The sequence below is a fragment of the Jatrophihabitans sp. YIM 134969 genome (assembly GCF_054456675.1).
Genome location: NZ_JBTJEQ010000017.1, coordinates 1 through 56,403, shown reverse-complemented (window position 1 = coordinate 56,403; position 56,403 = coordinate 1). Strand labels below are relative to the sequence as shown.

General features: G+C 72.3%; 55 protein-coding genes, 1 pseudogene and 1 riboswitch (1 of these 57 only partly in view). Of the genes and pseudogenes, 24 read left to right on the top strand and 32 right to left on the bottom strand.

What is annotated here, in order from left to right; translation table 11 throughout:
* Positions 1-480: the 5' portion of a helix-turn-helix domain-containing protein gene (locus tag ACXR2U_RS11070; protein ID WP_458825074.1), read on the bottom strand. It extends 105 nt beyond the left edge of the window; only the first 480 of its 585 coding nucleotides appear in the window; it begins with the start codon at positions 478-480; its stop codon lies off the left edge, out of view.
* Between the two features lie 65 nt (positions 481-545).
* Here ACXR2U_RS11070 and ACXR2U_RS11065 point away from each other — a divergent pair, with 65 nt between their 5' ends.
* The 3 genes from ACXR2U_RS11065 to ACXR2U_RS11055 all read left to right on the top strand — a co-directional run bounded on the left by ACXR2U_RS11065 (position 546) and on the right by ACXR2U_RS11055 (position 2,495).
* Positions 546-1,478, top strand: a complete 933-nt coding sequence (locus ACXR2U_RS11065; protein ID WP_458825073.1) for an NAD(P)/FAD-dependent oxidoreductase — start codon at positions 546-548, stop codon at positions 1,476-1,478.
* Positions 1,475-1,948: a DinB family protein gene (locus ACXR2U_RS11060; protein WP_458825072.1), complete on the top strand. Its 474-nt coding sequence runs from the start codon at positions 1,475-1,477 to the stop codon at positions 1,946-1,948. The genes ACXR2U_RS11065 and ACXR2U_RS11060 overlap by 4 nt, the downstream gene beginning before the upstream one ends.
* Positions 1,949-2,018: 70 nt before the next feature.
* Positions 2,019-2,495, top strand: coding sequence for a group II truncated hemoglobin (locus ACXR2U_RS11055; protein WP_458825071.1), 477 nt, complete (start codon positions 2,019-2,021; stop codon positions 2,493-2,495).
* A gap of 18 nt (positions 2,496-2,513) precedes the next feature.
* Here the strand turns inward: ACXR2U_RS11055 and ACXR2U_RS11050 are convergent, their stop codons facing one another.
* The 6 genes from ACXR2U_RS11050 to ACXR2U_RS11025 all read right to left on the bottom strand — a co-directional run bounded on the left by ACXR2U_RS11050 (position 2,514) and on the right by ACXR2U_RS11025 (position 9,703).
* The gene (locus tag ACXR2U_RS11050; RefSeq protein WP_458825070.1) at positions 2,514-3,338 is read right to left on the bottom strand and encodes an EamA family transporter; all 825 of its coding nucleotides are present in this window, start codon (positions 3,336-3,338) and stop codon (positions 2,514-2,516) included.
* Positions 3,339-3,407: 69 nt separating this feature from the next.
* Positions 3,408-4,613 (bottom strand): IS30 family transposase, encoded by a 1,206-nt coding sequence (locus ACXR2U_RS11045; RefSeq protein ID WP_458825069.1) that lies wholly within the window; start codon positions 4,611-4,613, stop codon positions 3,408-3,410.
* Between the two features lie 137 nt (positions 4,614-4,750).
* Positions 4,751-6,058, bottom strand: coding sequence for a class I SAM-dependent methyltransferase (locus ACXR2U_RS11040; RefSeq protein ID WP_458825068.1), 1,308 nt, complete (start codon positions 6,056-6,058; stop codon positions 4,751-4,753).
* Positions 6,059-6,172: 114 nt separating this feature from the next.
* Complete coding sequence (locus ACXR2U_RS11035) at positions 6,173-7,771, bottom strand: alpha/beta hydrolase (RefSeq protein ID WP_458825067.1); 1,599 nt, start codon at positions 7,769-7,771, stop codon at positions 6,173-6,175.
* A 52-nt stretch (positions 7,772-7,823) separates the two neighbouring features.
* Positions 7,824-8,906, bottom strand: coding sequence for an ATP-dependent DNA ligase (locus tag ACXR2U_RS11030; RefSeq protein ID WP_458825066.1), 1,083 nt, complete (start codon positions 8,904-8,906; stop codon positions 7,824-7,826).
* Positions 8,907-8,953: 47 nt separating this feature from the next.
* On the bottom strand, positions 8,954-9,703 hold the full coding sequence (locus ACXR2U_RS11025; RefSeq protein ID WP_458825065.1) for a dihydrofolate reductase family protein: 750 nt from the start codon (positions 9,701-9,703) through the stop codon (positions 8,954-8,956).
* A gap of 36 nt (positions 9,704-9,739) precedes the next feature.
* Between ACXR2U_RS11025 and zapE the strand changes: the two genes are divergently transcribed.
* Positions 9,740-10,744, top strand: a complete 1,005-nt coding sequence (zapE, locus tag ACXR2U_RS11020; RefSeq protein WP_458825064.1) for a cell division protein ZapE — start codon at positions 9,740-9,742, stop codon at positions 10,742-10,744.
* Positions 10,745-10,798: 54 nt separating this feature from the next.
* On the opposite strand, the gene ACXR2U_RS11015 is transcribed toward zapE, so the two are convergent.
* Together ACXR2U_RS11015 and treZ are read right to left on the bottom strand one after the other, a co-directional pair.
* Complete coding sequence (locus ACXR2U_RS11015; protein ID WP_458825063.1) at positions 10,799-11,992, bottom strand: NAD(P)/FAD-dependent oxidoreductase; 1,194 nt, start codon at positions 11,990-11,992, stop codon at positions 10,799-10,801.
* A gap of 36 nt (positions 11,993-12,028) precedes the next feature.
* Entirely contained in the window at positions 12,029-13,840 is a 1,812-nt protein-coding gene (gene treZ / locus ACXR2U_RS11010) for a malto-oligosyltrehalose trehalohydrolase (RefSeq protein WP_458825062.1), read from the bottom strand.
* A 47-nt stretch (positions 13,841-13,887) separates the two neighbouring features.
* Between treZ and ACXR2U_RS11005 the strand changes: the two genes are divergently transcribed.
* Entirely contained in the window at positions 13,888-14,742 is an 855-nt protein-coding gene (locus tag ACXR2U_RS11005; RefSeq protein ID WP_458825061.1) for a PPK2 family polyphosphate kinase, read from the top strand.
* A gap of 7 nt (positions 14,743-14,749) precedes the next feature.
* Here the strand turns inward: ACXR2U_RS11005 and ACXR2U_RS11000 are convergent, their stop codons facing one another.
* Complete coding sequence (locus ACXR2U_RS11000) at positions 14,750-15,226, bottom strand: hypothetical protein (RefSeq protein ID WP_458825060.1); 477 nt, start codon at positions 15,224-15,226, stop codon at positions 14,750-14,752.
* A 57-nt stretch (positions 15,227-15,283) separates the two neighbouring features.
* Between ACXR2U_RS11000 and ACXR2U_RS10995 the strand changes: the two genes are divergently transcribed.
* Positions 15,284-15,784, top strand: coding sequence for a hypothetical protein (locus ACXR2U_RS10995; protein ID WP_458825059.1), 501 nt, complete (start codon positions 15,284-15,286; stop codon positions 15,782-15,784).
* Between the two features lie 83 nt (positions 15,785-15,867).
* Here the strand turns inward: ACXR2U_RS10995 and ACXR2U_RS10990 are convergent, their stop codons facing one another.
* Positions 15,868-16,332 carry a hypothetical protein gene (locus ACXR2U_RS10990; protein WP_458825058.1) on the bottom strand — a complete coding sequence of 155 codons (465 nt, stop codon included), beginning with the start codon at positions 16,330-16,332 and terminating at the stop codon, positions 15,868-15,870.
* The gene (locus ACXR2U_RS10985) at positions 16,332-16,832 is read right to left on the bottom strand and encodes a hypothetical protein (protein WP_458825057.1); all 501 of its coding nucleotides are present in this window, start codon (positions 16,830-16,832) and stop codon (positions 16,332-16,334) included. The genes ACXR2U_RS10990 and ACXR2U_RS10985 overlap by 1 nt, the downstream gene beginning before the upstream one ends.
* A gap of 63 nt (positions 16,833-16,895) precedes the next feature.
* Between ACXR2U_RS10985 and ACXR2U_RS10980 the strand changes: the two genes are divergently transcribed.
* Positions 16,896-18,290 carry a PQQ-dependent sugar dehydrogenase gene (locus ACXR2U_RS10980; protein WP_458825056.1) on the top strand — a complete coding sequence of 465 codons (1,395 nt, stop codon included), beginning with the start codon at positions 16,896-16,898 and terminating at the stop codon, positions 18,288-18,290.
* A 121-nt stretch (positions 18,291-18,411) separates the two neighbouring features.
* Here the strand turns inward: ACXR2U_RS10980 and ACXR2U_RS10975 are convergent, their stop codons facing one another.
* Genes ACXR2U_RS10975 through glgX form a run of 3 tightly spaced genes read right to left on the bottom strand, consistent with a single transcriptional unit; the run spans position 18,412 to position 23,381 of the window.
* On the bottom strand, positions 18,412-18,897 hold the full coding sequence (locus tag ACXR2U_RS10975; protein ID WP_458825055.1) for a hypothetical protein: 486 nt from the start codon (positions 18,895-18,897) through the stop codon (positions 18,412-18,414).
* A 36-nt stretch (positions 18,898-18,933) separates the two neighbouring features.
* Entirely contained in the window at positions 18,934-21,261 is a 2,328-nt protein-coding gene (gene treY / locus ACXR2U_RS10970; RefSeq protein WP_458825054.1) for a malto-oligosyltrehalose synthase, read from the bottom strand.
* Complete coding sequence (gene glgX / locus ACXR2U_RS10965; RefSeq protein WP_458825053.1) at positions 21,258-23,381, bottom strand: glycogen debranching protein GlgX; 2,124 nt, start codon at positions 23,379-23,381, stop codon at positions 21,258-21,260. Before glgX ends, treY begins: the two co-directional genes overlap by 4 nt.
* A 224-nt stretch (positions 23,382-23,605) precedes the next feature.
* A riboswitch (TPP riboswitch) is annotated at positions 23,606-23,709 on the top strand.
* 1 nt (position 23,710) lies between these two features.
* Between glgX and ACXR2U_RS10960 the strand changes: the two genes are divergently transcribed.
* The 3 genes from ACXR2U_RS10960 to ACXR2U_RS10950 are packed head-to-tail and all read left to right on the top strand — an operon-like array spanning position 23,711 to position 26,548.
* Positions 23,711-24,322: an ECF transporter S component gene (locus ACXR2U_RS10960; RefSeq protein WP_458825052.1), complete on the top strand. Its 612-nt coding sequence runs from the start codon at positions 23,711-23,713 to the stop codon at positions 24,320-24,322.
* Position 24,323: 1 nt separating this feature from the next.
* Positions 24,324-25,817 carry an ABC transporter ATP-binding protein gene (locus tag ACXR2U_RS10955; protein ID WP_458825051.1) on the top strand — a complete coding sequence of 498 codons (1,494 nt, stop codon included), beginning with the start codon at positions 24,324-24,326 and terminating at the stop codon, positions 25,815-25,817.
* A complete protein-coding gene (locus ACXR2U_RS10950) occupies positions 25,814-26,548 on the top strand; it encodes an energy-coupling factor transporter transmembrane component T family protein (RefSeq protein WP_458825050.1) in 735 nt (244 codons plus the stop codon). The genes ACXR2U_RS10955 and ACXR2U_RS10950 overlap by 4 nt, the downstream gene beginning before the upstream one ends.
* On the opposite strand, the gene ACXR2U_RS10945 is transcribed toward ACXR2U_RS10950, so the two are convergent.
* Positions 26,539-27,285, bottom strand: a complete 747-nt coding sequence (locus tag ACXR2U_RS10945) for an SDR family oxidoreductase (RefSeq protein ID WP_458825049.1) — start codon at positions 27,283-27,285, stop codon at positions 26,539-26,541. The two genes, ACXR2U_RS10950 and ACXR2U_RS10945, sit on opposite strands and share 10 nt — an antisense overlap.
* A 103-nt stretch (positions 27,286-27,388) precedes the next feature.
* Between ACXR2U_RS10945 and ACXR2U_RS10940 the strand changes: the two genes are divergently transcribed.
* Complete coding sequence (locus tag ACXR2U_RS10940) at positions 27,389-28,237, top strand: helix-turn-helix transcriptional regulator (RefSeq protein ID WP_458825048.1); 849 nt, start codon at positions 27,389-27,391, stop codon at positions 28,235-28,237.
* On the opposite strand, the gene ACXR2U_RS10935 is transcribed toward ACXR2U_RS10940, so the two are convergent.
* Positions 28,192-28,695 (bottom strand): hypothetical protein, encoded by a 504-nt coding sequence (locus tag ACXR2U_RS10935; RefSeq protein ID WP_458825047.1) that lies wholly within the window; start codon positions 28,693-28,695, stop codon positions 28,192-28,194. The two genes, ACXR2U_RS10940 and ACXR2U_RS10935, sit on opposite strands and share 46 nt — an antisense overlap.
* 171 nt (positions 28,696-28,866) lie before the next feature.
* On the opposite strand from ACXR2U_RS10935, the gene uvrB reads away from it, so the two are divergent.
* Both uvrB and ACXR2U_RS10925 read left to right on the top strand, forming a co-directional pair.
* Positions 28,867-31,029, top strand: coding sequence for an excinuclease ABC subunit UvrB (uvrB, locus tag ACXR2U_RS10930; RefSeq protein WP_458825046.1), 2,163 nt, complete (start codon positions 28,867-28,869; stop codon positions 31,027-31,029).
* A 1-nt stretch (position 31,030) separates the two neighbouring features.
* On the top strand, positions 31,031-31,639 hold the full coding sequence (locus ACXR2U_RS10925; RefSeq protein WP_458825111.1) for a GDSL-type esterase/lipase family protein: 609 nt from the start codon (positions 31,031-31,033) through the stop codon (positions 31,637-31,639).
* Positions 31,640-31,799: 160 nt separating this feature from the next.
* Here ACXR2U_RS10925 and ACXR2U_RS10920 read toward each other — a convergent pair whose 3' ends face one another.
* The gene (locus tag ACXR2U_RS10920) at positions 31,800-32,003 is read right to left on the bottom strand and encodes a cold-shock protein (RefSeq protein WP_458825045.1); all 204 of its coding nucleotides are present in this window, start codon (positions 32,001-32,003) and stop codon (positions 31,800-31,802) included.
* Positions 32,004-32,310: 307 nt separating this feature from the next.
* Here ACXR2U_RS10920 and ACXR2U_RS10915 point away from each other — a divergent pair, with 307 nt between their 5' ends.
* From ACXR2U_RS10915 to ACXR2U_RS10905, 3 genes are all read left to right on the top strand, one after another.
* A complete protein-coding gene (locus tag ACXR2U_RS10915) occupies positions 32,311-33,930 on the top strand; it encodes a peptide chain release factor 3 (RefSeq protein ID WP_458825044.1) in 1,620 nt (539 codons plus the stop codon).
* Positions 33,931-33,935: 5 nt separating this feature from the next.
* A complete protein-coding gene (locus tag ACXR2U_RS10910; protein WP_458825043.1) occupies positions 33,936-34,379 on the top strand; it encodes a DUF3592 domain-containing protein in 444 nt (147 codons plus the stop codon).
* An 83-nt stretch (positions 34,380-34,462) separates the two neighbouring features.
* Entirely contained in the window at positions 34,463-35,302 is an 840-nt protein-coding gene (locus tag ACXR2U_RS10905; RefSeq protein WP_458825042.1) for an MBL fold metallo-hydrolase, read from the top strand.
* A 4-nt stretch (positions 35,303-35,306) separates the two neighbouring features.
* On the opposite strand, the gene ACXR2U_RS10900 is transcribed toward ACXR2U_RS10905, so the two are convergent.
* Positions 35,307-36,482, bottom strand: a complete 1,176-nt coding sequence (locus ACXR2U_RS10900) for an ROK family transcriptional regulator (protein WP_458825041.1) — start codon at positions 36,480-36,482, stop codon at positions 35,307-35,309.
* 208 nt (positions 36,483-36,690) lie between these two features.
* Here ACXR2U_RS10900 and ACXR2U_RS10895 point away from each other — a divergent pair, with 208 nt between their 5' ends.
* Positions 36,691-37,965: a glycosyl hydrolase family 8 gene (locus tag ACXR2U_RS10895; protein WP_458825040.1), complete on the top strand. Its 1,275-nt coding sequence runs from the start codon at positions 36,691-36,693 to the stop codon at positions 37,963-37,965.
* A gap of 233 nt (positions 37,966-38,198) precedes the next feature.
* Complete coding sequence (locus ACXR2U_RS10890; protein WP_458825039.1) at positions 38,199-39,128, top strand: hypothetical protein; 930 nt, start codon at positions 38,199-38,201, stop codon at positions 39,126-39,128.
* Between the two features lie 78 nt (positions 39,129-39,206).
* Here the strand turns inward: ACXR2U_RS10890 and ACXR2U_RS10885 are convergent, their stop codons facing one another.
* The 9 genes from ACXR2U_RS10885 to ACXR2U_RS10845 all read right to left on the bottom strand — a co-directional run bounded on the left by ACXR2U_RS10885 (position 39,207) and on the right by ACXR2U_RS10845 (position 46,986).
* Complete coding sequence (locus ACXR2U_RS10885; RefSeq protein WP_458825038.1) at positions 39,207-39,353, bottom strand: hypothetical protein; 147 nt, start codon at positions 39,351-39,353, stop codon at positions 39,207-39,209.
* A gap of 110 nt (positions 39,354-39,463) precedes the next feature.
* Positions 39,464-40,174, bottom strand: coding sequence for a class F sortase (locus tag ACXR2U_RS10880; RefSeq protein WP_458825037.1), 711 nt, complete (start codon positions 40,172-40,174; stop codon positions 39,464-39,466).
* A gap of 5 nt (positions 40,175-40,179) precedes the next feature.
* Positions 40,180-40,869, bottom strand: coding sequence for a DUF4142 domain-containing protein (locus ACXR2U_RS10875; RefSeq protein WP_458825036.1), 690 nt, complete (start codon positions 40,867-40,869; stop codon positions 40,180-40,182).
* 147 nt (positions 40,870-41,016) lie between these two features.
* Entirely contained in the window at positions 41,017-42,045 is a 1,029-nt protein-coding gene (locus ACXR2U_RS10870; RefSeq protein WP_458825035.1) for a 5-methyltetrahydropteroyltriglutamate--homocysteine methyltransferase, read from the bottom strand.
* Entirely contained in the window at positions 42,042-43,514 is a 1,473-nt protein-coding gene (locus tag ACXR2U_RS10865) for an amidohydrolase family protein (RefSeq protein WP_458825034.1), read from the bottom strand. Before ACXR2U_RS10865 ends, ACXR2U_RS10870 begins: the two co-directional genes overlap by 4 nt.
* Positions 43,511-43,945 carry a DoxX family protein gene (locus tag ACXR2U_RS10860; RefSeq protein ID WP_458825033.1) on the bottom strand — a complete coding sequence of 145 codons (435 nt, stop codon included), beginning with the start codon at positions 43,943-43,945 and terminating at the stop codon, positions 43,511-43,513. The genes ACXR2U_RS10865 and ACXR2U_RS10860 overlap by 4 nt, the downstream gene beginning before the upstream one ends.
* The gene (locus tag ACXR2U_RS10855) at positions 43,942-45,738 is read right to left on the bottom strand and encodes an FAD-dependent oxidoreductase (protein WP_458825032.1); all 1,797 of its coding nucleotides are present in this window, start codon (positions 45,736-45,738) and stop codon (positions 43,942-43,944) included. Before ACXR2U_RS10855 ends, ACXR2U_RS10860 begins: the two co-directional genes overlap by 4 nt.
* Positions 45,739-45,766: 28 nt before the next feature.
* Positions 45,767-46,129 carry a hypothetical protein gene (locus ACXR2U_RS10850; protein WP_458825031.1) on the bottom strand — a complete coding sequence of 121 codons (363 nt, stop codon included), beginning with the start codon at positions 46,127-46,129 and terminating at the stop codon, positions 45,767-45,769.
* Positions 46,126-46,986, bottom strand: a complete 861-nt coding sequence (locus ACXR2U_RS10845) for a DODA-type extradiol aromatic ring-opening family dioxygenase (RefSeq protein WP_458825030.1) — start codon at positions 46,984-46,986, stop codon at positions 46,126-46,128. The genes ACXR2U_RS10850 and ACXR2U_RS10845 overlap by 4 nt, the downstream gene beginning before the upstream one ends.
* Before the next feature lie 136 nt (positions 46,987-47,122).
* Between ACXR2U_RS10845 and ACXR2U_RS10840 the strand changes: the two genes are divergently transcribed.
* The 3 genes from ACXR2U_RS10840 (at position 47,123) to ACXR2U_RS10830 (ending at position 49,968) form a co-directional block, all read left to right on the top strand.
* Positions 47,123-47,953: an IclR family transcriptional regulator domain-containing protein gene (locus ACXR2U_RS10840; RefSeq protein ID WP_458825029.1), complete on the top strand. Its 831-nt coding sequence runs from the start codon at positions 47,123-47,125 to the stop codon at positions 47,951-47,953.
* 72 nt (positions 47,954-48,025) lie between these two features.
* Positions 48,026-49,180 (top strand): CaiB/BaiF CoA transferase family protein, encoded by a 1,155-nt coding sequence (locus tag ACXR2U_RS10835; protein ID WP_458825028.1) that lies wholly within the window; start codon positions 48,026-48,028, stop codon positions 49,178-49,180.
* A 56-nt stretch (positions 49,181-49,236) separates the two neighbouring features.
* Complete coding sequence (locus ACXR2U_RS10830; protein ID WP_458825110.1) at positions 49,237-49,968, top strand: citryl-CoA lyase; 732 nt, start codon at positions 49,237-49,239, stop codon at positions 49,966-49,968.
* A gap of 49 nt (positions 49,969-50,017) precedes the next feature.
* On the opposite strand, the gene ACXR2U_RS10825 is transcribed toward ACXR2U_RS10830, so the two are convergent.
* Complete coding sequence (locus tag ACXR2U_RS10825) at positions 50,018-51,025, bottom strand: hypothetical protein (protein ID WP_458825027.1); 1,008 nt, start codon at positions 51,023-51,025, stop codon at positions 50,018-50,020.
* 186 nt (positions 51,026-51,211) lie between these two features.
* Between ACXR2U_RS10825 and ACXR2U_RS10820 the strand changes: the two genes are divergently transcribed.
* Positions 51,212-51,691, top strand: coding sequence for an OsmC family protein (locus ACXR2U_RS10820; protein ID WP_458825026.1), 480 nt, complete (start codon positions 51,212-51,214; stop codon positions 51,689-51,691).
* A gap of 54 nt (positions 51,692-51,745) precedes the next feature.
* Complete coding sequence (locus ACXR2U_RS10815) at positions 51,746-53,053, top strand: multidrug effflux MFS transporter (protein ID WP_458825025.1); 1,308 nt, start codon at positions 51,746-51,748, stop codon at positions 53,051-53,053.
* Between the two features lie 16 nt (positions 53,054-53,069).
* On the opposite strand, the gene ACXR2U_RS10810 is transcribed toward ACXR2U_RS10815, so the two are convergent.
* From ACXR2U_RS10810 to ACXR2U_RS10800, 3 genes are read right to left on the bottom strand one after another with little or no spacing between them, the layout of a single operon-like run.
* Positions 53,070-53,705, bottom strand: coding sequence for a GNAT family N-acetyltransferase (locus ACXR2U_RS10810; protein ID WP_458825024.1), 636 nt, complete (start codon positions 53,703-53,705; stop codon positions 53,070-53,072).
* Positions 53,626-54,522, bottom strand: coding sequence for a carbohydrate kinase family protein (locus ACXR2U_RS10805; RefSeq protein ID WP_458825023.1), 897 nt, complete (start codon positions 54,520-54,522; stop codon positions 53,626-53,628). Before ACXR2U_RS10805 ends, ACXR2U_RS10810 begins: the two co-directional genes overlap by 80 nt.
* Positions 54,519-55,430 carry a pseudouridine-5'-phosphate glycosidase gene (locus ACXR2U_RS10800; protein WP_458825022.1) on the bottom strand — a complete coding sequence of 304 codons (912 nt, stop codon included), beginning with the start codon at positions 55,428-55,430 and terminating at the stop codon, positions 54,519-54,521. Before ACXR2U_RS10800 ends, ACXR2U_RS10805 begins: the two co-directional genes overlap by 4 nt.
* 294 nt (positions 55,431-55,724) lie before the next feature.
* Here ACXR2U_RS10800 and ACXR2U_RS10795 point away from each other — a divergent pair.
* Positions 55,725-56,403: pseudogene (locus tag ACXR2U_RS10795) on the top strand (hypothetical protein); the annotation flags it as partial.

Here is a 56,403-nt window from a genome sequence, read left to right as displayed (position 1 = left end):
GCGGGTGTCGAACTCGGCGGCCTCGCCCGGTTCCAGGGTCAGGTCCTGGTCGCCGAGGATGAGCCGGATCCTCCCGTTCATGACGTAGAACCACTCGTAGCCCTCGTGGGTGCGCAACGCCAGGTTGGCGGGTGGGTCCTCGGGCGGGACGATGACCTTGTAGGCCTGGATGCCGCCCGCCCGACGGGTCAGCGGGATGAAGACGCGTCCGTGCCGACGGATCGGCCGCAGGTGGATGCGCGGGTCGCCGGTGGGCGGCGCGTCGACGAGTTCGTCGAGCGCCACGCCGTGGGCGCGGGCGAGCGGGAGCAGCTGCTCCAGGGTCGGGCGGACCTTGCCGTTCTCCAGCCGCGACAGCGTGCTCGCGGTCAGCCCGGTCTCCTCGGCGAGCTCGGCCAGGGTGGCGCCACGGTCTCGCCGCAGCCGCTTGAGCCGGGGCCCGACACCGGCCAGCACGTCGCGTTCGGTCTTCGCCGTCATCGACCCAGCATGCAGTTGTGCAAGATTCCTTGCAACCTCGCATCCGGCTGCGGCACGGTGGAGCCATGGACGACACGATGCTCGACGTACTGGTGGTCGGTGGGGGATCGGCGGGGCTGTCCGCCGCGATCGGGGTGGCCCGCTTCGGGCGGCGGGTCGAGGTGGTGGACGCCGGCGAACCGCGCAACGCGCCCGCGGCCGGTGTGCACAACCTGCTCGGTCACGACGGCGTGTCCCCCCTCGAACTGCTGCGCCGCGGGCGCGCGGAGTTCGAGCGCTTCGGCGGTGTGGTGGTGCACGACCGTGCGACGTCGGCGGCCCGGGTCGACGGCGGCTTCGTGGTGACCCTCGCCTCGGGCGCGCGCCGCACCGCCCGTCGGCTGGTCGTCGCGACCGGCGGGCGGGACCGGCTGCCCGCGGTCGAGGGGTTGCGGGAGCGGTGGGGTCGCGAGGTGCTGCACTGCCCGTTCTGTCACGGCTGGGAGGTCCGCGGCGAGACCATCGGCGTCGTCGCCACCGACCCGGTGGTCGCCGCGCACCAGGCCCTGCTGTTCCGCGAACTGTCCGACGACGTCGTGGTCCTCGCGGGTGACGAGGTCGCCTTCACCGAGGACCAGCGCGCGCAGTTCGCCGCCCTCGGGATCGGCGTCGCGGCCGCTGCGGACGCGGTCGTCGTCGAGGACGACCGGCTGACCGGCGTCCGCCTCGCCGACGGCACCACCCTCGCCCGGCAGGCGCTCGTCGTCGCCCCCGACGTCGACGTCACCGATCCCGTCCTGGAGGCCCTGGGGGTCGAGCAGTCCGACGACCCACGCACCGGGTACGTCCACGACCCGGTGGGCGCCACCTCCGTCCCCGGACTCTGGATCGCGGGCAACGTCGCCGAGCCGTTCGCGACGGTCGTCATGGTGTCGGCCGCGGGCATGACCGTGGCGAGCGCGGTCACCGCGGACATCCTCGCCGAGCGGGTGCGGCGCGCCACCGCCGCCGCGGCGTGACGGCGCCGGACGGCCCGCGGACCCGCTTCGACGAGCTGCTGGACGAGTACCGCGCCGCGCTGCTCGCGAGCCTCGACGACCTCACCGAGGAGGAGGCCCGCGCCCGGCTCGTCCCGTCGAAGACGACCCTGCTCGGCCTGGTGAAGCACGTGACCTTCGTGGAGGCCGTCTGGTTCGCCCACGCCGTCGACGGCCGGACGTTGCGCGACCTCGGCGTCGCGTCGACCCCGGACCGGTCGTTCACGCTTCGGCGGGCCGACACGATCGAGACCGTCCGGGTCGCCTACCGCGACCGCCTCGAGGACTCCCGCCGGACGACCGCGGCGCTCGCGCTCGACGACGTCGTCGAGGGTGGCCGCGGCGAGCGCACGGTGTGGGCGTTGTACCTGCAGGTGCTGCGTGAGCTGGCGCAGCACGCGGGCCACGCCGACATCCTGCGCGAGCAGACCCTCGCCGCCCGCCCGGGGTGACCAGGAGTCGGCGTAGGTGGAGGACGGCAACCCGCTGGACGCCGACGGTGGGCCGCGCGACCATGCCGGGGTGACCGAGCCCGGGGACGACGTCCCGACCCTGGTCGCCTGGGCGGGCGGCCCGGCGGCGCTGCGCCGGATGATCGACGCCTTCTACGACCGTGTCGAGCGCGACGACCTGCTCGCGCCGATGTTCCCGGGCGGTGTGAGCGAGCACCACCGGGCGCACGTGGCCGACTGGTGGAGCGAGGTGTTCGGCGGTCCGCCGATCTACACCGAGGAGCACGGCGGCTACGAGACCATGGTCGCCCACCACGTCGACCTCGCGATCACGCCCGAGCAGCGGCACCGGTTCGTCGCGCTCATGAGCCTCGCGGCCGACGACGCGCACCTGCCGGACGATCCCGAGTTCCGCGCCGCCGTGCTCGGGTACGTCGAGTGGGGCAGCCGGATCGCGATGACCAACTCGCGGCCCGGTGCGGCGATCGTGCCGCACGCCCCGGTCCCGCGGTGGGGCTGGGGTGTGGCACCGCCCTGGACCGGGTGAACCGCGAGATCCGTCGGGTCAGACCGTGATGAGCACGATCGCCGCGCCCGCGGCGACCAACCCGACCCCCTGCACCCGGGTCGGCCGTTCCCGCAGGACCGTTGCAGCCAGCAACACCGTCACCGCGGGGTAGAGCGAGGTCAGCACCGCGGCGAGCGAGAGCAGCCCCTCGCGGCTGGCCAGCAGGAACGCCAGGTTGGCGGTGGCGTCGAACAGCCCCGAGACCAACGCCAGCAGCAGCGCCTTGCCGTGCATCGCCACCACGGCGCCGGTCTTCCACGCGAACGGCACGATGAGCACCGCCGAGGCCACGCGCGAGATCAGCAACGGCCACACGCCGGAGTCGTCGTCGGCGCGGGCGAGGAACACGAAGTACAACCCGAACCCGAGCCCGGCGATCCCGGCCAGGGCCAACGCCCGGGGTGGCACGCCGCCGGATCCGCCACCGCCCCCGACCAGGACGACCGCCACCAGCCCGACCGCCACGCCGATCCACGCGATCACCGCGGGCCGCTCGCCCAACGCCACGCCGATGAGGACCGGCACCGCCGCGGCGAGCACGGCCGAGACCGGGGAGACGACGCTCATGGGTCCGGCGGTCAGCGCCGAGTACAGGCAGAGCACACCGGTCAGCCCGGCGACGCCCCCGGCGACCCCCCAACCGACCGTTGCCCACGACAACGGTCCACCGAGGAACGGCAGCGCGACCAGGCCGAGCACCACCCCGACCGGGTAGGCGTGCAGCAGGACGGTCGTCGCCCCCCGCGTGCGGGAGGCGAGGCCACCGGCGAAGTCGGACAGTCCGTACGCGATCGCCGCGAGCAGGCCGAGGACGACGGTCACCCCGGCACGCTAACTGGCCCGTCCACAGCGTCGAGTGGCGCACCGGACCGTCGAGTGGTGCGGGCAGGTTCAGGGAGGTGTCGCAACACCGGCTTGTGCGAGGAATCTATCGAGGACTTCGGCTGGGGTGTGATAGCCGTGTCGTTTGCGAGGTCGGCGGTTGAGTTGGTCGGCGACGGCGTTGAGTTGCTCGACGTCGATGACGCTGAGGTCGGTGCCTCTGGGCCAGTACTCCCGCAGCAACCCGTTGGTGTTCTCGTTGCTGCCGCGTTGCCAGGGGCTGTAGGGGTCGGCGAAGTAGACCTTGACGTCGGTGGCGGCCTGCAGCCGTGGCCAGGCGGCCATCTCGTAACCGCGGTCCCAGGTCAGGGTGCGCATCAACCCGGCCGGGATACCGCTGACGGCGCCGCCGATCTGGGCGGTGAATGCGGCGATGACCGCGTCGGTGACGGCCATGGTGCCGTGACCGTCGGGCAGGTGCAGCAGACACACGTAACCCGACACCCGCTCCACCAAGGTGCCCACTGCCGAACGGCCACCGGCCCCGACGATCAGGTCACCCTCCCAGTCGCCGGGGACCAGCCGGTCCTCGATCTCGGCCGGGCGGTCGTGGATCGAGGGGGCGTCGGCGCTGATCGCACCGCCGACCCCACGCCGGGAGCTGCCGTGTGGTCTGCGGACGGTGCGGCGGGTGCGCAGGTCAGCTTTCAACTGCCGGCGCAGCTCACCGCGGTCGCGGATGTAGATGGCCTGGTAGATCGTCTCGTGACTGATCCGCATCGACTCATCGTCGGGGAACAGCAGCGGCAACCGACCGGCGACCTCCTGCGGTGAGAACCGCTGCTCCAGCATCGACTGGACCCGCTCGGCCAAGGCCGGGTGCCGTTGCAGCTTGGTCGGCTGCGGTCGGCGACGACGCGTCACCGCCATCGTGTGAGCCCGCTCCGGTTCGTAACGACCCGACGGCGCCACGTTGCGTTGCAGCTCCCGCGACACCGTCGCCACATCCCGCCGCAGCGCCCGACCGATCGCACGCATCGACCGGCCCAACTCATGAAGCCGGGCGATCTCGTACCGCTCGTCACGACCGAGATACCGACAGTTGCCTTTGGCCGGCGCAGGGATCACCCCACCGACCTGAGCACGCCACTTCCTGACCAGCTTGTCCGACACGCCGACCCCGGCCATCTCAGCCGCGATCTGCACCGGCCGCTGACCAGCACGCAAACGGTCGAACACCGCCCGCTTCACCGCAGGATCCAACGCAGCAGGCATATCCGCCACCACCCCCTCATCAGGGTGTTGCGACCACGCCCAGAATCCAGGGCGTCTCAGCGCGCCACTGGGTGCACGAACGCGCCACTCGACCGGGGCAGCCGCCCGGCGTCAGCAGAACCAGGCGTCCGCCAGCGTCAGTCCGTGAGGGCCGGACGCGCCCAGACGAACTGGCCGACGTCGAGGTAGCCGGTGCGGAACCCCGCCTCGGAGTACGCCAGGTACAGCGACCACATCCGGCTGAACGTCTCGTCGAACCCGAGGCCGCGGACCTTGCCCGCCGCCGCCTCGAACGTCGAACGCCAGCGGGCCAGGGTGGCCGCGTAGTGGGCGCCGAACATCGTCTGCCGCACCGGGTGCAGGTCGGTGAACTCGGCCACGGACGCCCTGATCGACTCGACCGACGGCAGCTGCCCGCCCGGGAAGATGTACTTGCGGATCCAGGTGTAGGTGTCGCGCGAGGCGCGCATGCGGTCGTCGGGCATCGTGATGGCCTGGATGCCGACCCGGCCGCCCGGCGCGGTCAGGTTGCCCAGGGCGCTGAAGTACTCCGGCCAGTGGTTCGCGCCGACCGCCTCGATCATCTCGACGCTCACCACGGCGTCGAAGCGGCCGCGGACCTCGCGGTAGTCCTGCAACCGGATGTCGACCCGGTCGGCCACCCCGGCCTCGAGCACCCGGCGTCCGGCGAGCGCCGCCTGCTCGGTCGAGATCGTCACCGTCGTGACCTCGGCGCCGCGGCCGGCCGCGCGCAGGGCCAGTTCGCCCCAGCCGGTGCCGATCTCCAGCACCTGCGTGCCCGGGCCGACGCCGACGCTGTCCAGCAGGGTGTCGACCTTGCGCTGCTGGGCGGTGACCAGCGGCTCGGCGGTCGTGTACGGGTCACCGTCGAACAGGGCCGACGAGTAGGTCATCGTCGGGTCGAGGAACAGCGAGAACAGGTCGTTCGACAGGTCGTAGTGGTGGCTGATGTTGGCGCGGGCGCCGGTGATGTCGTTGTCCTGCGAGGCGGGCATCGCGGCGAGCACCATCCGCCGCAGGTGCTGGAACGCCGGCGGCACGAGGGTCGCGACCCGGTCGGCGAAGGTGGTCATGACGTCGGCGAGCCCGGTGGGGGAGCCGTCGTCGGTCCAGTCACCGGCCATGTAGCCCTCGCCGAAGCCGATGGTCCCGGACGACCCCAGCCGGGCGAAGAACGCGTCCGGGCGTCGCAGGACGAACACCGGCGCGGCGGGGTCGCCGGCGCCGCCGCCCGTCACCCGGCCGTCGGGCCACCGCACGGCCACCGGCAGCCGGTTCGTGGCGGTGAGGAACAACCGGCGGGCGATCGCCACCCGCGCCCGTGACGACTCGGGGAGGACGGCGACATCGGGCCAGCGGCCGGCGTCGACCGGACCGGGCTCGGACGGTCCGGACGTGGGCACCGCGGCGGACGACGTGGTCATGACTTGCCTCCTGCTCCGGGCGTGGGACATCTCCCAGCGAGTCCCCATCCTGCCCGGTCACGATCCGTCACGGACGCCCCGCCCGGTTGCATCCTGAGTCGGCGGTCACCGGCGCTACGCCGGGCAGGTGGCGCCCTTCGCCGGGACCGTCCCCTCCACCAGGTAGGTGTCGACGGCCGTGTCGATGCACCGGCTCTTGAGGTACGCCGTGTGGCCCTGTCCCTGCCAGGTCAGCACGACCCCCACGCCGAGCGAGGACGCCAGCCGAGCGGTGTTCACGTACGGCGTGGCGGGGTCGTTCAGCGTCCCGATCACCACGATCGGCGCCGAACCCCGCGCGGGCACGGCGGTCGGCACGGCGTGACCGCTCGCGGGCCAGCCGTTGCAGATCGCGAGCTGACCGGCGAAGTACGACCCGAACACCGGGTAGCGGGTGGCCCAGTCCTTGCCGACCGCCGCCAGTTGCGCGTCGGTGTACGTCGTGCCGCCGTCGTTGCAGGTGACGAGCGTGAAGGCGTCGAACAGGTTCGTGTAGTGGCCCTGCGAGTCGCGCTGGTAGTACTGGTCGGCGAGGTCGAGCAGGCCCTGGCCGTTGCCGTTCTGGCCCGACACGATCGCGCGCCCCAGCGCGTCCCAGCTGCCCTGGTCGTAGAGCGCTTCGGCCACCGCGCTGTAGACGACCCCGACCGTCGCCTTCCGCTTCTCGCCCGCGGCGGTCACCGGGATGCCGCCGCCGGTCGCGGCCCTGCGGGCCAGTGCGGTGACGGCCGTGGCCGGGTCGCCCATCGCGGCGCAGGCGGACTTGGTCCTGCAGTCGGCCGCGAACTGCCCGAACGCCTCCTCGAACCCCTTGAGCTGGGTCTCCGAGCTCTGCTGGAAGTTCACCGAGGGGTCGACGGCGCCGTCGAGCACCATGCGTCCGACCGTTTCCGGGAACTGGGTCGCGTACACCGAGCCCAGCAGCGTGCCGTACGAGAAGCCGAGGTAGTCCAGGGCGTCGGCGCCGAGGGCGGTGCGGACCTGGTCCATGTCGCGGGCCGCGTACACGGTGTTGTAGTCGCCCAGCGCCGACCCGTCGGCCTTCGTCGCCGCCTGGCAGCCGCGCACCCACGCGGCGGCGAGGGTCTTGGCCTGGGAGATGCCGGCGGCGGTCCGGACATCCGGCGCGGCGGCGAACACCGAGTCCTTCTGGGCGTCGGTGAGGCACGTGATCGGCGAGGACAGTCCGACCCCGCGTGGGTCGACCCCGACGATGTCGTAGGTCGAGAGGACGTCGTCGGACACCGCGCCCGCCAGGCTGATCGCGAGGCTGACGCTCGACCCGCCCGGTCCGCCGGGGTTGACGATCATCGGCTTCTGCCCGGTCGAGGCGTCGTCGTGGATCTTCAGGACGTAGAGGTCGAGGTCGCCCGCCGTGGGCTTGCTGTAGTCGCGGGGGACCGCGAGCTTGCCGCAGCTGATGACCAGGTTCGCCGCCCGCGACGACGGCACCCCCGCGCTCTCGGGGTCGACGAGCTTGGTGCAGTCGGTGAAGTCGATGCTCGCGACGTCGGTGGGGGTGGGCGACGGGGTGGCCGAGGCGGTCGGGGCCGCGGTCGACGGCGCGCTGGCCCGGACGCCCTCGCCCGAGGTCTGGACGGTGCAGCCGGCGACCGTCAGGGCCGCCACCGCGGCGAGCGGCAGCAGGACACGGCGACGCCACCCACGGAGCACGCGAGGCACGGTACCGAGCCCGGGCCCCTCCGGCGCTGTGGACCTGACGGTGTCAGCGCCCCAGGCCGGGGACGATGTCGTCGAGGGCGTAGGTGAGCGGCTGCTCCAGCTGCTCGTAGGTGCAGGACTCCGGGGTGCGGTCGTCGCGCCAGCGCACGAAGTGGGCGAGGTGCCGGAACCGGTCGCCCTCCATGTGTTCGTACTTGACCTCCAGCACCCGCTCGGGCCGCAGCGGCACGAACGAGAGGTCCTTCGTGGCGTTCCACCGGCTCACCGCGCCCGGCAGCCGTTGCCCGGCGTGGGCCTCGGCGTTCGCCCACTCCTGCCACGGGTGGGTGTCGCCCTCACCGAGCAGCAGGGGTTCGAGCTCGGTGACCAGGTCGGCGCGCCGCTGCGCCGTGAACGCCCCGACGACGCCGACGTGCTGCAACCTGCCGTCGTCGTTGAACAGCCCGAGCAGCAGCGAGCCGACGAGCGGTGCCGCCTCGGTCGAGGTCTTGTGCCAGCGGAACCCGGCCAGCACGCAGTCGGCGGTCCGGACGTGCTTGATCTTGAACATGACCCGCTTGTCGGGCTGGTAGGTGCCGTCGAGGGGTTTGGCGATCACGCCGTCGAGGTGCGCGCCCTCGAGTTCGACGAACCACCGGTTCGCCACCTCGAGGTCGTCGGTGGTCGGGGTGAGGTGGATCGGCGCCTTCACGTCCGCCAGCGCGGCCTCGAGCGCGGCGCGCCGCTCGCGGAACGGCCGCCTCGTGTAGTCCTCGTCGCCGAGGGCGAGCAGGTCGAACGCGACGAAGGAGGCGGGCGTCTTCTGCGAGAGCATCGTCACCCGCGAGACCGCCGGGTGGACGCGTTGCTGCAGCGCCTCGAAGTCCAGGCCGTCGGCGGTGGCGATGACGATCTCGCCGTCGAGCACGCACCGTTCCGGGAGTTCGCGCAGCACGGCCTCGACCAGCTCCGGGAAGTAACGGGTCATCGGCTTCTCGTTGCGGCTGCCGAACTCGACCTCGTCGCCGTCGCGGTAGATCAACGAGCGGAAGCCGTCCCACTTGGGCTCGTACGAGGCCCCGGCGGGGATGGTCGGGACGGACTTGGCCAGCATGGGCGCGACCGGCGGCATGACGGGGAGGTCCACGCGGTCATCGTGCCCGAGTCAGGGCCGCGGGCGCAGGAACGGCACCGTCACGACGGGTCCCCGAGTCGGTAGCGGGCGAACAGCGCGTCGTCCTCCTCGAGCAGGGCGTGCAGGCGCAGGTCGAGCGGCGGGCCGTCCCAGGCCTCACCGCCGACGATGCGCGGGCTGCCCGGCCCGACCAGCAGGGGGGAGACGGACAGGTCGAGTTCGTCGGCGACCCCGGCCCGGGCGAGCGCGGCGAACAGCGACGGCCCGCCCTCGCACAGGACGCGGGTGAGGCCGCGCTCCTCGAGCGCGGCGCGGGCAGCGGCGAGGTCGACGCTGTCCTCGCCCGCCACGACGACGTCCGCGACCTCGGCCAGCGCGGCCCGGCGGCCGGCGTCGGACCGGGCGTGGGTGACCACCATCGTCCGGTTGCGGTCGTGGTTCTCGCCGACGAACAGGCCCGACGTCGGGTCGAGATCGAGGCGCCCGGTGACCACGGCGGTCGGCAACCACTCGCCGAAACCGTGCTCGCGCCGCCACTGCCGGCGTCGGTCGGAGAGCGTCACCGTCTGGTAGCCCTCGGCCTTCGCTGTGCCCGAGGCCACCAGCACGACGTCGGCGAGGTCGCGCAGCGCGGCGAACACCCGGTTGTCGCCCGGGGTCTGCAGGCCGCGGGACGCGCCGTCGACGGTGATCCCGCCGTCGACCGAGGCGATGAAGTTGACCCGCACCCCGCCGCCGTCGACCCAGTCACGGGCGTACCAGTCGTGGACGTCGACCTCGCCGGTCTCGGGGGGCAGCAGCGCACGCACGGAGGGCAGTCTGCCCCGCGACTACTCTCGCGCCCCGTGCCCGCCCACCTCGCCGACCGCACGCCGTCGGTGAGTCCGGAGCAGTTGGTCGCCGGTCTGGTGCCCCCGCCTCTGTTCGACGACGTCGGCTTCGACACCTACCGGCCCGACCCGGCCGAGCCGACGCAGGCCGCGGCCCTGACAGCGGTCGAGCGGTTCGCCGCGACGCTGGGGGACCGGCGACCGAGGAGGAAGCGGCTGTTCGGCCGGGGCGACGCCACTCCCGCAGCCCACGGCATCTACCTCGACGGCGGCTTCGGGGTCGGCAAGACGCACCTGCTGGCCTCGCTCTGGCACGCCGCCCCCGAGCCACGCGCGTACGCCACGTTCGTCGAACTCACCCACCTCGCCGGAGCGCTCGGGTTCCACCAGCTGGTCGAGGCCCTGGCGCCGATGTCGCTGCTGGCCATCGACGAGTTCGAACTCGACGACCCCGGCGACACCGTGCTGGTCTCGACGCTGCTCGCCCGGCTTGCGGAAGCCGGGGTGGCGCTCGCGGCGACCTCCAACACGCTGCCCGACCGGCTCGGCGAGGACCGGTTCGCGACCGAGGACTTCCTGCGCGAGATCCAGGGCCTCGCGGCCCGGTTCACCTCGGTGCGGGTCGACGGCCCCGACTTCCGGCACCGCGGGCTGCCGGAGCCGCCGGCGCCCGGCTCGGACGCCGACGTCGCCACCCGGGTCGACCGGGTCGACGGCGCCACGCTCGACGGCTTCGCCGACCTCACCACGCGCCTGGCGGCCCTGCACCCGTCGCGGTACGGCGCGCTGGTCGACGGTGTGCCACTGATCGGGCTCACCGGGGTGGAGACGGTGCACGACCAGAACGTCGGCCTGCGGCTGGTGGTCTTCGCCGACCGCGTCTACGACCGGCAGATCCCGCTGGTCACGTCCGGCGTCCCGCTGGACCAGCTCTTCGACGACGCCATGCTCGCGGGCGGTTACCGCAAGAAGTACCGCCGCGCCATCAGCCGCCTCGTCGCCCTCGCCCGACTGAACTGACGAATTCTGTGTACTCCTGGGTCGTCAGGCTGCAGGAGTACACAGAATTCGGCTCTACAGCTCGGTGATGGGGATCGAGGGGTCCTCGAGGCGTTCGCGGGCGACCGGCTTGCCGGACTTGATGAGCGCCTGCAGGTCGTCGGTGACGTCCCAGGTGTTGGCGTTCATCGCTGCCACCACCTTGCCGTCGTCCATCTGCCAGAACGCGATGAACTCGCGCGGCGGTTCGGTCGAGCCACGGAACACGATGGTGGCGTTCGGGTTGGGCGGCCCGGCGATCTCCATGGAGAAGTCGAACTGGTCGGAGAAGAAGAACGGCAGGAAGTCGACGACGTCACGCTCCGTGCCAGCGATCGAGTGCGCCGCGATCTTGGCGCCGTCGAGGGCCAAGGCCCAGTGCTCGACGCGGGAACGGGCGCCGGTGACGGGGTTGTCGATGGCGGCGATGTCGCCGACGGCCCAGATGCCCGGCACCGAGGTCCGCAGCGACCCGTCGACGGCCACGCCCTGGGTGTTCTCGTCGATCTCGCAGCCGGCGGCCTTCGCGAGATCGAGACGCGGCTTCGAACCCACCGCCATGACGACGACGTCGGCCGCCTCGGCCGTGCCGTCGGCGAACTCGATCCCGACGGCCTTCCCGTCCTCGACGAGCACCTGCGCGACGTCGGCGTCGAGGCGCACCTGGACGCCGTGCTCCTCGTGCACGGCCTGGTAGATCCCGCCGATGACCGGGCCCATCTTGGTCAGCTGCGGGGTGTCGGCGACCACGGTGACCTCGGCCCCGCGCTGCCGTGCCGCGGCCGCGACCTCGAGCCCCAACCAGCTGCCGCCGACCACCACGACCTTCGTTGCATCCTGCAACGCAGCCCGGAGCCGGTCGGAGTCCTCCTTGGTGCGGATGTAGAACGCCTTGTCCGCGCCGGGGATGTCGAGCACGAGCGGTTCGACGCCCGTGGCGATGACCAGCGAATCCCACGGGACGGTCTCGCCGTCGGCGGTGACGGTCTTCGCGTCGGCGTCGACCGCCGTGACCGTGACGCCGGTGCGCACGTCGACGTCGTCCGGCACCTCGATCGGCGTGAACGCGGTGTCGTCGCCCGCGAGGTAGCCCTTGGACAGCGGCGGACGTTCGTAGGGGGCATCGGGTTCGGCGCCGAGCAGCGTGATGGGCTCGGTGTAGCCGACCTTGCGCAACTCGGCGGCGGTGGTGGCTCCGGCCTGGCCGGCTCCGACGATGACGACGCTCATGGGTGTGTGCCTCCTGGTTTGAGCACGGTGTGGGAACTACCGGACGCGGACGATGACCGCGGTCTCGGCTGGCAGGTCGTGGAGGGTGCCGGTCTGGCCGACACCGTCGATGCTTCCCGACGTGGCGGTCAGCTCGGTCGGCGCGGTCGAGAAGACCACCTCTCGCACCTCGCCGCCCACAGGCACGTCCTGTGGGTGGTCGGCGAAGTTGACGGCGACACGGAACGCCCCGCGGTGCAGGGCGAACCAGCCGTCGTCCTCGGAGAAGTCGACCTGCACGAGGTCGAGGCGCGGGTCGGCGAGGTCGGCGTGCTGGCGGCGCAGGCGGGCGAGCTCCCGGTACACGGCGAGTACGTCGCCGTGCCCCTCGCTCTCGATCTCGTCCCAGGCCAGGACGGCCTCCCGGTAGGCGGCGGGGTCCTGCGGGTCGATCATCGTCGACAGGTCCCAGCCGTGACCGTCGAACTCCTCCAGCCGTCCCTTGCTGACGGCCTCGCCGAGGTCCTTCTCGGGGTGCGAGGTGAAGAACGGCCAGCGGGTCGACGCGGCCCACTCCTCACCCATCCAGAGCATGGGCGTGAACGGCGAGGTGTACAGCAACGTCGCGCCGATCTTCAGGCGGGCGTGCGAGGTCAGCTCCGGCAGCCGGTTGCCGACCGCCCGGTTGCCCACCTGGTCGTGGTCCTGCAGGAACACCACGAACCGGTAGCCGGGCGTGAGGCTGCGATCGACCGGCCGGCCGTGCTTGCGGCCGCGGAACGACGAGTAGGTGCCGTCGTGGAAGAAGGCGTGCGTGTACACCTTCGCCAGCACGTCCAAGCCGTGGAAGTCGGCGTAGTACCCCTGGGTCTCGCCGGTCAGGTTGCTGTGCAGGGCGTGGTGGACGTCGTCGGTCCACTGGCCGTCCATGCCCTCGCCGCCCGCCTCCCGCGGCGTGATCATGCGCGGGTCGTTGAGGTCCGACTCGGCCACGAGCGTCAGCGGCCGGCGCGCAGCTGGCCGCAACTCGTCGACGGCGTCGGCGATCTCCTGCAGGATGTGCCGCGGGCTCTCGTCGGCCAGGGCGTGCACGGCGTCGAGACGCAGTCCGTCGAGGTGGAACTCGGTGAGCCACTGCCGCACGTTGTCGACGATGTAGGCGCGCACGGCGTCGGATCCGGCGCCGTCGAGGTTGATCAGGTCGCCCCAGGTCGAGCGGCCGGTCTTGAGGTACGGGCCGAACTCGGGCAGGTAGTTGCCGCTCGGGCCGAGGTGGTTGTAGACGACGTCGAGCACCACCGCCAACCCGCGCACGTGGCAGGCGTCCACGAACCGCTTGAAGCCGTCGGGGCCGCCGAGGGGTTCGTGGACGGCGTACCAGGCCACGCCGTCGTAACCCCAGTTCCAGGTGCCGTTGACGCCGTTGACCGGCAGCACCTCGACGTGGGTCACGCCGAGCGAGACCAGGTGGTCGAGCCGCTCGACGGCGCTGTCGAACGTCGCTCCCGGCGTGAACGTTGCAACGTGCAACTCGTAGTACAGCGCTCCGGGCAGCGGCCGCCCCGTCCAGGCGTCGTCGGACCACGCGAAGGCGTCGGGGTCGTAGACCCGGGACCGGCCGTGCACGCCGTCGGGCAGCCAGCGGCTGCGCGGGTCCGGGCGTTCGGGCGGTCGCGAGCCGTCCTCCGCGTCGTCGCCGAGGAGGAAGGCGTAGTCGGTGCCGGGGCCGGCGTCGTCGACCGTGGCCGACCACCAGCCGTCCCCGGTCGCCGCCAGCTCGCTGACGGCTTCGGGCGTGGAACCGGAACCGCCGGCGGTCAGCACGCGGACGCGCTCGACCGCGGGCGCCCAGACGTCGAACTGGTGCACCTGTCTCCTCGGGATGATCTCGTCGGGGAGCCACTAACGTCTCCCTCGTGGCTCATACCCGTTCGGTGCGTCAGAACCTCCGCGTCCGTCCCGGTGTCGTCAACCTCGCGGGGTACGACACCGCCGCGACCCCGCTCGCGCCCGGTGGTAAGGCGAAGACCACCGCGGCGCTCGCGGACCCGCCCGGCACCTCGCTCGAGGAGTGGCAGGAGCGGCTGACGGCGTCGGCGGCCGAGGGGCTCTCGCCCCGCTCGGTGCTGCTGGTGCTGCAGGGCATCGACACCGCGGGCAAGGGCGGCGTGGTCAAGCACGTCGTCGGCCAGCTGCAGCCCGAGGCCGTCCGGATCACGGCGTTCAAGCGCCCGACCCCCACCGAGCTCGCCCACCACTACCTGTGGCGGATCCGCCGGGCGCTGCCCGCGATGGGGCAGATCGGGGTGTTCGACCGGTCGCACTACGAGGACGTCATCGTCCCGCGGGTCCACGACACCCTGCCGCTCGCGACGGTCGAGGCCCGGTACGAGGAGATCAACGCCTTCGAGCGCGACCTGGTCGCGGGCGGCACGACCGTCGTCAAGGTGTTCCTGCACATCTCGTACGCCACCCAGCGCGAGCGGCTGCTGGCCCGGCTCGACGATCCCACCAAGACCTGGAAGTTCTCCGAGGGCGACGTCGACGAGCGCGGTTTCTGGACCGAGTACCAGACCGCGTTCGGGGCGATGCTCGAGAAGACCGACACCGACGTCGCGCCCTGGTACGTCGTCCCGAGCGACCGCAAGTGGTACCGGAACTGGGCGGTGGGGGAGATCCTGCGCGAGACGTTCGCCGAGCTCGATCCCGTCTACCCGCCCCCGGCGGTCGACGCCGGGGCCATGAGGAAGCGGCTGCAACCGCCGTACTGAGGTCCGCTCAGGGCTGGGCGACCGGCGGGATCGACCCGTGCGGCCGCCGCTCGCGCAGTTCCTGCGCCTTGACCCCGAGCAGGTTGGTGGTCCGGGCGATGCCGGTCGGACGCAGCGGCAGGACGAGCGAGGGCGGCACCGTCAGCGCCGTCGCGTCGGGCGCCTGGATCTCCAGCGTGAGCGCGCCGCCACGTTGCTTGGCCACGGCGATCCCACTGATCCGGTCCCACGTCAGGGAGCTCTCGCCGGTGTAGCGACGGATGCCGATGCCGTCGTCGTCGGCGATCAGGTACATCCGCGCTGCCGCCACGGCTGCGACGAAGAACGCGACCGCCAGCAGCGCCACGATGCCGATGACCACGCCGCTCCCGCCGCCGTAGATCGCGTAGCCCGCGAGCGCGGCCGTGACGAGGAACAGCACGGCCGGTTCCCACCGCGGCAGCCGCCAGATCACGGCGGGCCGTTCCTCCTCGGGGGGCGTCACGGCGGACGAGCATAGAGCGTGCGGCTGAGCTCCCTCTGCCCTCGCTACCGTCGCGCGGTGCACGCGTTCACCCTCTGGGTCGGTTTCGTCGGCGCCTGGTTCCTCGTGATGGGTCCTCTCCGTCAGGCGGCCGGGGAGTTGCACGAGCAGGACCTCGACCGCGAGGCGCTCGCCGAGGCGGGTCGGGGAGTGGTCTCGCCGCCCCGGGTGTCGGACTGGTGGTGGCTGGTGCCGCCGGTGAAGTACCTCCGCGAACGGCGGCGCAACCAGGCGTTCCGGCGGGCCGTGTTCGAGGCGCTGGGTCCTGAGGACCGGGCCGCGTTCGTCGACTACATGAACAAGGCCACCGGGTGGCTCCTGGTCGCGGTCGGGGGCACGTGCATCGCGGGCAAGGAGACGTGGGAGCTCCTCGACCACTACGAGCAGCACGTGTGGCTGTGGCTCGTCGTCATGGGCGTGCTCGGCGTCGCCGCGGCTGCGTTCGCCGCCGCGTCGGTCGGCCGGGGCGACCAGATGAAGGGCTCACCGCGCCGCCGTCCGTCGCGTCGAACGGGTTGATCGTCGCGACGTGGCTCCGTCCCCACTGCCTCCCGGCGCATCCGCCTGGACGGGAGCGGAGCGTGCCGCCGGCGGTGTCCGTGTCAGCGACGCACGCCGAGGACGGCGAAGGTGGCGGCGACGCCGTCCTCGATGACCGCACCCCAGGCGTCGTGGCCGAACCAGCGGACGGCGGCGGCCCGGAACCAGGCCCCCGCGTAGGTCGTCGCGAGCGCTCCGGTGAGGCCGATCAGGGCGGGCGCGCCCTCGCTGACGCCCTCACGGCGGGCCAGCAGGACCCCGCAGCCCGCCCCGTTGACGGCCCGGAACGGCAGCCCGCCGGCCGAGAGTCGTGACGGGGTGGCGGGCAGCTTGTCTCCGGTGGTCTCGCCGACGGCGGCCACGGCGGCCGCGACCTTGGCCGCGGGCGTGCTCAGGGCGTGCTCGACCAGGGGCGTCTCCGCCACCGCGGCGGGCGCGGTCAGTGTGAGCGCCGCGAGCCCGTAGCTGCTGCGCGAACCGGTCGCGAAGCCGAGGAACAACGCCCGGAGCGGGGTGGGCAGCGCCATCAGCGGGCCGCCTTCAGCGCCGCGAGGTCATGCTGCTCCATCGAGGTCAACGCCGCGTGCGCGACGACGCCGTAGGCGAGGTGGAACGCGGCGTCGCTCAACCAGTCCTTCGCGGCCCACGACCTCGGGTCGCTGACCTTGGTGAGGAACAGCGGCACGTCCGCCGCCGCCATCGCGGCGAGCCCCATGAGCGGCGCGCCGAGGAACGCCGGCAGCTTGAGTCCGGTGGAGTGCAGCGCGCCGGAGACCGCCCCGACGCCCACACCGGCGAGGATGCCGGCGAGCGGTCCGGACGCCTCGTAGCGGTTGTCCCGCTCCTCGCCGGAGCCGGGGATGTCGGTGCCGGCGTCCTGGGCGAGTTTCTCGACCATCTGGCTCGGGACGTCGCTCGCGCCACGGCCGCGCACGAACATGTCGCCGTACGTGGCGGCGTTGAGCGCGGTGACGCCGGCGGCTCCTGCGAGCGCGCCACGTCCGAGACCTTTCAGCAGACCGGGCATGAGGGGCTCGTACCCGGACGGGCGTCGCCCTATGCACGACGCGACGCGGGGCACCATGGGGCGGTGAGGCGATCCCGACGCGTCCTGTCCGGCGTGCTCGCCGCGGCGGTGGTGACCGGCCTCGCGGCGTGCTCGTCGAGCCCGGCGCCTCCCACCGACGCCCCGTCGGCGTCGACCCGGCCGTCGGCGCCGTCCTCGGCCGCACCGCCGTCGGCGGCGACCTTCGCGACCACGACGGTCACGCTGCAGGTGCCCGACGGCCTGGCCGTGGCGCCGTTCGACCGTCCGCGGCAGGTCCAGGTGCCGGTCGGCTGGTCGATGGCGTTGTGGGCGCGGGTCGACGGCGCCCGGCTCGCGGCCTGGGCGCCGGACGGCTCCCTGCTGATCTCCCGCCCGGGTTCGGGTGACGTCGTGCGGCTGACCCCGGGCCCGACCGCCACGGCCACCCCGAGGACGTCGACCGTGCTCTCGGGTCTGGACCAGCCGCACGGCCTCGCCTTCGCGGGCGGCACCCTCTTCGTCGCGCAGAGCGACGAGGTCGACTCCTACCGCTACGCGAACGGCGCCGCCGACGGTCAGCAGGTCGTCGCCGGGGGACTGCCCGACGCCAAGAGCCCCGAGTTGCACGGGGCTTACGCGCACGCGCTGAAGAGTGTTGCAGTGGGCAACGACGGCGCTGTCTACTACTCGATCGGGTCCACGGCCAACACCTCGGCGGACGACCGTGACGCCTCCCCGCAGCGCGCCACCATCTACCGGGTGCCGCCCGGCGGCGGCACGCCGGAGGTGTACGCGCGGGGCGTGCGCAACGGCACCGGACTCGCGGTCGCGCCCGACGGCGCGGTGTGGACCGCGGTGAACAACCGCGACAACATCGCCTACCCGTGGGACCAGCCCTACGGCGAGGCCGACGGCTCGTCCTACGGTCAGGTCATCCCCGACTACGTCGACGACCACCCGGCCGAGGAACTGGCGAAGCTCACGCCCGGACGCGACCTGGGCTGGCCGTTCTGCAACCCCGATCCCGACGTCCGGCAGGGCGTGGCCGGGACGGCCTACGACTACGCGACCCCGCCGTTCGTCCGCGACGCCCAGACCAACCCGGACGGCCGCGAGCTCGACTGCGGCACGCTCGCCCCGATCGAGCAGACCTTCGGCGCGCACTCGGCGCCGCTCGGGTTGTCGTTCGCCGACCTCCCCGGCCTCGGTGCCGGCGCGCTCGTCGGCGTCCACGGCTCCTGGAACCGGCAACCACCGCGTCCGCCGGAGGTCTCGTTCTTCGCCTCGGACGGCAACGGCGGACTCGGCGGCCAGCAGACCCTCCTCGGCGGTTTCCAGGCCGACGACGGCAGCCGCTGGGGCCGCCCCGTCGCGGCCGTGCTCGGCCCCGACGGCGCCGTCTACGTCACCGACGACACCGCGGGCGCCGTCTACCGCCTGACCCGCACCGGCCGCTGACGCCTACTGCTGCCCCGGCGACGCCGTCCCGCACTCCCAGAAGTGCAGGGTCCGGTCGTTCCGGCGACCAGGCAGTGCCCCTGTGGCGGTCGACCGGACGTGAGGCGCGACGAACGGGGGACTACTCGACGGTGACCTTCGCCGTGCCGTCGCGGGAGGCGGCGAGGACGAGGCGGTGCAGCGGGGTGTGCGACCGGCGGGTGGAGGCGTCGAGCTGGTCGATCGCCGCGTCGAGGGCGGGGGAGAGCGGCCCGAGGTCGGCCTGGGTGCCGTCGGCGCGCACGACCGTGACCCGACGGCTCAGGTCGTCCACCTCCAGGCGCAGCCCCCGCCAGTCCGGCGGGGCGAGCGCCACCATGGCCTCGGCGACCGACGCCGCGTCGTGACGTCGCCCGGCCGGCCCGGGGAACTGTGCCGCCCGTCGGTGTTCACGCCGGTGCCGCGCGAACTGGACGGTGAGGGCGAGCGCGAGCAGGACGACGCCCGACACCACGAACCCGAGCCCGAGGCCGGCGAGGGGGTCGCCCGCGAGCAGCACGCAGACGACCAGGGGCACCGCCGTGACCGCGCAGAACGCTGCCACGGCAGCGATCCGGCGCGCGGTCACGACGGCGTCCTCACAGGTCAGGCCCGACTCACCGGTTCACCGGGTCAGGAACGCGACCGGGTACGTGGCCAGCAACTCGGCCAGCGGCACGGCATCGCGCCAGGTGCGACCGGTCAGCCGGTCGGTCCACTCGCCGCTCGGCAGGACGACCCGGCTGTCGCCGAGCCCACCGGCGGCCGACAGCGCCAACGGGTGCAGGGTCGCGACCGTGATCGCCCCGCCGCGGTCGAACGCGACGACGTGGTCGGCGGCGGGGCCGTCCGCGAGCAACGGGGTGTACGCCGTGAACCAGTCCGGGTGCTCCCGCCGGGTGCGCAGGACCCGCGACACCAGCCAGAGCTTGACGTCGCCGTCCGGCCCGATCGGCGGGGGCGTGCCCTGCCGGTCGAGGAGGTCGAGCCGACGCCGCAGCTCGGCGTGGTCGACCGGGCGGCGGTTGTCGGGGTCGACGAGGTCGTCGCGCCAGCTCTCCGTGCCCTGGTAGACGTCCGGCACGCCGGGCATCGTCAGTTGCACGATCTTCTGGGCGAGCGCGTTGACCCAGCCCGGCAGGTCGAGCCGCTGCGCCAACCGGTCGATCAGGCCGCGGACCTCGGCATCGTCGAAGCGGGCGTCGACCGCGGCGTGGACCGCGGCCTCGAACGCCTCGTCCTGGTCGATCCAGCCGGTGCCGACCGCCGCCTCCCGCATCGCCTTCTCGGCGTAGGCGTGCAGCCGCTCACGGTCGGCCTGCGGAGCACCGAGGATCGTCTGCCACAGCAGCGACGCCAGCGTTGCATCCGGCAACGGTGCCTTCTCCTGCAGGGTGGTGAGGGTCTGCTCCCACTCCTGCGGGATCTCGGCCAGGACGGCGATGCGGGCGCGGACGTCCTCGCCCCGCTTGGTGTCGTGGGTCGACAGCGTGGTCATCGACTGCGCCGCCCCCCACCACCGCTCGGTCTGGGCCGCGTGGAACTCGGCGACGGTGCGACCGAGCACGGCGGGGTCGCCGCCGACCTCGTTGGCACTGACCAGTCGCGCGTACCGGTAGTACGCGGTGTCCTCGACGCCCTTGGCCATGACCGCGCCGGTGACCTGCTGGAACCGACGCGCGATCTCCTGCTCCGGGTCCGAGAGCAACGGCACGAGCGCGTGGACCGTGTCCATCAGGTCCGGCGCGCGCGACCCGACGGTGTCCACCGCCTCCTGCAGGTGCTCGAGCCCGTTCGGCGCGTACGAGCGGTACACCGGGAAGGCCACGACCAGCTCGGTCAGGGCCGCCACGACGGCGTCGTGTCCGGCCAGGCCGTCCGGCACCAGCGACGCGAGCCGCAGGACCTCCGCCTGCAGGATGCTCGTGGCGATCTGGCGTTTCCCAGCCTCGACGTGGTCGGCGAAGGAACGGTCGTCGCCCGTGACGGACCGGTAGACCCGGTCGACCGCCTCGGTCGCGGCGGGGTCGACGAGCAACTGTCCGACCTCGGTGAGCGCGTCGTAGCCGGTGGTGCCGGCCACCGGCCACTCCGCCGGGAGCGTCTCGCCGGGCTCGAGGATCTTCTCGACCGTGATCCACGCGTCCGGCGCGGCATCCCGCAACCACCGCAGGTACCCCGCCGGGTCGGTGAGGCCGTCCGGGTGGTCGATGCGGATGCCCTGTGCGAGGCCATCACGGACCCATCGCAGGATCTCGACGTGCGTGGCGTCGAAGACCTCGCGGTCCTCGACCCGCAGACCGGCGAGTTCGGTGACCGCGAAGAACCGGCGGTAGTTCTGCTCCGTGTCGGCGCGGCGGAACCCGACGAGCTCGTAGTGCTGCCGGGTGTGGACCTCGCGGGCGTCGTAGCCCGGACGGGCCGTGCCGTCGGCGACCGGGTAGACGTGCTCGTAGTAGGCCAACCGGTCCGGCGGCTCGCCCTGGAGGGTCAGGTCCTCACCCAGGTCGGCGTCGTCGCCCAGCACCGGGATCTTGATCTTCGGCTGCCGCCAGTCGACGTCGAACCACGCGCCGTGCTCGGACTCCCGCCCACCGCGCAGCAGGTCCCACCACGCGGCGTTCTGCGTGGGATCGGCGACGCCCATGTGGTTCGGGACGATGTCGATCACCACCGGCAGGCCACGCGCGTGGGACGCCTCCACCACGGCGTCGAGACCCTCGGCGCCACCGCGTTCCGGGTCGACGCGGGTGTGGTCGACGACGTCGTAGCCGTGCCCGGAACCCGAGGTGGCGTGCAGGATCGGCGACAGGTACACCCCGCCCACCCCGAGCGCGTCGAGGTAGTCGACGAGACCGGCCGCGCGCTGCAGGGTGTCCTCGGCCGTGATCTGCAGCCGGTAGGTGGAGGTAGGTGGGCCGGCCGGCACCTCGGGGCCCGAGGTCCCGGTCACGACGACGCGAGCCGCTGCAGCAGCACGATGGCCCGCGGGCCGACCGTGACGGTGCCACCGGCGTCGATCTCCGGCCCGACGTCGAGCTGCGCCGGGTCGGCGGTGTCGAGCACGACCTGCCAGGTCGTCCCGAACTCCTTCGGCGGCAGCGTGAACTCGATCGGCTCGAAGTGCGCCGAGAAGGCCATGAAGAAGGTGTCGTCGACGACGCGCTGGCCGCGGGTGTCGTGGTCGGGGATGCCGTTGCCGTTGAGGAACACGGCGACGGCCTTGCCGAACCCGCTGTCCCAGTCGTCCTCGGTCATCTCACTGCCGTCGGGTCGCAGCCAGCCGACGTCCGGTGCTGCACCGGTCTTCTGGCCGCGTCGGCGCACCGGGCGGCCGTCGAAGAACCGGCGACGACGGAAGATCGGGTGGTCGTGGCGCAGCTTCGCCACCCGGCCGGTGAACTCGATGAGGTCCGGCTCGGCCAGTGACCAGTCGATCCAGGAGATCTCGTTGTCCTGGCAGTACCCGTTGTTGTTGCCGCCCTGCGAACGGCCCAGTTCGTCGCCGTGACAGAGCATCGGTACGCCCTGGCTCAGGAACAGGGTCGCGATGAAGTTGCGGCGCTGCTGGGCGCGGAGCGCGTTGATCTGCTCGTCGTCGGTCGGGCCCTCGACGCCGCAGTTCCACGAACGGTTGTGGCTCTCGCCGTCGTTGTTGTCCTCGCCGTTCGCCTCGTTGTGCTTCTCGTTGTAGGAGACGAGGTCGAGCAGGGTGAAGCCGTCGTGCGCCGTGACGAAGTTGATCGACGCCACGGGACGACGGGCGGAGTGCTCGTAGAGATCGGCGGATCCGGTGAACCGTTCGGCGAACTCCCCGAGCGTGGCGGGCTCGCCACGCCAGAAGTCGCGGACCGTGTCGCGGTACTTGCCGTTCCACTCCGTCCACTGCGGGGGGAAGTTGCCGACCTGGTAGCCGCCCGGGCCGACGTCCCACGGCTCGGCGATGAGCTTGACCTGGCTCACGGTCGGGTCCTGCTGCACGAGTTCGAAGAAGCTCGACAGCCGGTCCACGTCGTAGAACTCGCGCGCCAGCGTCGAGGCGAGGTCGAAGCGGAAGCCGTCGACGTGCATCTCGGTCACCCAGTAGCGCAGCGAGTCCATGATCAGCTGCAACGAGTGGGGGTTGCGCACGTTGAGGCTGTTGCCCGTCCCCGTGTAGTCCATGTAGTAACGCTGGTCGTCCTCGACCAGGCGGTAGTACGCCTGGTTGTCGATGCCGCGCATCGACAGCGTCGGGCCCATGTGGTTGCCCTCGGCCGTGTGGTTGTAGACGACGTCGAGGATGACCTCGATGCCCGCCTCGTGCAGGGCGCGGACCATGGCCTTGAACTCCTGCACCTGGCCGCCGGGCGTGTTCGACGACGTGTACTTGGAGTCCGGCGCGAAGAAGCCGATCGTGTTGTAGCCCCAGTAGTTGCTCAACCCCTTGTCCTGCAGGGTGGAGTCGTTCGCGAAGTGGTGCACCGGCATCAGTTCGATGGCCGTGACACCGATCTTCTGCAGGTGCTCGATCACCGCCGGGTGGGCGACACCGGCGTAGGTGCCGCGCAGCTCCTCGGGCAGGTCCGGGTGGGTCTCGGTCAGGCCCTTGACGTGCGCCTCGTAGATCACGCTCTCGGCGTACTGCCGCTTCGGAGGGCGGTCCACACCCCAGTCGAAGAACGGGTTGATGACGACCGACTTGGGCATGTGCTCGGCGGAGTCGTCGTCGTTGCGGGAGTCGGGGTCGCCGAAGTCGTAGGAGAACAGCGACTGGTCCCACTCGAAGGTGCCGTCGATCGCCTTGGCGTAGGGGTCGAGCAGCAACTTGTTGGGGTTGCAGCGGTGGCCGTTCTCCGGGTCGTACGGGCCGTGCACCCGGTAGCCGTACCGCTGGCCGGGCTCGATGCCGGGGATGAAGGCGTGCCACACCAGACCGTCGACCTCGGGCAGCGCGACCACCGTCTCGGTGCCGTCCTCGTCGAACAGGCACAGCTCGACCCGGTCGGCCACCTCGCTGTAGAGGGCGAAGTTGGTGCCGGAGCCGTCGTACGTGGCTCCCAACGGGTAGGCCGTTCCTGGCCAGATCTGCATGGGTGCTCCACTCGAATTCTGTGCGTTTGCAGGCGTGCTCACGTCGACCCTCTCAGCGTTCCACAGGTGGGACGGGCGCGTGTCTCGGCCCTTCGGGGGGCCTGTGTCCGGGCCCCGCTCCTCGTCGGCGGGTCGCGCGGACCCACCCAGGAGCCGGTGCAGCGGCCCCAGCGGGACGTACCCACCTCCCGCGGTTCGTCACGGGTAGGGTCGTGTGGCACACGTCCACACGACAGGGGAGCGCCTCGGCGCTGAGAGTGCGGTTCGCCCGCAGACCCTCGAACCTGATCCGGGTCATGCCGGCGCAGGGAGTCACGAGAGGCACCACCATGACCGGCTCGTCCGCAGTCCCGTCCGTCTCCACCCGCCCCGCCACCCGCTGGCGCACCGTCGACATCGTCGTCGCCTCGGCGATCGCCGCCGTGTTCGGCGTCGTGTTCTTCGCCTGGAACAACCTCTGGTCCGTCCTCGACGTCGCCGTCCCCGCCAAGGCCGTCATCTACGGCGTGTGGGTCATGGCCGGGGTCGTCGGCGCCCTCGTCGTCCGCCGTCCGGGTGCGGCGCTGTACACCGAGTTCCTCGCCGGCCTGTTCTCCGCGCTGGTCGCGGTGTCGTGGTCGGGGGCGTCGATCATCGTCTACGGCCTGATCCAGGGCCTGGCCGCGGAGTTGGTGTTCGCCGCGTTCCGCTGGAAGCGGTGGAACGTCCCCGTCGCGCTGGCCGCCGGTGCCGTCGCGGGCTTCGCCGCGTCGATGCTCGACCTCTACGTCTACCGCTTCTACCCCGGCTTCTCGGCCGGGTGGCAGCTCGGGTACGTCGCGGTCCTCGTCGCGTCCGGCGCGGTGATCGCCGGGTTGCTCTCCTGGCTGCTGGTCCGCGCTCTGGCCGCCACCGGGGTGCTCGACGCGTTCGCCTCGGGTCGGCAGCGACAGCGCGTCTGACGTGGCGTCGCCCAGCCCGGGAGAAGGCCCGGGCCGGGGGTCCGGTCGAGGCGTCGCGGTCCGGGCCCGCGGGTGGGGCTTCCGCCACGCCGGCCGCCTCGCCCCGGCCCTCACCGACCTCGACCTCGACGTCGCCGCGGGCGAACGGGTCCTGCTGCTCGGCGCCTCGGGCTCCGGCAAGTCCACGTTGGTGCGCGGGATGGCGGGCTTGCTCGCCGCCTCCGAGGGCGGCGAGGCGTCCGGGTCGCTGACCCTCGACGGCGTCGACGCGACGTCCGCCCGCGCCCGCGCCGGGCTGGTGCTGCAGGACCCGGAGTCGGGGATCGTCATGGGCCGGGTCGGCGACGACGTCGCGTTCGGCCCGGAGAACCACGCCGTCCCACCCGGCCGGATCTGGGCCCGGGTCGACGCCGCGCTCGGGGCGGTCGGCTTCCCCTACGGGCGCGAGCGGCCCACCGCTGCGCTGTCGGGCGGGGAGAAGCAGCGGCTGGCCCTCGCCGGGGTCGTCGCCCTGCGGCCCGGTCTGCTGCTGCTCGACGAACCGACGGCCAACCTCGACCCGCCCGCCGCGGCCCAGGTGGTGGCGGCGGTGTCCGACGTCGCGACGGCCCAGGGCCTGACCCTCGTCGTGATCGAGCACCGGGTCGAGGCGTGGGCGGACCTCGTCGACCGGGTGGTGGTGCTGGCCGCCGGCGGCGGGATCCTCGCCGACGGCCCCCCGGCCACGGTCTTCCGCACCGCCGTCGAGGTGTTGCGCGCCGCCGGGGTGTGGGTGCCCGGAGCTGTCGTCTCCCCGCGGCGGGCGAGCGGGCCGGCCGGCGAGCCGATCGTCGACCTGACCGACGTCGGGTCGACCTACCGCGGGGCCGCGGCGCCGGCCCTGCACCCGACCTCGCTGACCCTGCGGGCGGGGGAGGCGGTGGCCGTCTCGGGCCCGAGCGGATCCGGCAAGTCCACGCTCGCCCGCCTCGCCGCCGGCCTCGCCCGCCCCACCACCGGGACCGCCGTGCGCGCCGCGGACTCCCGACCCCTGGCGAAACTCCGCGCCCGCGAGCTCGCCGCCACGGTCGGCACCGTCTTCCAGCAGCCCGAGCACCAGTTCGTCACCGGCTCGGTGCGCGACGAACTGCTCGTCGCGCCCCGTCGGCTCGGCTGGTCCGAGGCCCGTGCGGGCTCCCGCGCCGACGAGCTGCTGGAGGTCCTGCGCCTGGCGCGGCTCGGCCCGGCCAACCCGTTCACGCTGTCCGGCGGGGAGCAACGCCGGCTGTCGGTGGCCACGGCACTGTCGGTCGCCCCGCCGCTGCTCGTCCTCGACGAACCGACGTTCGGACAGGACGCCGCGACCTGGGCCGCGTTGCTGGAGCTGCTCGCCGGTGTCCGGGACGACGGCACCGGCCTGCTGGTCGTCAGCCACGACGTCGCGCTGGTGCAGGCGCTGGCCGACCGGGCGCTCACGATGACGGCCGGCCGGGTGTCCACGGCGGTGAGCGCGTGACGTCCTGGGTGAGCGTCCCGTTCGCCGTCGCGATCGCGCCCACCCGCGCGGCCCGGCTCAACCCGGTGTCCAAGCTGGTCGCGCTGGTCGTGCCGTCGCTGCCCGTGTTGATCACCGGTGACGTGCCCACCGCCGTCGTCCTGCTGGTCGGCGAGGTGATCGCGCTGATGGCCCTGGGCATCGGGCCGCGGACGGTGCTGCGGTACGGCTGGCCGTTCGTGCTCGGGCTCGTCGGGGTCACCGCTGCCAACTGGGTCGCGTCGGGGTCGCTGGACGCCGTCCCGGGCGTCGCCGCCCGGCTGCTCGCCATCGCGCTGCCGGGGCTGCTGCTCGTGCTCTCGACCGAACCGGTCGACCTCGCCGACGCCCTGGTGCAGAAGCTGCACGCCCCCGCACGGTTCGCCTACGGCGCCCTCGCCGCGTTCCGGTTGCTGCCGCTGCTGGGTGAGGAGTGGATGTCGTTGCGCCGCGCCCGCCGGGCCAGGGGCATCGACGCCGGGCGCAACCCGGTCGCGGCCGTCCGCATCCAGGCCGGGTTGCTGTTCGCCGTCCTGGTCGCCGCCATCCGCCGGGCCACGCGGCTGGCGCTGGCGATGGACGCCCGCGGCTTTGGCGCGCGCCCCGACCGCACCTTCGCCCGCACGTCCCGGTTCACCGCGCTCGACACGGTGTTCGTCGGGGGCACGGTGCTGCTGACCGCGGTCGCCGTCGTGGTCGGCCTCTACGCCTGAGCCCTCCCGGGCAGGGTGGCGAGCGCCTGCGATCGCGCGGTCACCAGGTCGTCGTAGGTGCCGTCGCGTTCGGCCCAGCGGTGCATCCGCACGGCGTCGACGAGCACCTCGTGCGGCGTGGGGTCGGCCGCGAGCAGCCGTAGGGCCTCGCTGACGAACTCGTCGAGCGGCAGGGCGCGCGGGTTGGCGGCGGCCACCTCCGGGGTGGTGGCCACCGCCGGCGGCACGAGTTCGGCGACCTCGACCCCGGTGCCGGCCAGCTGGGCGCGCAACGCCTCGCTGTACGCGTGCACCCCGGCCTTCGTCGCCGCGTACGTCGCGAGCAGGGGGAACGGCAGGAAGGCGATGCCCGACGTCACGGTCACGACGGTCCCGCGCCCGCGGGCCAGCAGGTGGGGTGTGAAGGCGTCGATCAGCCGGATGGTGCCGAGCAGGTTGACCTCGACGGTGGTCTGCGCGTCGGCGGCGTGGGCGGGGTCGCGCAGGTCCTCCGGCAGCATCACGCCCGACATCGCCACGAGGGTGTCGAGGTCGGGGTGCGCGGCGAGGACGGCGTCACGCGCGGCGACGACGCCGGCGGGGTCGGTCACGTCCACCACGACGCTGTCGGGGTCGTCCACGGCGCGACGGCCCCCGACCACCACGGTGCTGCCGGCGGCGCGCCACTGACGGGCGAGTTCGCGGCCGATGCCGGAGGTGCCGCCGGCGAGGAAGACGGTGCGGTTGCTGATGTCCATGCCGCCCACCGTCGGCCGTCGTCGTGGTGCCCGGGGAGACCTCGTCGTTGCCGGGTCCTCGCAGGACCCCCCTCCGCGTGCCGTGCCTGCTTAGGCTCGGCGCGTGGCCGACGAGCGTGACAACCCGCTGGGCGCCTACCTCCGCGCCCGGCGCGGGCTGGTCACGCCGGAGCGCGCCGGGCTGCCGGGCGGCTCGACGCGGCGCGTGCCGGGGCTGCGACGCGAGGAGGTCGCGATGCTCGCGGGCATCAGCGCCGACTACTACCTGCGTCTGGAGCGGGGCCGTGACCGGCACCCGTCCGCCCAGGTGCTGACGTCACTGGCGCGGGTGCTCGAGCTCGACGACGCCGAGCGGGAACACCTGCTCCGGCTGGGGACTCCCGCACCACGGCGCCGTCGCGCGGTTCGTCCCGAGCGGGTACCGCCGCGGCTGCAGGGCCTGCTGGCGTCGGTGCAGGTGCCGGCGTTCGTCGAGGGCCGCACGTTCGACGTGCTCGCCGCCAACGACCTCGCCGTGGCGCTCTCACCGCGGCTGCGCCCGGGCCAGAACCGGTTGCGCTCGTTGCTGCTCGATCCGGAGGAGCGGGCGTTCCACCGGGACTGGGAGCGCGCGACGGCCGGGTTCGTCGCGGCGTTGCGGGCCACCGTCGGTGACGACGTCGACGACCCGAAGCTGGTCGAGCTGGTCGGCGAACTCGCCGTCGCCAGCGAAGCGTTCCGGACGCTCTGGGCGCGCCACGACGTCCGGCCGCTGGTCGGCGGGACGGCGTCCGTGGTGCACCCGGAGGTGGGGGAGCTCGAGCTGTTCCGCGAGAAGCTGCCGGTCGACGACCTCCTGCTCGTCCTCTACCACGCCGAACCCGGCAGTCCGAGTGCGGAGAAGCTCGCGATGCTCGCCTCGGCCGTTCAGCGCGCGGAGGACCCGGCTGCGCGGATCTCCTCGTCGAGGTAGTGCTGGAGGCGACGGCCCTCGGGGCCGTGCCGGTCCCGGACCCAGTGCTCGACGACGGTCGCCTGCTGCTCGATCGTGTACGCGCGCCAGGGCGCGGTGGCCGCGCCGATGCCGTAGACGTCCCGGCCCAGGCTGTGCCGGATCTGCGTGACGACGGCCCGCGCCAGCCAGGGCAGCCGGTGCGGGGCGTGGTGGATCTGCCACACGTGGGTGAGTTCGTGCGCGAACAGCGCCGGGTTGGTCCGGACCGGGTCGACGGCGTCCGGCCCGAGGAACACGGTGATCCGCCGCGGGCCGGGGAAGGTGAACGGTCGCCGCTGCAGGCCCAGCGCCGGGCTGAGGCGGATCCGGTCGCGCGGCGGCAGGGTCGGGCCGAACACGTCGAGCGCCCAGGCGTACTCGCCCTCGCGGAGCACCCGGCGGCGGGTGAAGTCGGTCAGCGCGGTCCAGCGGGGCACGGGGTCAGTGTCGTCGCCCCGTGCTTCCCGATCGGGCCGTGTGCGCCGGGGGCGAGATCGGAGTCGCGAGCATCGTGGGGAGCGCCAGCGACCGACGAGCGCAGCCTGAGTGCGCGCGACCCCGGAGCGAACACGGGAGCCGTTGTCAGGGGTCGCTCCTACCCTGGAGTCATGCGCGTCGAGTCCGACATCGTCCCCAGCACGGGGACCTTCCACGTCGTCTCCGAGTTCGAGCCCTCGGGTGACCAGCCGGCCGCTCTCGACGCGTTGGAGAAGCGGGTCCGCGACGGCCAGAAGGACACGGTGCTGCTCGGCGCCACCGGCACCGGCAAGTCGGCGACCACGGCCTGGCTGGTGGAGCGGCTGCAGCGCCCCACGCTGGTCATGGCTCCGAACAAGACCCTGGCCGCCCAGCTGGCCAACGAGCTGCGCGAGATGTTCCCGGAGAACGCGGTCGAGTACTTCGTCTCGTACTACGACTACTACCAGCCCGAGGCGTACATCCCGCAGACCGACACCTACATCGAGAAGGACTCCTCGATCAACGAGGAGGTCGAGCGGCTGCGCCACTCGGCGACCCAGTCGCTGCTGACCCGGCGCGACGTCATCGTGGTGTCGACGGTGTCGTGCATCTACGGCCTGGGCACCCCGCAGGAGTACGTCGACCGGTCGGTGCGGCTGCGCCTCAACCAGGAGATCGGCCGCGAGGACATCCTGCGCCACCTCGTCGACGTCCAGTACTCCCGCAACGATCTCTCCTTCACCCGCGGCACGTTCCGGGTCCGTGGCGACACGCTCGAGATCTTCCCGGTGTACGAGGAGCTCGCGATCCGCGTCGAGATGTTCGGCGACGAGATCGAGCGCCTCTACTACCTGCACCCGCTCACCGGCGAGGTCGTGAAGGAGGTCGAGGAGGTCTTCATCTTCCCGGCCTCGCACTACGTCGCCGGTCCGGAGCGGATGGAACGCGCACTGCGCGGCATCGAGCTCGAACTGGCCGACCGCCTCAACGAGCTCGAGAAGCAGAACAAGCTGCTCGAGGCCCAGCGGCTGCGGATGCGCACCCAGTACGACCTGGAGATGATGCGTCAGGTCGGGTTCTGCTCCGGCATCGAGAACTACTCACGCCACATCGACGGCCGGGCGCCGGGCACCGCCGGGAACTGCCTGCTCGACTACTTCCCCGAGGACTTCCTGCTCGTCATCGACGAGTCCCACGTGACCGTGCCGCAGATCGGCGGCATGTACGAGGGCGACATGTCCCGCAAGCGGATGCTCGTCGACCACGGCTTCCGGCTGCCGAGCGCCACCGACAACCGGCCGTTGAAGTTCGAGGAGTTCCTCGACCGCGTCGGCCAGACCGTCTACCTCTCGGCCACCCCGGGTCCGTGGGAGCTGCGCCGGACCGCCGGCGAGTTCGTCGAGCAGGTCATCCGCCCCACCGGCCTCATCGACCCGGAGATCGTGGTCAAGCCGACGAAGGGCCAGATCGACGACCTGGTCGGCGAGATCCGCGAGCGGGCCGACCGCAACGAGCGCGTGCTGGTCACGACGCTGACCAAGAAGATGTCCGAGGACCTCACCGACTACCTGCTCGACCAGGGAATCCGGGTGCGGTACCTGCACTCCGAGGTCGACACCCTGCGCCGCATCGAGCTGTTGTCGGAGCTGCGGCAGGGCGAGTTCGACGTCCTGGTCGGCATCAACCTGCTCCGCGAGGGCCTCGACCTGCCCGAGGTGTCGCTGGTGGCGATCCTCGACGCCGACAAGGAGGGCTTCCTCCGGTCGGGCACGTCGTTGATCCAGACCATCGGCCGCGCGGCCCGCAACGTGTCGGGCCAGGTGCACATGTACGCGGACAAGATCACGCCGTCGATGGAGCTGGCCATCGACGAGACGAACCGTCGCCGCGACAAGCAGATCGCCTACAACAAGGAGCGGGGTGTCGACCCCCAGCCCCTGCGCAAGCGCATCGCCGACATCACCGACCGGCTCACCCGCGAGGCCGCCGACACCGAAGCGTTGCTCAATGCACCGGTCGGCGGTTCGGGCCGTTCGCAGTCGCGAGGCAAGTCGCCGGTGCCGGGCAAGGCGGGTCGCGGGACGGCCGGCGCGGTGTCGCCGGGTGTCGTGGGCATCGGCAAGAACGCGCAGGGCGGCCTCGACACCTCCGAGATGCCCCGCGCGCAGCTGGCCGATCTCATCCAGCAGCTCAACGACCAGATGCTCGCTGCGGCGCGCGAGTTGCAGTTCGAGGTCGCCGCGCGCATCCGTGACGAGGTCAACGAGCTCAAGAAGGAACTGCGCGGCATGGACGCCGCCGGGGTGAGCTGAGCTGTCGACCGCGCTGAGGTTCGCCGTCCTCGGCGACTCGATCGCCTACGGCCAGGGCGCGTCCCGGCCGGCGGACACGCCGGGCGAGCGGTTGGTCGAGTCGCTCGCCCAGGCCGACATCGCAGCCGAGCTGCGGGTCTTCGCGGTGCCCGGGGCGAGGAGTGACGCGCTCGCCGGGCAGGTCCGGAGCGCGGTGGCCTGGGGCGCAGAGATCGCGCTGATCGTCATCGGTGCCAACGACCTGATCCGGTTCGTGCCGCCGGCGGTCGCGGCCGGTCAGTTGCGGGAGGCGCTCACCGCGCTGCGGGCCGCCGACGTCCAGGTGGTGCTCGCGCCCGCGCCCGACCTCTCGGCCGTGCCGTGGGTGCCCGCGCAGTTCCGCACGCTCGTGCAGACCGGCAGCGGGGTGTTGCGCGCGGCCCAGACCGAGGTTGCGCTCGAGGTCGGTGCGTTGGTGGCCAACGTCCACACCCACACCGCGCCGCGCTTCGGTGCGGAGCCGCGGCTGTTCTCCGCCGACCGCTTCCACCCGTCCAGTGCGGGGTACGCGGTCATCGCCGACGCCCTGGCCCCGGCGGTCCACGCCGCGGCCGCGCGCGCCGGCCGCTGACCGCGCGGACCGGGACGAGCTCCCCGCTGGCAACGCGGTGGGGTCTCCGGCGGTTCCGCCACCGCCCAGGTCGCCACCGCGGCGACCGGGTCCGGAGACACGAACTCCCGGGTGCCCTGGTGGGCGCCCGGGAGTGGGTGTCAGTACGAGGGGGAGAGCGTCAGACGACGCGGACGCCCTCGGCCTGCGGGCCCTTCTGGCCCTGGGTGGTCTCGAACTCGACGCGCTGGTCCTCGTCGAGGCTCTTGTAGCCGTCGGACTGGATCGCGGAGTAGTGGACGAACACGTCCGGGCCGCCGCCGTCGGGGGAGATGAAGCCGAAGCCCTTCTCCGCGTTGAACCACTTCACTGTGCCTTGCGCCATGATGTACTGCCTCTCGAGTGTGCTGGGCGATCCCAGCGCCGTCGCGACGTGCGACGGATCTCAGTCACCTTGCCGGGCCACGACATCGTCCCGGGAAGTTCCGAGCGAGCTGGCTAACCGCCTGTCGACGACGGGGTCCTCTCGGCGAGAGGGACCGACGTCTCCAGCAACCACGTCAAGCGTACCAACCACAGCCGCTCCCGTCGCCCACCCCGGCCCGACACCTCGGCCGCGGCGCGGTGCGGCCCACCGACAGGTCCGTAACATCGGACGGTCAGGACCAGATCCCCACGAGGCGAGGCCCCCCATGCTGCAGGACGCGCCGGCGCGCACGAGCACGGACGACACCGTGATCTCCGAGGCGCGGCGTCGACGCACGTTCGCCGTCATCAGCCACCCCGACGCCGGCAAGTCGACGCTCACCGAGGCGCTCGTGCTGCACGCCAGCGCGATCAGCTCGGCGGGTGCGGTGCACGGCAAGGGCGGGCGCCGGGGCGTGACGTCGGACTTCCTCGCGATGGAACAGGCCCGCGGCATCTCCATCACCTCCGCGGTCATGCAGTTCTCGTTCCGCGATGCCGTGATCAACCTGCTCGACACCCCGGGCCACGCCGACTTCTCCGAGGACACCTACCGGGTGCTGACCGCCGTCGACTCCGCGATCATGCTGCTCGACGCCGCCAAGGGACTCGAACCGCAGACCCTGCGCCTGTTCGACGTCTGCCGGGCGCGGGGCGTCCCGGTCATCACCTTCGTCAACAAGTGGGACCGCCCCGGTCGCGAGCCCTACGAACTGCTCGACGAGATCGAGCAGCGCATCGGGCTCAAGCCCATGCCGCTGACCTGGCCGGTGGGCGAGGCCGGCGACTTCCGCGGTGTCGTCGACGTCGACGAGGGCCGCTACCACCGCTACACCCGGGCCGAGGGCGGCGCGGCCGCGGCCACCGACGAGGTGTTGACGCTGGCCGAGGCCGCCGAGGCCGAACCGGACACCTGGCCGCAGGCCGCGGACGAACTCGAACTGCTCGACGCCATCGGGGCCGGCTTCGACGACGCCGCGTACCGCTCGGGCAAGGCCACCCCGGTGCTGTTCGGGGCCGCGTTGACCAACTTCGGGGTCGGACGGCTGCTCGACGCCGTGGTCGACCTCGCACCGGCGCCCGCCCCGCGGTCGGCGGGCATCGACGAGTCGCCGCGCCCGCTCGACGCGCCGTTCGCCGCGCAGGTGTTCAAGGTCCAGGCCGGCACCAACAAGGCCCACCGCGACCGGACGGCGTACATCCGCATCTGGTCGGGTCGGTTCGAACGTGGCGAGCCCGTCGTGCACGCCGGCACCGGCAAGCCGATGGTCACGAAGTACGCGCACACCAGCTTCGGGCAGGACCGGCACACGGCCGACCTCGCGTTCCCGGGCGACGTCGTCGGGTTGGTGAACGCCAACGGTCTGCGGGTCGGCGACACCCTGTACGCCGCCGACCCCGTCACCTACCCGCCGCTGACGTTGTTCGCGCCCGAGCACTTCGCGGTCATCGAGGCCACGGACCGCAGCCGCAGCAAGCAGTTCCGTCGCGGCATCGTGCAACTGGCGGAGGAGGGCGCGATCCAACTGTTGCACTCCGAACGCCGGGGCGAGCACGCCCCGGTCCTCGGCGCGGTGGGTCAGATGCAGTTCGAGGTCGTCACCGCCCGCCTCGAGGGCGAGTACGGCGCCGCCACCCGGCTGACCCACCTGCCGTACACCGTGGTCCGCGAGATCGCCGCGGAGGACGCGCCGTTGTTCTCCTCGCGCTCGGACAGCGAAGCCCTGGTCAACGTCGTCGACGGCCGTCACCTCGCGGTGTTCGTCGCCTCGTGGGACCTGCGGGCGTTCGCGAACCTCAACCCCGACGTCGTCCTCACCCCGTTGGTCGCGTCCGGGGAGGCCTGAGCCGGATGGGCGTCCTCGCGCTCGTGATCCTGGTGGCGTTCACGGTCGTGGGGCTCGGGATCATCGGGTACGCCCTGCTCGAGCGTCGCTGGGTGGGGGAGTTCGCCGGCCGCGCCCTCACGGTGCCCGCCACCGTCGAACGGCTGAAGGCCACGTCCTCGGCCCGGTCCTCGCGGCCCGGCCCGGTGGTCCTGCGGTACCGCGCCGTGGTGACGTTCCGGCGGACCGGCGGCGCGGTGCAGCGGGCGACGACCCGGTGGCCGACGACGACCCGGCCTGCGGTCGGCAGCACGATCCCCGTGCGGTACGACCCGGTCCGCCCGAAGCGGGTCGTCCCCGCCGCGGGGGAAGGCAGCGCACCGCCGTCGACAGCTCTGGTGGTGACGGTTGGGGTGGTCGCGATCGTGTTCGGCTGGGTGGTGTCGAGCGTCCTGCGCGCGATCGCCTGATCCTCGGCTCGCGTGGTGGGCACGCTGTCGGTGACACACGGTCGTCGAGCCGGCGGCGGACCGCGAGCCGGAAGGCCCCGCCCATGCCGTCAACCCCGTCCCGTCCGTCCGCTCCGTCCGACCACGTCACCGTCACCCACATCGGGACCGCGACGATGTTGTTGCGGTTCGGGTCGTTCACGGTGCTCACCGACCCGAACTTCCTGCACCGCGGTCAACGGGCGTACCTCGGCTACGGACTCACCAGCCGCCGTCTCACCGAGCCGACGATGCAACCGGCCGACCTCCCGCCGCTCGACCTGGTCGTGCTCTCCCACCTGCACGGAGACCACTGGGACCGGGTGGCCCGTCACGGCCTCGACCACGAGCTCCCGATCTGGACCACCGCTGAAGCGGAGAAACGCCTGCACGAGCAGGGTTTCCGCAACGCCGCCCGGGTCGAGGAGTGGGACAGCCGCACCCTGCGTCACGGTCCGGAGTCGTTGACCGTCACGGCCACGCCGGGCGCTCACGCCCGCGGGCTGGTGCGCCACCTGCTGCCGCCGGTGATGGGGTCGGTGCTGCAGTACCGCGCCACCCCCGACGCCCCGCCGGCGGTCACGCTCTACATCACCGGCGACACGCTGCTCATCGACGCGTTGCGCGAGGTCCCGCGTCGGTTCCCCGATCTCGACGTCGCGGTCCTGCACCTCGGCGGGACCACGTTGCCCGGCGGCCTGCTGGTCACCATGGACGCGAGGCAGGGTGCGGACCTGGTGGAACGGCTCCCGGCCACGACGACCTCGGTGCCCATCCACAACGACGACTACACGGTGTTCAAGAGCCCGCGCTCGGCGTTCGTCGAGGAGGTGACCCGCCGCGGTCTCGCCGACCGGGTGACGCTGCTCGAACCCGGTGTCGCGACGCCGCTGCCCGGTGCGTGACGGCTCAGACCGCCGCGCGGACCGGTTCGGCGCCCTCGAGCCGGACCGCGGTGAGGGCGGCGGCCACCGCGCCCAGCGCCTCGGCGCGCGGGCCGAGCCGGCCGGGGCGGACGGTGGGGACCAGGTCGGTGGCCGGTGACGTGGTGCGGGCGAGGCCCTCGCGGACTCCGGTCAGCAGGGCGGCCCCGGTCTGTGCGAGCGTGCCGCCCACCACCACCGCGCCCGGGTTGAGCAGGGTGCACACACCGGCGAGCGCCACGCCGACGGCCCGGCCGGCGTCGTGGACCAGCCGCACGACGGCCGGGTCGCCCGCGGCCGCGAGGCGGAGCAGGTCGGCGAACGAGGACGACGCGCCGTACACCGGGGCGAGGGCGGTGGTCAGGGCGCGGGAGCCGACCACGGTCTCCAGGCACCCGCGCCCGCCGCAACGACACACCGCGCCGTCGGGGTCGACCGTCACGTGGCCGAGTTCGCCCGCAGCGCCGGTCTCGCCCTGGTAGAGCCGACCGCCGAGGACGAGGCCGGCGCCGACACCCTCGGAGACCATGGCGTAGACGAGGTTGTCGGTGCCGTCACCGGTGCCGTGTCGCCACTCGGCGAGGGCTCCGAGCGTCGCGTCGTTGCCGACGTACACCGGGAGTCCGGTCCGGTGGCCGAGCCGGGCCGCGATGTCGATCTCGCCCCAGTCGGCGAGTACCGGTGTCGTGGGCAGCGGCGTGCCGAGCAGGGCCGGAGCGGCCACGGCGACCCCCACCCCGAGGACGGCCCGGTGGGACAGCCCCAGCTCGGCCACCAGGTCCAGACCGGTGTCGGCGACGTACTCCAGGGTGTCGGCCGGGCGGTGGTCGACGTCGATCTCCTCGGTGCGTTCGGCCAGCACGGCCCCGTCGAGCGCCGCGACCAGCACGCGGACGTCGCCGTGGGCGAGGTGGATGCCGACCACGGCGCCCAGGTCGGGGTTCAGGGTCAACTCGGTGGTCGGACGCCCACCCGCCCGGCCGGAGGGGCGTACCCCGGGGCGGGTCACGAGCACGCCGTCGTCGAGCAGGCGCGCCACCACCCCGGAGACCGTGGCGTTCGACAGCCCGGTCGCGTCGACCAGGTCCCGCCGGGTGACCGGGCGGCCGGCGCGGACGACGTCGAGGACCGCGCGCCGGTGGCGGTGCAGGGGTCGGCTCACGGAGCTGACCGTAGCCGCGGTTCGGACTGGACCTGAACGAACCGACGGAAGTCCGAACGTCCGAGGTCGTTGACCTGACAAAACTGGCGCTCCTACGGTGAGGGCTTCCCGGATCGGACATCCACGGCATTTGCCGCGTCTCGGTCCGGGTCCCCATCCCTCGACACATGGAGGTGTCGGCATGCGTACGCCCCTCAGGATCACCACCGTGGCCACCGCCGCGGTCGCCGCGGCCGCTCTCGTCGGCCCGCTCGCGCCCAGCGCCGCCGCGGCTACCCCCACCGGCGCCGCGGCCACCGGCGTCTACACCGACCTGTTCGCCCAGGCGGGCTACAGCAACCAGGCCGTCAACGCCAAGCTCGACGCCGCGGTCCAGCAGCTGTTCCACGGCGCGCCGGGCACCGCGCCGGACTACTTCGACGGTCAGACGATCCTCTACCACCCGAGCCCGGGCATGGCCTACGTGACCGACGTGGCCAACCACGACGTCCGCACCGAGGGCATCGGGTACGCGATGATGATCGCGCTGCAGGTCGGCGACAAGTCCGACTTCAACGGCCTCTGGAACTTCGCCAAGACGTACATGCAGATCAAGACCGGACCGGAGCAGAACTTCTTCGCCTGGCACGTGAAGACCGACGGCAGTGCGCTCGACCAGGGCGTCGCTCCCGACGGTGACCAGTGGATCGCCGCGGCGCTCGCGTTCGCCTCGGCGCGCTGGGGCAACGGGACCGGCAAGCTGGACTACAAGGCGCAGTCCCGGGCGATCCTGCACGCGATGTGGCACCAGTCCGACACCGGCGGCGTCGACATGTTCGACCGCACCACCTACCTGCCGACGTTCTCGCCGCCGTGGGCCGTCGCCTACAGCGACCCGTCGTACGCGCTGCCGGCGTTCTACCGGACCTTCGCCGCGATCGACCCGACCGATGCCGACCTGTGGAACCACGCGGTCGTCGCGGGCGAGCAGCTGCTGCAGAACGCCCACAACGTCGCCACCGGTCTGACCCCGGACTACGCGAACTTCGACGGCTCCCCGCACTTCAACCCGGGGGAGACGCCGAGCGACGACAGCTACACCCACAACTTCCAGGAAGACGCCTGGCGCGCCATCGCGAACACCAACCTCGACGCCGACTGGTACGGCGTGAAGAGCTGGCAGAGGCAGTACTCGAACCAGCTGGAGTCGTTCTTCGTCAAGCGAGGTGTCAGCAGCTACGTCAGCCGGTACCACCTCGACGGCACGCCGCTCGCCACCGGACAGAACACCTACGAGCCGGCGCACGCCCAGGGCCTGGTGGCGATGAACTCCACCTCGGCCATGACGTCGACGAACGCCCACCGCATGGACTTCGTCCGCGACTTCTGGAACACCGCCGTGCCGTCGGGCCGCGCCCGGTACTACGACGGGATGCTCTACCTGCTCGGCATGCTCTACGACAGCGGCAAGTTCAAGGTCTGGACGGCGCCCGCCGCCTCCTGATCCCGCAGGTCCCGGCACCGCAGGCGTGACGTCGTCCGCCTACGGTGCCGACCTGTCTCTTCCGCGGGAGAAGGCCGGTGTTCGAGCGACCAGGGTGGTACGTCCGGATCTGGGGCGGGCTCGGAACGCCGGCGACCGGCGTCGCGCAACCGTCGCGCACGGGGGAGGTGGTCGCACGCGAGCGGGTGTGACAGCGTCGCGGCTCCCGTTCCCCTCACCTCGGAAGAGGTCTGATGCGTCGCATCCTCGTCCCCCTGACCGTCCTCGCCCTCCCCGCCGCGGTGCTGGTCGCCGCCGGCTCGGCCAGCGCAGCAGGCGCTGACACGCTGACCTCGGGCGCCAGCCTGAGCAACAACCAGCAGATCAGCGCCGCGAACCACTACCGGCTCACGATGGGCAGCGACGGCAACGCCGTGGTCCGCAACCCCTCCGGCGCGGCCGTCTGGGTCTCGGGCACCCAGGGTCACCCTGGCGCCAAGCTCACCATGCAGACCGACGGCAACCTGGTCATCCGCGCCACGAACGGCGTGGCGATCTGGGTCAACAACCGGCGCGCGTCCACTCCGCACCTGACCATCCAGAGCGACGGGAACCTCGTCGAGCGCAGTGGTTCCGGCGTCGCGGTCTGGGCGACCGGCGTGCCGAAGCCGAAGCCGCCGGCACAGCCCGGGCCCTCGGGCGCCACGTTGCCCAGCAACGGGCGGATGACCAGCAACCAGGCGCTCCGGACCACCAACGGCTACACGTTCACCGTGCAGTCCGACGGCAACCTGGTGCTGCGCGCCGGGACACGCGCCTACCGGACCTTCGGCGGCCCCGGTCACCCGAACCCGAGCCTCGTGCTGCAGACCGACGGCAACCTCGTGGCCCGCACCGCGGCGGGTGCCGCGTACTGGGTCACGAACACCGCCGGCCGCGGCGCGGTGCGCCTCGTGCTCGGCAACGACGGCAACCTGGTGCTCTACACGGCGTCCGGTGTCGCGGTGTGGCAGTCCGGCAAGGACGCCGGCGCGACACCTCCGCCTCCGCCTGGCGTCCAGTACGGGATCATCCCCGGCGCGTATTGCACGCCGCCGAACGCGGTTGGGTACAGCAAAGCAGGCAACCGGTACGTCTGCTCGTACTACAGCACCGATGGGCGCTATCACTGGAAGCGCGCCTGACCTCCAGGCTTGAACAGTTGCTTCGTGCAACGGTGGCGCCGCCGGGTCGTGAACACGACCCGGCGGCGTTGCCGTCTGTCAGGAGGAGACCGACCGTCGGATCAGCTCGAGGGCGGTCGCGGTGCCGATCTGCACCGGGCTCGGCGACGAGGCCGGGAGCTCGGACGGCGGCGCGGAGGCCGGCGTGGTGTCCTCGGTGAGGTCGGTGGTGGTGACGGGTGACACGGCTGACCTCCGTGGGTGCGAGGGATGTCTGCAGCGGTCGTCGTCGACCGTCGCTCCTGGTGGTCATGCCCGACCCTGAACGCGTTCAACCCCGATGCGTCCGGCCCTGATCAGAGCGGAACGGCCTGCACCACGACGTTGTCCCGGTACTCGTCGTCCGACCGGTCGAACGGGCCGCCGCACGAGACGACGACGAGTCGGGGCGGGCCGTCCGTGGCGAACAACGACACGGGCAGCGGCTCGCCCTTGCCGTGGTACTCGAGACTCGTGACCTGGTAGGTCACCTCGGAACCGTTGTTGCCTGCAACGGTGATGCGGTCGCCGGCACGCGCGTGCACCAGCCGGTACAACGAGCCCGGACCGCTGGGCCCGTCGACGTGGCCGACGATGACGGTCGTGCCGCGGGTGGAGTGCGCGAGTGACCCGGCGCTCCACCACCCGACCCGGGACGTGTCATCGGGCGGGTTCAGCACGCCACCCGTCGTCAACACCGGATCCACCGCGGCGTGGACGTGGAACGCCGTGAAGGTCACCGACGTGGGAACGAAGGGCGCGACCGGAAGGGATGTCACCGGCGGGGTGGGAGACGACGGCGCCGACACCGTTGTCGACGCCATCGCCGGCTCGGACGGCCCACCCGCGGGGGACTGGGCCGGCGGGGTGGCGGCGAAGGACGGCGGCAGTCGCCGCGACGTCACGAGCAGCCCCGTGCCGACGGCCAGAGCGACCACGCCCGCGAGCACGACACACCACCACCCCCGGCCGACGCGACGGCGCCGTCCGGGGGCGGTGGTGGGGTCAGGGGTGGGGTCGGTGGTCACGCCGGTCAGGCGGTGACCCGACGCCGACGCGCCACGAGGAAACCGCCGGCGCCCACGAGTGCGACGCCGCCCACGACGACGAGACCGACGGCCACGCCCTCGGTGGTGCCGGACGTCGTGGCGGCCTGGCCACCCGTGCCGGCCGGGACGCTGCCGGGCGTGCCACCGAGGGCGGTCACCGCCGACTGCGCCATCTGCAGGTGCATGGTGACCACCGGCTTGTAGGAGGTGGCGTAGCTCTTCACGGACGGGTCGCTGCCACCGGACAGTTCGGTGTCGGTGTCGCTCAGCGAGAGCTGGTGACCCGCGACCTGGATCTGCGCGTAGGTGACGTCGAAGGCCGAGCCGGACGCCGCCTGCAACTGGGCGGCCTGGGCCTGCTGGGTGCTGTTCGGCGCGGTCGGCAGCGTGACACCGAGCGCCTTCGCCACGGCGAGCACCTTGGTCTGGGCGGCCTTGTGGTCGTTCACGGTCATGGTGGCGAGGTCACGGACCTCGCTCGTCGTGGCCTTCTGCAGGGCCAGGGTGCCGATGGTGATCTCGGCGAGGTTGGTCTGTTCGTTCGCGACCAGGAAGGTGCCGTCGACCTGGTTCGGCGCGGCGGACGCCGGTGCGGCACCGAACGCGAGGGTGGCGCCGGCCGTCAGGGCCAGAACGGCACCGGCGGACAGCAGAGAGGTGGTGGGACGGGACACGTCGGGCTCCAGGGAATGCCGGGCGGCAGGGGTCTACGCCGTCGGGGTGCATCGCGGCGCGAGAGGCACTCGGGAGACTCATGCCCCGCCCACCGGGGGGCTCGAACATGTTCAAACATCAAGATCGCGCCAACACCGCCGCGCTCCTCAGAGTTCGGCGCGCAGCACCGCCGCCGCGCCGGCCATGGCCTGCATCTTGCCGAAGGCCGTCGCGCGGGGCAGGTACTTCATCCCGCAGTCGGTCCCGATGACCAGCTGCTCCGGGCCCTTGAACGGGAAGGCGCGGCGGACCCGGGCGGCGACGGTCTCGACCGACTCGACCGACGGGTCCGAGAGATCGACGACGCCCAGGATGATCGTCTTGTCGGCGAGGTCGGAGAGCACGCCGAGGTCGAGGCCGGACTGCGCCGTCTCGATCGAGATCTGGTCGGCGCTGCAGCCCGCGAGCTCCGGCAGGAACGAGTACCCCTCCGGGCGCTCGTGGATGATCGCGGCGTAGCCGAAGCAGATGTGGACGGCGGTCGTGCCGGTCACGCCCTCGAGCGCCGCGTCGAGTGCCGCCAGGCCGTAGGCGCGGGCCGCCTCGGGGCGGGCCTGCATGTACGGCTCGTCGATCTGGACGATGTCGGCGCCGGCCGCGTGCAGGTCCTTGATCTCGGCGTTGACGGCGGCGGCGTAGTCCATCGCGGCCGACTCGAGGTCGGGGTAGTGGTCGTTCTGCGCCTGCTGGCTCATGGTGAACGGGCCCGGCACCGTCATCTTCACGACGTGGTCGGTGTGCGCCCGCAGGAACCGGACGTCGTCGACCTCGATGGGGTGCGTGCGCCGGATCGGGCCGGCGATGCGCGGCACCGGGTTGGGGTGACCGCTGCGGTCGAGCGCCGTGCCCGGGTTGTCGACGTCGACGCCCTCGAGCGCGGTCGCGAAGTGGTTCGAGTACGACTCCCGCCGGATCTCACCGTCGGTGAGGATGTCGAGTCCGGCGTCGGTCTGGGCCTGGATCGCCAACCGGGTCGCGTCGTCCTGCGCCTCGGCGAGGTGTTCGGGCTCGATGCGCCAGAGCTCGCGGGCGCGCACCCGCGGCGGGAACCGACCGGCGAGCTTCGAGCGGTCGATGAGCCACTCCGGCTGGGCGTAGCTGCCGACCAGGCTGGTGGGGAGCAGTGGCAGCGTCACTCCGACGCCTCCGCCGCGTGGTGGCGATCGGCGCTGCCCTCGTAGTCGGTGTACGTGTACGGGTTGGGGATCCGCTCCGTGGCGGGCACCTCCGGCGCCATGCTCTCGGCCCACGTGTCCTCGCCCATCGTCGACCGCGCGTACTCGACGGTCTCGGCGACGGCGGTGCGCGCGGCCGCGAGGTGGTTCCCGACGAGTCGGTGGGCGTGCTTCACGACCCGGCCGTCGACGAGCACGGTGTCGACGTCGCCGCGGCCGGCCTGGTAGACGACCGAGCCGTAGGGATGCAGCACCGGGAACATCGCCGGGTCGTTCTCGTTCCGGATCAGCACCAGGTCGGCCTGCTTGCCCACGGTGACCGAGCCGATCCGGTCCTCCAGGCCGAGCGCCCGCGCCCCGCCGATGGTGGCGTGTTCGACGACGTCCTTCGCCCGCAACGCGTTGTGGGTGACGGTCTCGCCGCGGGCGTGGGCCTCGAGGTGCTCACGCGAACGGTCGGCCGACAACGTGGCCCGCATGGCACTGAACAGGTCGGCGCTCCACCACACGCTGGTGTCCATGGACAGCGAGATCGGGATGCCGTGCTTGCGCAGCGCCCAGGTCGACGGGTAGCCCTGACCCGCGCTCTGCTCACTCTCGGTCGACACCGAGGCCGTGCCGCCCGTCGCGGCGATGCGCTGGTAGGAGTCCTCGGACAGCGTCGAGGCGTGGACGTAGGTGACGTCCGGCGTCATGAACCCGCCCTCGTACATGAGGCGGATGCTGTCGTCGTTGGTCGCGCCCCAGACACCGGCGTGGGTCGTCACGCGCAGCCCCAGTTCGCGGGCGGCCTCGAACGCACCCCTCTCCGGGAACGCGGGGTCGCCGGTGACGTCGAACGCCAACTGGAAGCCGAGCAGGTCGGTGGCGCCGTCGATGCGCGCCCGGGCGAAGGCGCGGAAGTCGGGGGAGTTGGTCCACTCCCACGGCGCGCCGAGCAGGTTCCCGTAGGCCAGGACGGAGCGGCCGGGCGAGTTCGCCAGCGCGTCGAAAGCGGCTTCGCCGTGCTCGACGGTCTGCAGACCGTGCGACCAGTCGACTGAGGTCGTGACGCCGGCGTCGACCGCCTCGACACCGGAGAGCAGGTTGCCCGCAGCGATGTCCTCGGGCCGGAAGATCTTGCCCCAGCTCAGGTAGTAGAAGACGAAGTACTGCGTCAGGGTCCAGTCGGCACCGAGGCCGCGCAATGCGGTCTGCCACATGTGGCGGTGGGTGTCGATCATGCCGGGCATGAGGATGCCGCCCGCGGCGTCGATCTCGACCGCGCCCTCGGGCACCTCGAGGCGGGGGCCGACGGCCTCGATGCGCGAGCCGACGACCAGGACATCGGTGTGCTCGAGCACCCCGGCGGAATCCATCGTCAGCACGGTCGCGTCGCGGAACACGAGCGGGCGACCGTTGTTCACGGCATCGATCTGATCGGGGTTCATGAGCTCGCACCTCTGCGGAGTCGTCGGGAGAGGGTCTCGGAACGGTCGGCCACCGTGAGGAGCAGGCCGCCGAACAGACCGATGTTCTTGGTGAACTGCAGCCGCTGCAGCTTGCGTTGCACCGGGTCCTCGTGCCGCCAGAAGGCGTGACCACCAACTGTTGTCGGCAGCAACGATCCCATCAGGACGAGCGCCGCCGGTCGGGCGTGGAACCCGGTGGCCAGGGCGGTGCCGGCCGCGACCTGCACCGCGGCGTTGGCGCGGACGAGGTGGACGTCCGGCGGCACCGGCAACGGGGCGGCCGACCGCGCGGCGTCGAACAGCCACCCGGCGGTGTTGGTCGGCTTCTCCGGGTGGAGGACGACGTCGCTGCCGGCGAACACGAAGACCCAGCCGAGCGCGGCGCGTCCAGCCGTACGCAGGAGGTTCACGAGGCGGCCGCCGTGCTGCCGGGGACCGTGCCGAGGACCGAGGTGAGGACGTCCCGCAACCAGGTGCGGGCGTCGACACCACCCTCGGGGGATCCGGGCGCGCCCACGTGACGGGCGGCGACGTACAGGTCGGGCCGCACGAGGAGCACGCCGGCGTCGCTGATCTCACGCAGCTCCGCCCAGGTGCCGTAGGGGTCGTCGTGCGACTGCCCGGGACCGATCGACACGATGTCGATCGGCACACCCGTCTCCGCGCTGAACTCGGCTGCGGCGTCGATCCACGGCTGCCCGCCGATACCGGTCCACAGGCTGAACCGGCCGTGACCCGCGAGGTCGAGGGTCGACACCCGCCGACCCGCGCGGGTGACCCACGTGTGCGGCAGCTTCGCACCGGGCCAGGTGGTCGGCTGCGCGTAGAGCTCGGGATCGCGTCGGAACGGCGGCATCTCGGTGCCGTCGGGCACGACAGCCGTCGACGCGTACCGGTGGTTGTGCTCCACCCCGTGCGCGTCGAACTCGTACGCCTTGTAGGCGATGGCCTCGCGCAGGCGCTCGCGGATCTTCTCGCCCTCCGGTCCGGGCTCACGACGTTTCGCCAACTGCCGCTGCAGGTTCTCGACGTCGGTGGTGTCGTCGACGTCGAGGGCGGCGATGATCCGGCCGGTGTCGGCGATGCTCTGGTTGGCGCGGGTGACGATCTGGCGGGCGACCGGCGCCCGCTCGGCGTCGTAGGAGTCCAGCAGGCTCGGCGCGGCGTGGCCCGCGACGACGTGGTGCAGCTTCCACGCCAGGTTGTAGGCGTCCTGGATGGAGGTGTTGGAGCCCAGGCCGTTGGTCGGTGGGTGCCGGTGGACGGCGTCGCCGGCGCAGAACACGCGACCGGAGGCGAGGGTCGTCGCGAAGTGGTGGTTGACCGTCCACGGCGACGTCGAGGTCACGCGCATCTCGAAGTCGTCGGTCCCGACGAGTGCGACGGCCAGTTCCCGCACGAACTCGTCGGTGAACTCGGGCGGGCCGGCGGCGACCTCGTAGCCCCACATGAGCATCCACTCGGTCCACGGCTTGATCATCCGCAGCACGCCGAGTCCGACGCCTTCCTTCTCGGCGCCCGGCTGCACCATCCAGTACAGGACGGACGGCCGGTACTCGACGAAGCGTGAGAGGTCGGCCTCGAAGATGATGCCGAGGGCACCGCCGACGGCACCTGGTCCCTCGAACGGCAGACCGAGGTCGGCCGCGACCTTGCTGCGCGCGCCGTCGGCGCCGACGAGGTACTTGCTGCGCACGCTGTACTCGGCGCCGGTCAACCGGTCGCGGACCTGGGTGGTCACGCCGTCGGCGTCCTGGACGTGGGAGAGGTACTCGGTGTCGAACCGCACCTTCGCACCGCGGGCCTGCGCGGCCTGCATCAGCACGGGTTCGGTGATCGTCTGGGGCGCGTCGAGCATCGTGCACGGGCTCTGCAGCTCGTAGTCGGCGTGGCGCACGGTGTCGGTGCCCCACGACGGGATGCGACCGAGTTCCTCGCCGGCCAGGCTCGTGCAGAACGTGGTGTTGCCCATCCACTCCCACGGCGTGGCCTCGCGCATGAGGCGGTCCTCGAGACCCATGTCGCGCAGGGTCTCCATCGTGCGCTGGTTCGTGATGTGCGCGCGGGGGGTGTCGGACAGCGAGCCGTACTTGGTGATGAGCACGGTGCGGGTGCCGTAGGTGGCGAGGAACAACGCGGTGGCGGCGCCGGCCGGACCGGATCCGACCACGAGGACGTCGGTGTCGACCGTGGGTGTGCTCATGCCGTGCGACCTCCGGGAGCGGCGTGGTTCACGTGGTGATGTCGGGGTAGGGCAGCGTGACGTGGCTCAGCTTGGCGGCGTAGTCCAACTGCATCGCCAGCGGCTCGTCGTGGTCGCGTTCGAACATCGCGATCCACAGCGTGAGCGTGAGGAACGGGTGGGCACCCAGGTCGAACAGGGCGACGTGGTCGTGCGCGGCGAGTGCGGTGCGCTCGGCGTCGGTGAACTCCAGCCACGTGCTGGCCTCGGCGTCGACCGCGTTCAACAGGACGTTGGCCCGCTCGGCCTCCCACCAGGCGACGGTTCCGGCCGGGTCCTCGCGGTACCGCTCGACCAGGTCGGGGTCACGGTCGACGGTGAACAGGAACTTGTTCAGCAGGTACCTGCTCACGCGTCCACCCCGTTCGGGTACCAGGTGAAGTACGCCTCCATCGTGTGGAACAGGTCGAGGTTGTCGGCGTAGTCGGCCTTGGCGTAGCCGGCGATCCCCATCATGAGCATGAAGTCCATGAACCCGTGCGTGGCGTTGCCCGGCGCGTGCAGGCTGTCCAACGTCACGCCCGCGAGACAACCGTCGATGTCACCGGCCGCGATCCACTCGACGGCCCGGGCGTCGAACTCCGGGTCGGGGCCGTGCTCGCCGAACTGGCGGGGACCGCCGAGTTCGAGCGAGAGGTGACCGGTGCCGATGACGGCGACACGCAGGTCGGACGGCCAGGCGTCGATCATCTCGCGGATGGCCTGTCCGAGCTTGACGAACCGTTCGGGGCGGGGGAGCGGCGGCGCGAAGATGTTCGTGTAGATCGGCACGATCGGCAGGTCGTTCTGCGGGCGGACCGTGAAGATCGGGCAGGTGATCGAGTGGTCGATCCGCAGTTCGTTGGAGAAGGCGAGGTCGAAGCCCTTGTCCAGGCCCTCGCGCAGCATGTGGGCCGAGAGCTCTTCGTGCCCACGCAGGCGCAGCTTCGGCAGGCCGAACTCGCGTTCCTCGTTGTACCAGTTGGCGTCGTAGAACGGAGCCTTGCCGACCAGGAACTGCGGCATGTTGTCCAACCACAGCTGGTGGAAGTGGTCGGAGCCGACCATGACCAGGACGTCGGGACGCGACCGGGTCAACGTCTCGCGGTAGGCCGTCACCTTGCGCACCCACTCGGCCGCGAACGGCGGCGCCTCGTCGGGCGGCAGCTGACTGGTCTTGTAGAAGAACGGGTGGTGCGTGGTCGCGAGGATCGCGACGAGCTTCGCCATGCGTTGCCTGCTCCCGGGTGCGTGTGCACTTCGTACAGCTGTCCGTCTAGCGGCCGACAGTCGAACGATGCTTCACTACGCGGACCACGTCAAGACTCTGCCGCAGAATCGCCCCACACCGCCCGGGAGGACCACGATGGCCGGACGAGGCACCGGGCCGGACTTCGTCGAGGCCCTCGCCCGCGGCCTCGACGTGCTCGCGGGCTTCGACCGGAACCGGCCGACGATGACCTTGACCGAGGTCGCGGCCACGGCCGGTCTCGCCCGGCCCACCGCCCGCCGGCTGCTGCTCACGCTCGCGGAGCTCGGGTACGTCCGCACCGACGGATCCAGCTTCGCGCTCACGCCCCGGGTGCTCTCGCTGGGCATGGCCTACGTGTCGTCGACCGGCCTCTGGGACATCGCCCGGCCGCACCTGGAGACGCTCGTCGCCCGCACGAACGAGTCGTCGTCGATGACGCAGTTGGACGGCTCCGACATCGTCTACGTCGCCCGGGTCTCGGTACCCAAGCTCATCGCGCTGCGGGTCGAGATCGGCACGAAGTTCCCTGCCGCACGCACTTCCCAGGGCAAGGTGCTGCTGGCCGCGCTCCCACCCGACGAACTGGCCGCCACCCTCGCCACACCCAGCCGGGCCGGCCTCGACGACGTGCTCCACAAGCCCACCGGTGACCTCGACGAGGAGTTGGCCGTGGTCCGCGCCCGCGGCTGGGCCCTGGCCGACGAGGAGCTCGCGCGCGGGGTCCGGTCGGTCGCGGTACCGGTCCGCGACGGCCGGGGCCGCGTGCGCGCCGCCGTCAACGTCACCGTCCACGCCGCCGAGACACCGGTGGAGACCCTCGTCGACCACCACCTGCCGCTGCTGCTGCGGGCCGCGGGCGACATCAGCGCCGAGTGGGCCCTGTGGCAGTCACGCCCGCACGTCGAGGTCGGGGCGGCGCGCGACGGCACGGCCGCGGCCGGCTGACCGGAGGTTGACAGTCCGCCGGTCCGGCGACGACAGTGGCGGACGAATGTCCGTCTGACGGTTGGAGCCTGCGTGACGAGTCCTGGGAACGCCACTGCCGGCCCGCTGGCGGGGATCGTGGTGGCCGACTTCTCGCGGGTCCTCGCGGGTCCGTACTGCACCATGCTGCTGGCCGACCTCGGGGCCGACGTGGTGAAGGTCGAGTCGCCCGCGGGCGACGACACCCGGCACTGGGTCCCGCCGCTGCGCGGCGACGTCGGGACGTACTACCTGGCGATCAACCGCAACAAGCGTTCGATCGTCCTCGACCTCAAGGACCCGGCCGACGTCGAGGTCGCCCACGCGCTGTCGGCGCGCGCCGACGTCATGATCCAGAACTTCAAGCCCGGTGGGCTGAAGCGGTTCGGCCTCGACTACGAATCCGTTGCACAGCGCAACGCTGCCTCGATCTACTGCTCGATCAGCGGTTTCGGAGCCGGCCAGGGTGCCTCTCTGCCCGGCTACGACCTGCTGGTGCAGGCCGTCTCGGGCCTGATGAGCCTGACCGGGTCGCCCGACGGCCCGCCCTACCGCGCCGGCATCTCGGTGTTCGATGTCATGACCGGCCTGCACTCAGCCATCGGGATCCTCGCCGCGCTCCACCACCGGGACGCCACCGGGAAGGGTCAGCACATCGAGACCAACCTGCTGAGTTCGGCGATGTCGTCGTTGGTGAACCAGACCGAGGCGTACGTCGCGGGCGATGTCGTCCCGCACCGCATGGGCAACGCCCACCTCTCGCTGTTCCCGTACGAGCCGCTGCCCACCGGGGACGGCGAGATCATCGTCATCGCGGGCAACGACAGCCAGTACCGCAAGCTCGCGGCGGCGCTCGAGATCCCCGAGACGGCCGACGACCCGCGCTTCGCCACCGTGCAGGCCCGCAACGACCACCGCGAGGAACTACGTCCGCTCCTGCTCGAACGCCTCGCGACCAGGTCGGCCCAGGAGTGGTTCGACGTGCTGACGGCCGCGGGCATCCCGTGCGGTCCGATCAACGACATCCGCGGCGGGGTCGAGATGGCGACCTCGCTGGGCCTCGAACCGGTCGTCGAGATCGACGGCGTGCCCACCGTGCGCAACCCGATCCGGATGTCGGCAACGCCCGCGCGGTACGACCTCGCGCCACCCGCGCTCGACGAACACGGCGACCAGATCCGTGCCTGGCTGAAGGAGTCCGCCTCGTGAGCGACCTGGAGTTCCCGACCTCACTGGGCGTCTCGACCCGCGAGACGATCTCGCTGATGGGGCAGGACCTCTCGGCCGAGCTCATCGGCAAGGTCAGCTTCGGCGAGCTCGCCTACCGCCTCATCACGCTCGAGACGCCCACTCCCGGGCAGTCGCGGGTGTTCGAGAGCGTGTTGGTGGCCCTGGCCGACCACGGCTTCACGCCCACGGCCATCGCCGCCCGCCTGACGTTCCTCTCCGCGCCCGACGCCCTGCAGGGCGCACTCGCCGCCGGCCTGCTGGGCGGCGGATCCAGGTTCCTCGGCGTCAGCGAGGACACCGGTGCGTTCCTGCACGCCGCGTTGGAGTCCGCGGGGGAGTTGCCCACCGACGACGCCGGCTGGGACGTCCTGGCCGCGGCGACCGTGCAGGCCCGCAAGGACGCCGGCGGGTTCGTCCCGGGCCTGGGTCACCACCTGCACAAGGACGGCGACCCCCGCACTCCCGTGGTAGTCGGCATCGCCCGCGAGGAGGGCGCCTACGGCCCGCACCTGGCGCTGTTCGAGGCCATCGGCCGGGTCGCCCCCTCCGTGCTCGGCAAGTCGCTGCCGCTCAACGGCGCCGGCACCTGCGGTGCGGTGCTGGCCGACCTCGGCATCCCGCTCGGCATCCTGCGTGGCGTCGTCCTGCTGGCTCGGTGCGCGGGCCTGCTCGGCCACCTCGCCGAGGAGATGCGCAACCCGATCGCCAACTCGGTCTTCCACGCCGTGGAGTCGAACGCGGTATACGTCGAGCCGACCTCCGACTGACCGACCCCGCCCGGGCCGCCCGGCCCACCGCCGCCCGTCGGCGAACCGGTCAGGCGGTACAGAGTTCGGCGGTGCGGTCCAGGACCGCGCGGGCGGCGTCGTCGTCGCGGCGGCCGAGTCCGCACGCGGCGGAGACGGTGACCTCGCGACCGAGGTGGTCGTCGAGGCGCGAGCGGATCGTGAGCTGGTCGGCCAACGGCTGCGCCTCGTGGGCGAAGCCCGCGGCGAACCGGGTGCCCGGCGGCACCCGCAGTCCGGTGAGCGGGGCGTAGAACTCCGGGTCGGTCGTCGCGGGCTGGTCCGCTGCGGCGAACGGGGCGTGCAGCAGGTCGAGCGTCCGGCCGTCGGGCCACCCGTCGGCGACGGCGTTCGCCAGCAGGACCAGCGGCGCAGCGTCGGTCATCGTGCCGAAGGCGCGGTTGTTCATGTCGCCCAGGCACAGGTGGACCCCGAACCGGGTCCCCTCCGGTGCCGCCGCGGCCAGACGGGTGACGTTCCGCGCCAGCACCCGGGCGAGGGCCGGCCGCGCGGCGGCCGGCGCCTTCGCGAGGAGCACCAACTCGACCGGCACCTCGATCTGGAAGAGGGTGTCCGGGCCGGTCACCGCGGCGACCCGTCGGATCTCCGTCAACGTGGCCTCGGTGAACGCGCGGCGGTGGCGCAGCCCCCCGGCCGGGCCCAGCGTGAACATCGCGAGGTCGAAGTCGCCGGGAACCCCTTCCTGGAAGGCGATGTCGGGGCGGCCCACCCGCGCGACCGCGTCGCGGAACACCGGGTGGCTGTCGGTCACAGCGTCGAGGTGACCGAAGTCGAGGTTGGCCCCGTACAGGGTGCGGCCGCGGCGGACCTTCATCACGGGGGTGCGGTCGTAGTCCGACCAGTCGCCGGGCTTGCTGAGCTCGAGGTCGGGGTGGGCGCGCAACCCGTCGACGATCGAGATGACCCAGTTGCGGCGGTCGCCGGTCTCGCCGTCGGGGAGCGTCCGCAGGAAGGGGCCCAGGACGTCGAGCGCCGTGGTCATCGCCGTCTCCGGGTCGGGCCCGGGCAGGCTACCCACCAGGTGGGCCTCACGAGGGGACACCGACGACCTCCAGGGCGATGTCAGGCGGAGCGGCGCCGTTCGGCACGGGGGGACCGTCGGCGCCGCTCCGCTGTCGTGATCATGGCATCTGCGGGGTCACACGCCTAGAGCCGGGTTTGCGCGGTATGGCCCAGATCGCTGGACCCGGCCTAGGGTCGTCGCATGGCTGCCACGCACGTGTACACCGCGTCGTTGGCGTGGACCGGCTCGACGGCGGTGGGGTACCGGGGTTACAGCCGCGCCCACCGGGTCGTGACACCACCCGCGGCGACCGACCTGATCGTGAGCGCCGACCCGTCGTTCAAGGGTGATCCGGCCCTGCTCAACCCCGAACAGCTGCTGCTCGCGTCGGCGTCGTCGTGCCAGCTGCTCGCGTTCCTCGCCCTCGCGGCGCGGGCCGGGATCGACGTCGTGAGCTACCGCGACGACGCCGAGGCCCGCATGCCGGCGACGCGTGACCGGATGCGCATCACGGGGATCACCCTGCGTCCGCGGATCGACGTCGCGGGTGAGGTCGACCTCGCCGAGGTCGAGCGGCTCACCCACGTCGCGCACGACGAGTGCTACATCGCGAACACCCTCGCGTGCGAGGTCGTCGTCGAGCCCGAGGTCCGAGGGGTCACCGCCTCCACCCCGGCCTGACGGACGACTGGGTCACATCCGGAATGCGGAGCGGCTGACCCTCCCTGGACTGGTGTGAGCAGCTCCACCGCCCCGCCTGTCCTGGACCTCCCCGAGCACCCCTCTCCCGCAGTCGTCGTCCCGCCCGTCGTCGACGTGTCGGCGAAGCGGGCCCGACTGCGACTCATCGTCATCCTCGGCGCCCTCACGGCGTTGGGTCCGCTGACCGTCGACACCTACCTGCCGGCCCTGCCCGCGATCACCGAGGACCTCCACACCACCGACGGCGCGGTGGGCCTCACGCTGACCGCGACCCTCATCGGGTTCGCCCTCGGCCAGCTGCTCGTCGGCCCGCTGTCCGACAGCATCGGACGTCGGCGTCCGATCCTCGCCGGGGCTGCGCTGCACGTCGTCGCCTCGGTGGCGTGCGCTCTCGCGCCGAACATCGCGACGTTGACGGCGTTCCGCGTCGTCGAGGGCATGGCCGCCTCGGGAGCTGCGGTGGTCGCCATGGCCATCGTGCGTGACGTCGCGCAGGGCCGGGCCTTCCTGGTCATGATGTCGCGGCTGCTGCTCGTCATGGGCGCGGCTCCGGTCCTCGCCCCGACGCTCGGCAGCCAGGTCCTGCGTTTCACCGAGTGGCGCGGCGTGTTCGTGATGCTGGCGGTCATCGGCTCGGTCGTGCTGGTCGTCACCGCGTTCCTCCTGCCCGAGTCGCTGCCGGCTGCGGCCCGGCGCCGCGGCGGGATCGGGGCCAGCACCCGCGCCTACGGTGCGCTGTTCCGCGACCGCAGCTTCGTCGGCCTCGCCCTGGTCGCGGGCCTGTCGATGTCGGCGGTGTTCGGCTACGTCAGCGGGTCGTCGTTCGTCATGCAACAGACGTACGGGCTCTCGGTGCAGGAGTTCGGTCTGGCGTTCGGCGCCGGGTCCGTGGCGCTCATCGTCGGCACGCAGCTCAACCCCCGGCTCACCGCACGGTGGAGTTCGGCCGGGGTGCTCGGTGTGGCCCTGGTCCTCGCGTTGCTCGGCGGCGTCGGTGTGATCGTGGCCGCCACCACCGGTGTGGCCGGTCTGGTCGGACTGCTGATCCCGCTCTGGGTCGTCCTCTTCGGCGTCGGTGTCGTCCTGCCGAACGCCCCGGCTCTGGCCCTCAACGGCAAGGGTGAGTCGGCCGGCACCGCCGCCGCCCTGCTCGGCGCCGCCCAGTTCGGAGTGGCCGGCCTGGTCGGGCCTGTGTTCGGGGCGGTCGGCGTCACGGCGACGACGATGGGCCTGGTCATCACCGGGGGCCTCGCCCTGACCCTCGCGGTCTACATCGGCGTGGTCCGGCCGTGGCGGCTCGCGCCGCTCTCGCCCGGCGCCGCCGTGGTCGCCGCCCACTGACGGTCGGGCCCGACCGTCAGTAGTGGTCCAGCACCGCCAGGAGCGTCGCCGCGGTGAACGGTCGGTCACTGAACACGAGGCGCACGGCGGCGGGGTCGGGGTTGCCGGCGTCCGGTCCACGCCACCGCAACCGCAGGCCGGCGCGCTCGGCCGTGCGGCGTGAGCCCGCGTTGTTCTCGAGCAGGAACGCCACCACCGGCAGTCCCGGCCGTACGACCTGTGCGGTCGCGATCGCGGTCGCAGCCGCCTCGACCGCGAAGCCGTGCCCCTGGGCCTCGGGGCGGAACCGGTAGTAGAGGTTCCACCAGGACCGGCCGGCGGGCACGGCGCACCCGCACACGCCCAGGTACTCGCCGTCCTCCCGGCGGCGCACCGACCAGTAGCCCAGCCCGTCGGCCACCCAGCTGGCGTCCATCGCGGCGAACGAACCCTCGGTGCGGGCCCGGGACTCGTGCCGGCCGGAGGGCAGGTGACGCCACACACGCGGATCGGCGTGGAGGGCGAACATCTCGTCGACGTCCCGGCCACAACCCGGTCGAGGCGCAGGCGCGGTGTGAGCACGTGCTCCGCGTTCACGGGCGGGCGCCGACCCGGGTGATGGCCTCGCGGGCCACCTCGTGCGCGGATGCCGTCGCTGCCAGCAACGTTGCACCCTGCATCAGTGCGGCGAGCAGGCCGGCGGCGAACGCGTCACCGGCGCCCGTGGTGTCGATGACCGCCTCGACCGTCCGGGGCACCGGGACGCGCTCGACGGTGTCGTCACGCGCGACGTACGCGCCGTCACGTCCGCACTTGACGACCGCGGCGCGGCCCCAGCGGGCCAGTTCGAGGGCGGCAGCCGCGGCGTGCCCACGGCCGGTGAGCACGTGCGCCTCGTCGAGGTTGGCCAGGACCAGCGCGTCAGCGCACCACCCACGCACGGTGTCGGGTCCGAACTGCCGCAACGGCGCCGCGGACGCGACGTCGATCGAGACGGTCGCACCCGCGGCGCGTGCCACGGCCGTCTCTTCCAGCACGAGGTCGCGCACGCCGTCGTGGAACAGGGCGTACGCGGAGAGGTGCAGGTGCTCCCCGGTGCGGTGACCGGTCCCGGTGAGCGCCAGGTTCGCGCCGGCGTCGGGCACCATCGTCCGTTCCCCGTGGGCGTCGACCAGTACCAGGCACGCACCGGTGGGCCGGGTGGGGTCCATGCCGACGCTGCCGACGTCGACCCCGCGGCGGGCGAGGTCGTCGAGCAGGGCCCGGCCGGCGGCGTCGTCACCCACCCGGGCGGCGAGTGCCACCGGGACCCCCAGTTCGGCCAGCCAGGCCGCACAGTTGGCGGCTGCCCCGCCACCGGTCAGTCGCACGCTCGCGCGGGTGTCGGACGCCACGGCGAGGTTCTCGGGCAGGTGCGCGACGACGTCGGTGAGCAGTTCGCCGACGCACCGGACCCGGTCGCCGGCGACGAGCGGGAGAGGCGTGCTCACCGCGCCGCGTAGGCCGCCGCGACCTCGGCCGCCACCCGGGCGTTCTGCCGCACCAGGGCGACGTTGGTCGCGAGCGACGCGCCGGCGGTCTGGGTGTGGAACCAGTCCAACAGGAACGGTGTGACGTCCTTGCCGGTGACCCCGCGCTCAGAAGCGGCGGCCAGACCCGACGCCAGGGTTGCATCGTGCAACGCTTCGTCGAGTTCGTCGGCGGGGTCGACCGGGTTGACGAGCAGGATGCCGTTGCCGTCGGTGCCCATGGCGGCGCGCGCCGCGAGCACGTCGGCGACGTCGTCGGGGGAGTCGACCCGCCACCCGACCGGGTGACCGGAGTCGCGGCGGTAGAACCCCGGGAAGGCGTCGGTGCGGTAGCCGAGGACGCCGATCGACAGTGTCTCGAGCCGCTCGAGGGTGGCGCCGACGTCGAGGATCGACTTGACCCCGGCGCACACGACGAGGACGCCGGTGCGGGCCAGCACGTCGAGGTCGGCCGACTCGTCCCACGTCTCGCGGGCGTCGCGGTGGACACCACCCAGCCCGCCCGTGGCGAACACCCTGATCCCGGCCATCGCTGCGAGGTGGGCCGTGGCCGCGACGGTGGTGGCGCCGTGCCCGCGCCGGGCCGCGACGATCGGCAGGTCCCGCACGCTCACCTTGACCACGCTGTCGTCGCCCGCCACCACGGCCAGGGCGTCGTCGCTCAACCCGATGTGGGCCTCACCGCCGACCACGGCGATGGTGGCGGGGGTCGCGCCGGCCACCCGGACCTCGTCCTCGATGGCGCGGGCGATCTCGAGGTTGTCCGGCCGTGGCAGGCCGTGACTGATGATCGTGCTCTCCAGGGCGACGACCGGGCGGCCGTGAGACAGGGCTTCGACGACATCGGGAGCGACAATCACGTCGTCCATCCTGCCGTGACCCGTGACAGCGACTCAGCACGCCCTCGCCTCGAGATCCGCGCACCGCTCGCTCCGGTTTTCACACCTGCAGTTCACCTTCCGCCTCCCGACGACGGAGCGCTTCATGCCGACCACATGGCGCCCGTGAGCAAGGCGTCGGATGTGTCCCGGATGTCGAGCCGCGAGCCACATCTGCACGGATTTGGTGACCTGTTCGTGACACATCCTCCTGGGACCTCACCTAGGCTCTCGATGCTTTCCCACTTGTCGAGACGTCGAAGTCAACGGATGGTGTCTGCTCGCGTGGCCGACCGGAACGGGATCAGCGAGAAGGTCGTCACCGCCGCGAACCTGCTCGACGTCGCTTTCAAAGCGGCCGTGCTCGCGTCGATGCCCCACGTGGCGGACCTCCCGCCCTCGATGACGGTGGACGCGTCGACGCCGCAGGTCGTCGAACGCCGCAGTGACGTGCCCGAGTCCCTGGTCGCGCAGGCGTACGAGATCGTGGCCGGCGACCCGGCCGAGCAGTTCGCTACGAACCAGGAGAAGGTCGTCGGGGCCATGCGCGACGGCCTTGAGTCGGTCGGGCAGTCCGACGTCGTCGCGGCCGGTCCGCCCGACCCCGACGTCGCCGCGCGGTTCACCGCGGCGCTCACGGACCATCACCAGGCCGACCTCAGCCAGGATGCCGACCTCGCGGATGCGACGGACGCCGCCGACGACGCGACCGAGTCCGGCCTCAGCGTCGACGGCGCCGACGACGTGGCCGTTGTTGCCGACGTGGAGTCGGCCGCGGACATGGAGTCGGCCGCGGACATGGAGTCGGCCGCGGACCTGGAGTCGGCCGCGGACCTGGACACCGCCGCGGACATGGACACCGCCGCGGACATGGACACCGCCGCGGACATGGACACCGCCGCGGACATGGACACCGCCGCGGACATGGACACCGCCGCGGACATGGACACCGCCGCGGACATGG

Bases quoted from the DNA above. Each gene is read 5' to 3' on its own strand.
- ACXR2U_RS10960 (WP_458825052.1), top strand. From the start codon at position 23,711: ATGACCGGCTCGTCCGCAGTCCCGTCCGTCTCCACCCGCCCCGCCACC.
- ACXR2U_RS10915 (WP_458825044.1), top strand. From the start codon at position 32,311: ATGCTGCAGGACGCGCCGGCGCGCACGAGCACGGACGACACCGTGATC.
- ACXR2U_RS10830 (WP_458825110.1), top strand. From the start codon at position 49,237: ATGGGGCAGGACCTCTCGGCCGAGCTCATCGGCAAGGTCAGCTTCGGC.
- ACXR2U_RS11040 (WP_458825068.1), bottom strand. From the start codon at position 6,058: ATGACCACGTCGTCCGCCGCGGTGCCCACGTCCGGACCGTCCGAGCCC.
- ACXR2U_RS11015 (WP_458825063.1), bottom strand. From the start codon at position 11,992: ATGAGCGTCGTCATCGTCGGAGCCGGCCAGGCCGGAGCCACCACCGCC.
- ACXR2U_RS10855 (WP_458825032.1), bottom strand. From the start codon at position 45,738: ATGAGCACACCCACGGTCGACACCGACGTCCTCGTGGTCGGATCCGGT.
- ACXR2U_RS11045 (WP_458825069.1), bottom strand. From the start codon at position 4,613: ATGCCTGCTGCGTTGGATCCTGCGGTGAAGCGGGCGGTGTTCGACCGT.
- ACXR2U_RS11065 (WP_458825073.1), top strand. From the start codon at position 546: ATGGACGACACGATGCTCGACGTACTGGTGGTCGGTGGGGGATCGGCG.
- ACXR2U_RS10865 (WP_458825034.1), bottom strand. From the start codon at position 43,514: ATGAACCCCGATCAGATCGATGCCGTGAACAACGGTCGCCCGCTCGTG.
- ACXR2U_RS10990 (WP_458825058.1), bottom strand. From the start codon at position 16,332: ATGGCGCTGCCCACCCCGCTCCGGGCGTTGTTCCTCGGCTTCGCGACC.
- ACXR2U_RS10945 (WP_458825049.1), bottom strand. From the start codon at position 27,285: ATGGACATCAGCAACCGCACCGTCTTCCTCGCCGGCGGCACCTCCGGC.
- ACXR2U_RS10840 (WP_458825029.1), top strand. From the start codon at position 47,123: ATGGCCGGACGAGGCACCGGGCCGGACTTCGTCGAGGCCCTCGCCCGC.
- ACXR2U_RS10920 (WP_458825045.1), bottom strand. From the start codon at position 32,003: ATGGCGCAAGGCACAGTGAAGTGGTTCAACGCGGAGAAGGGCTTCGGC.
- glgX (WP_458825053.1), bottom strand. From the start codon at position 23,381: ATGCAGATCTGGCCAGGAACGGCCTACCCGTTGGGAGCCACGTACGAC.
- ACXR2U_RS10800 (WP_458825022.1), bottom strand. From the start codon at position 55,430: ATGGACGACGTGATTGTCGCTCCCGATGTCGTCGAAGCCCTGTCTCAC.
- ACXR2U_RS10985 (WP_458825057.1), bottom strand. From the start codon at position 16,832: ATGCCCGGTCTGCTGAAAGGTCTCGGACGTGGCGCGCTCGCAGGAGCC.
- ACXR2U_RS10820 (WP_458825026.1), top strand. From the start codon at position 51,212: ATGGCTGCCACGCACGTGTACACCGCGTCGTTGGCGTGGACCGGCTCG.
- ACXR2U_RS10890 (WP_458825039.1), top strand. From the start codon at position 38,199: ATGCGTCGCATCCTCGTCCCCCTGACCGTCCTCGCCCTCCCCGCCGCG.
- ACXR2U_RS10905 (WP_458825042.1), top strand. From the start codon at position 34,463: ATGCCGTCAACCCCGTCCCGTCCGTCCGCTCCGTCCGACCACGTCACC.
- uvrB (WP_458825046.1), top strand. From the start codon at position 28,867: ATGCGCGTCGAGTCCGACATCGTCCCCAGCACGGGGACCTTCCACGTC.
- ACXR2U_RS10910 (WP_458825043.1), top strand. From the start codon at position 33,936: ATGGGCGTCCTCGCGCTCGTGATCCTGGTGGCGTTCACGGTCGTGGGG.
- ACXR2U_RS10845 (WP_458825030.1), bottom strand. From the start codon at position 46,986: ATGGCGAAGCTCGTCGCGATCCTCGCGACCACGCACCACCCGTTCTTC.